A 57,671-nucleotide genomic window follows, 5' to 3' on the forward strand; every position below is an offset into this window, starting at 1 on the left:
CACCGAGTTCGCCTACCATCGGTCCGGCGCTCTGGCCTGCGTCACCTCCGCGGGGGTCCGCACCACCGTTCGGGTCGATGCCGCCGGTCTGCCGATCGCGCTGGTCGATCCGCTGGGGGCGACCACCCGGATCGAGCGCGACCGCGCGGGCAGGCCTGTGCGGGCCGTGGACCCCAACGGCGCGGTGACACGCTACGTATGGTCGCCCGCAGGGCACCTGTGCTCGCGCACCGATCCCGACGGAAGCCGGGAATCGTGGTCCTACGACGGCGAAGGCAACCTCGTCTCGCACACCGATCCCGCGGGTGGGCGTACCGAATACGACTACGGCCCTTTCGATCTGCTCGTGTCCCGGCGTGATCCCGACGGCACGCTCACTCGCTACGAGTGGGATACCGAACGGCGCCTCACCGCCGTGCACAATCCCCTCGGCCGGACCTGGACCTACCGGTACGACGCGGCGGGCCGGCTGATCGCCGAGACCGACTACAGCGGCGCGACCACCACCTACACCTGGGATCGGGCAGGCCGCGTGACCGGCGTGACGCCGGCGACCGGGGTCACCCGCCGTCACCGTTACGACATTCTGGGCAGGCGCGTCGAGATCGTCACCGACGACGGCGACTGGATCCGCCATACCTACGACCCGATGGGCCGGATCGTCCGCGCGGCCACCGGCCGTGGCGACACGCCCGTGCACACCATCGCCTACACCTACGGGCCCACCGGTCTGCTCGAGTCCGAGCAGGTCGACGATCGGCCGCCGATGCGGTTCGGCTACGACCCGCACGGGCGCCGTATCCGCCGCACCAGCCCGACCGGCGCGGACACCGGCTGGCATCACGACCCGGCGGGCCGGATCGACCGCATCGCCGTCGGCGGGCACGACATCGCCCTCGACTACGACCTCGCCGGGCACCTCACCGGCCTGCGCCTCGGCGAGCTCGCGATCGACCGCACCGTCACCGCGCGCGGCAAGCTCCTGCGCCAACAGGTCACCGCGTTCCCGGCACGCCTGGTGTCTCTCGGTCTCGGCGACGCCACGCGCCCGGCGCCCCGCGATGTCCGGCGCGACGAATTCCGCTACCGCGCCGACGGATATCTGGTCTCGGAGACGACCGCCCGGCCGAACACCCCCGCCCGGCGCCGTGCGTACACCCTCGACGCGCTCGGCCGGGTCACCGCCGTCGCCGAGGACGACCGCCCCGGCGAGCAGTACCGCTACGATCCGCTCGGCAATATCGCCGCCGCGGGCCCCACCCACCGCGAATACCGGGGCAACCTGCTGACCGGGGACGGCCACAACCGCTACGACTACGACCGTGCAGGCCGCCTCGTCCGCAAGAGGACCGGCGATCACACCTGGCACTACCGCTACAACAGTTTCGACCAGCTCACCGACCTGTACACCCCGGACCGTCAGTGGTGGCACTACACCTACGACGCCCTCGGCAGGCGCCGCTCCAAACAGCGCCTGGCCGCCGACGGCGCCGTCCTCGACCGCACCGACTACGCCTGGGACGACACTCTCCTCATCGAAAGCACTTCCAGTACATCGACATTGCGCTGGACGTACCTCCCGGACAGCCACATCCCGCTCACGCAATGCCGCGATACCCCGACCGCACAGCAGTTCCACGCCGTCATCACCGACCCGGCCGGTACGCCCGTCGAACTCGTCGACCCGAGCACCGGCGAACTCGCCGCCACCGCCGCCACCACCACCCTCTGGGGCCGCACCACCTGGCACGGCCACACCAGCACCCCGCTCCGCTTCCCCGGCCAGTTCCACGACCCCGAGTCCGGCCTGCACTACAACCTCCACCGCAGCTACGACCCCGAAACCGCCCGCTACCTCACCCGCGACCCCCTCGGTCTCGCCCCCGCCGCCAACCCCAACACCTACCCCCACAACCCCCGAACCTGGACCGACCCCCTCGGCCTGATCCCGGACGAGTGCAGGCCAGCAGACCCCGAACCCGATGAGCATGCCGACCCGCACGCTGTCACGCCGCACAACCCCACCCCGACCTCACCGACCGTCGACGTGGGCCGACCACCGGTTACGCCGGAAACAGTCCCCGACCCCAACTCCTCGCCCGGTGCCGGACGGACCGGCACCGATGAGACCGGCAATACGCCGGACGAGACCGCGAGCACACCGGAAGACATCGAGCTTCTGGAGCGATTGCGGATCTACGAGGCTCTCGGCGATACCCCTCCCCATATCGACATGGCAGCCAACGATGCGAGGTACGGGGCCAACGGCGCCCACTCGCTCGAACGCCACGGTCCGGACATGCCGCTGCACCGCGGCGACGCGCCGGAAGGGGAGCGCACTGTCGAGGGCCGTATCTACGGCGACGACCCCTGGGCCCGCCCGGAGAACTGGTCGTACCGCTGGCGCGACGAGGAGACCATGAACCGAACCGTCAACGAGTATCTGCGGGCGAACTGGGAGACGGTTCGCAGCGACCTCGCGTTGGATGGGCGGCACCGAGCGACATTCGATGCGGAGCGGACGACGGGCGACGGATTCTTCAACGAAGGGATGCACGGCGTCGGGCCGCGGTCGGCCCACTACGATCACGCTCGTTTCGCCGCGGTGAGATTCGAGCTCATGCCGGGCGACCCGCCCTCGATCATGGTCGTGACCGCGTTCCCCTCAGGAGGACTATCGTGACGAATGTGGATATCCCAGAGGCACTTCGCGCACGCATGAACCGACCGCGCCCACCGGCGATCGACGAAGTGCGTGAGTTCTTGCTCTGCCACGTTGCCGATGTCGAAGATCTCGAGGAACTGCGCGTAGACATCGCGCGCACGGCTCGGCTCAACAAGAACACCGTACTGCGCGACGCCGACGCGATCGAAACGCTTCTCGCCTCGCCACAACCGCCTGGAACACTGTCGTGGATGGTTGCCGCGCACGGCAACTGGGTCCTGGACGACGAAGCCTCCGATGCGGAGGCGGCGGAATGGCTACGCGGCCTGGCGACGCTCATTCGCGACGTGGTCCGAGGTCTCGACGAGAACCCGGTCTGACCGGCGCGATCGCTCAGAAGGCGCGGCAGGACCGGATGTCGGTGGCGAGGATGGCCTTGGCACCGAGGTCGGCCAGACGGTCCATCAGGTCGTTGCCCTGCTTGCGCGGCACCAGGGCCCGCACCGCGACCCAGTCGGGGTCGGTGAGCGGGGACACGGTGGGCGACTCCAGGCCGGGCGTGATGGCGACGGCGGCGTCGAGCAGGGACTTGGGGCAGTCGTAGTCGAGCATCAGGTACTGCTGGGCGAACACGACACCCTGGATGCGGGCGATGAGCTGGTTGCGGGCCCGGTCGTCGCGATCGGAGCCGGTGCGTTCGATGAGCACGCCCTCCGAGTCGCACAGCGACTCACCGAAAGCCACCAGATTGTGCTGGCGAAGGGTGCGACCCGAACCGACGACATCGGCGATCGCGTCGGCCACACCGAGCTGGATGGAGATCTCCACGGCGCCGTCGAGCCGGATCACCTCGGCCTCGATCCCGAACCGCGCCAGATCCGCGCGCACCAGGTTCGGGTAGGAGGTGGCGATGCGCTTGCCCGCGAGGTCCTCGACCTTCCATTCGTCCCCGGCCGGCGCGGCGTAGCGGAAGGTGGAGCGGCCGAAGCCGAGCGAGAGCCGCTCGGTCACCGGTGAGCCGGAGTCCAGGGCGAGGTCGCGACCGGTGATGCCGAGGTCGAGCTCACCGGAGCCGACGTAGATGGCGATGTCCTTGGGCCGCAGGAAGAAGAACTCGACCTGGTTGACCGGATCGAGGACGGTGAGCTCGCGGGAATCGGTGCGTTTGCGGTAACCGGCCTCGCTCAGGATGGAGACGGCCGATTCCGACAGCGAACCCTTGTTGGGAACAGCGACGCGCAACATGGGAATGGGGACCTTTCGGGAGAAGCGGAGGGGATGACGTGTCGACGGGACGGATCAGCCGTCACAGATGTCGGTACACGTCCTCGAGCTTCAGCCCGCGACCCACCATCATCACCTGGACCCAGTACAGCAGCTGGGAGATCTCCTCGGCGAGGGCTTCGTCGCTCTCGTGCTCGGCGGCCAGCCAGATCTCCCCGGCCTCCTCGAGCACCTTCTTACCCTGGAAGTGGACGCCGGCGTCCAGTGCGGCCACGGTGCCCGACCCCTCGGGGCGGGTCTGGGCGCGCTCGGTCAGCTCGGCGAACAGGGATTCGAAGTTCTTCACGATGAAACATTGTTTCACACCGTGTACACCGCTTTTCCCGCGCACCGCCGCTCGGGACGACGGTGCGCGGGAAGGCTCAGGACTGCTCCGCCAGCAGTGTCCGCAAATCGGTGACCGCGGTGCGCAGGTGGTCGGCGAAGGCGTACATCTCGTCGGCCACCGACTTCGGGGTGGCCAGGTAGATGTTCCAGCGGTCGGGCAGCAGCACATAGGCGATGCCGATGCACTTCGGGCTGGTGGAGCCGAAGCCGAAGTAGCGGATGTACTGCGACGGCGCCGAGCTGGTGCTCAGGTAGTCGTCGCGCATGATCGTCCAGCCTGGGCTGTCGAACAGGGCGATCCGCTCGTCGGCGACACCGAGTTCGGCGCCACGCCTGCGCTGGATCCACTCCAGCTCCCACAGGTGCTGTTCGGGCGCCTGCCCCGCCTGGCACTCCTTGGCCCGGCCCACGTGGGCGCTCGCCGCCGTGCGGGCCGCGGCCAGCTTGGTGGCGCGGTCGACGGTGTCGTCGACCATCGCGTCGACGAAGGCCACCATCTCCGGGGTCACCACGCGCATGGCCTCGGTGCGGCCGTTGCGGAACTGCCGGGTCGCGATGGACTCGTAGGTGGCGCCGGTCAGGCCCTTACTGCGCCGGTGGGCGAGCTGGTAGGCCAGCTGGGCGAAGGCGTCGGGCGAGATGCCGAGTTGCTTGGCCGCGGCGGTCCCGAAGTCGTCGAAGGAGACCAGCGAGGTGGCGGTGTCGGCGGCGAAGCGCGCGAAATCGGCGCCTGCCGCGGCGATGTCGGCCCGTGCGGCCGAATCGAGGACGAACTCGATCGGCTCCACCGACGGCAGTCCTTGCGCCCGCGCGCCGCTGGTGGCGGCGTGATCCTGCGCGGTGCGCTCGAGCAGCGCGTCCACGAACGACAGCACGGTGGTGCCGTCGAGCCCGCAGTGCTCGATATTGATGCCGGCCTGGCCGTCGGCGAAGACGATGAACGACACCGACTTGTCGAAGTACCGGTTGGCGCTGTCACCGTGCAGCAGTTGATCGCAGGCGTGCAGTTCGTCGCGCGGGGCGAAGTCCTCGAGGCACACCGCGAACAGCGCGGTCTCGACCTCGTCGAACGCGGCGACATTGGCCGCCTCGGCGCGTAGCGTGGCCCGGCTGCGCGCCCACTGCGCGCGGGCCTTGGTGGTGAGGTGGCCGACGGCGGTGTCGGTGGCAGCGGGCTTGGTGCCGCCCTTGATCACCGCGCGCAGGCCGTCGACGACGTCCTCGAACGCGTACGGCGCGCCGTCGGGGCCGATCACGTCCATCCGGAAGGCGTTGCCGCGGTAGAACACCACGATGTGACGGGCGTCCGACGGACCGGGCCACTCCGCGCTGTAGGGCTTGCGCACGGTGTCCTGCACCTCGCCCGGGATCCTGGTCTCGGAGAACAGGTACTTGTTCTGCCACATCGACAGCTGCTGACCACGCTGGGTGACCGGCGCGATCTTCTCCTGGTCCAGCGCCAGCTTGTAGTCGACGGCGGCGCCGATGATCGCCGCGGCCCGCTCGGTCTGCCCGGCCACGGTGGAGGCCGCGAGCGGGGTGTCGTCGCGGAACAGGAACACGAAGTTGGCATTGAGCGCGATCCGGTCGCGGCGGCCGAGATAGCGCGAGGGCCAGAACTCGTCGAGCCAGCTACCGACCCCTGGCGTCGCGTCGTATTCCGCGAGTGCGGCGTGCAGGGTGCGGCCGGCACCGCCGGGCCGCAGCAGCTCCGCTACTGCGGCCTCGGTGGTGGCGAGTTCGTCGGCGTCGAGCAGCGGTCGACACCACTGCAGGAACCGCTCGCAACTGTCGTCCAGTGTCGGCAGCGGTACCCGCGGCAGGGTGTCTTCGGCGGCGAACGTCGGTGGGTTCAATCCAGATCCTCAGGTCTCGATGGGATGCGGGCGTGAGACGAACAGATTGGCGTAGAGCCAGCCTTCGGCTTCGTGATCGGTGGTGTCGATTCCCTTGGCCGCCAACGCATCCAGCACCTGTGCTCGTTCCTGTGCCGACGCGAAGCGACGCTGCTGGAACATACCGGGACGCTGCTCGCTGCGGTAGCCGAGCGCGGCGAGTTCGGCGGCGATGGGGCCGAAATCGAACATCCGCAACACGAAATGCGCCATCCACGGTCGCTTCTGTGGATCTGCCTGGGCGACCCTGGACAGGGTTTTCTCGGTGATGTAGCCGACACACCCGGTGGAGATCACCAGGTCCGCGGAGGCGAGCACACGCCGCTGGGCCTCGGTGGGCTCGGTGGCCTCGAGGTCGGCGTGCACGTAGTCGTGCAGGAGTCCGGCGGCGTGGGCGTAGGTCAGCGCCGGGCGTGCGGCGTCCATCCCGACGAAGCGTACGTCGGGCAGCAGATCGGTGCGCAACCGCTCCCGGTCGGCGGCGAGCAGCCCGACCGCGTCGGTGTCGGCGTGCTCGCGATAGTGCCTGGCCAGCTCGTCGACGGTGGTGCCGGTCCGCAGCAGCGCCGCGTTCACCCCGTAGGAGCAGCCGAGGTCGAGCACCGTCGGGATCCGCTCCGGCCGCGCTGCCCGCAGCTGCCGCAACTGCTCTTGGAAGTGCGGCTTGGCCAGTTCCGGGATCCGGTAGTCCAGTTCGTTCATCCGGGCGAAGTAGGCGCGCGGATCGGCACTGTCGTAGATGTCGTCGAAGGATGCTTTGCCGGTGGTGTGCAACGGAACGGACATGGGCGGTTCCTCTCAGTCGAGCAGTCGGTCACCTCGGACGGCGTCGGCCGAGGCGGCCACATGGTCGGGCAGAACACGGCCGAACAGCTGCCTGGTGCGTTCGACAGTGCCGATCACCCCTGGCCGGTCCGTGTAGGCGAAGATCGCCGAATGTCGTTGGCCCGCACCGGCCACCTCGGTGACCCGGTGCAGGGAGAAACGGCCCTTGAACAGCTGCAGATCGCCAGGGCGCAGCGCCAGCGCGCGGATGAACCGGCCGCCGGAACCGGTGAGCACGGCGCGCACGTCGTCGAGATGCTCGGCGTGCGGATCGCGAATATTGGGGCAGTACTCGAAGACGCCGCCGGATTCGGGCTCCCTGGTCAGCATGCTGACGGTGAACTCGTTGGTGTCGAAATGCCACGGGTGCGACATGCCGGGATCGACGACATTGAGGCAGAGCCCGGCCAGCGGATCGGCGAATTCGTGCAGCTCGTCGAGTTCGAAGCAGTCTGCGACGAAGCGCTGGAAGACCGGGTCGGTGTAGAGGCGCTGGATCAGTGCGTCGGCGGGGATGCGGTCACGAGCGACGAAGGCGTTGCCGCGTTCGAGCACGATCCGGGCCGGATGCCCCGCGGGCAGATCGGCATCGAGCGGGATGTTGTAGGCGTTGACGCGCTCCACCTTGTAGTGGGCGTGCGGCGCGATCCGCTCCCCTTCCACACGCAACGTGTCCCACAATTCGGGCCGGATGAATTCCCGCAGGACCGTGCATCCGTCCTCGGCCAGTTCGGCGCGTGCGGCCTCGACCGCGGCACGCCTGCCCGCCCCGGCGAGATCGGTGAGCGGATACCGTGCGATATCGACGATTTCGTCAAGCCCCCGAATGCCTGTCATGTCTTCAGTTTGCGGGAACTTTCCGCGACACGCCCGGGCTTTCGGCAAATCGGGCCTATCCCGGAAAGATCACGGCGCGACGAAAACTACTGTGCGGCAAGAGTTTTCAAGAAAGCAACACCGATCACCTACTGATCACGGTAGGGTATTACGCCCTATCTCGCCGCGCCGCCGACATGGTCGTCGCGGACCGTCACGGCCGCATGCAGATCGGCGGTCGACAGACCTACCAGTGATTCCCTGAATACCCGCCCAGGCGCCTGCGGAACCGCGATTTCGCACGGAATCACAATCAGACCGCACCCCGCGCCCTGTGCCGCGAGTGCACCCGTGGGCGAATCCTCGATCGCCACACAGTCGGCCGGATCGAGTTCGAGCAGGTCCGCGGCTCTTCGGTAGATGGCCGGGTCCGGTTTGCCGTGGGGCACTTCGTCACCACACACCGAAACGTCGAAGAAGTCGCGCCCGAGAGTGTCGAGGCCGTACTCGGTGAGCGAACGCTTGGTGTTCGTCACCAGCGCGCAGCGCAGGCCCGCCGCGCGCACCATGGCCAGCGCGTCCTTGGCGCCGGGCCGCCATGGGATCGGGCCGAGCATCAGCTCGGTGACGCGGCGTTCCAGGAAGTGTCCCGCCTGCGCGAGTATCGGCGCGGTGGCGACGACGCCGATACCGTCGAACAGCATCCGCAACGCGTTCGGACCGGAGGCGCCGATCAGCGCGTGCCTGGTCGCGTCGGTCAGTTCCCTGCCGTGTTCGCGGGCCAGCTCGCGGACCGCGATGTCCCACAGCTTCTCCGAATCGAGCAGCGTGCCGTCCATGTCCCACAGCACCGCCGCCGGTCGCGCGCTCACCCGTTCCACCTTCGCTCAGCCCCTGCCCCACGCGCGCAGTCGGCGCACCGAGAGCAGGATACCGAACGGTTCGAGCGAGCCGGCCACGCCACCCGACCGGACAGTCAGGTCGCCTCACTGCTGAACGCTGAGCAGACCCGCCAGGATTGACCGGGGAATCCGACCTTACAGGGGCACAACCGATTTCATGCCCGTTGAGAGTCGACGATCAGCAGCGTGCCGTTCACCGGCGCCACCCGGAACCACCGACGCTCCGACTCTTGTGAACCGTTCTTGTACCTGTACGACACGGTGGCGACAACCACATCACCGTCGTGACTGACATCGGACACGGCGACCGAACCGAACTGGCTCCAGAATGCGGCATAGGATCGGTAGCCGCCCGCGCTCGCCTGGTATCCGGGCGAGAGTTGCGCCCACGCCCTGCTGGCGTTGCCCGGTAGCATGCCGTAGTAATCGGCGACGAACTCGCTGATCGGCGCCGGCGTAGGCGGCGAACCCGACGGCGTCGTGGTGGTTGTCGTGCCGGTAGCGTGCGGCGTCGCCGTCGGGCTGTCCACAGCACCGGTCGGGGGCGCACCTGCCGCCGTCGACGACGCCGCGGGCACAGGTATGGTCACCGTTTCCGGCTCCGGCACGATCACCACGGTACTCACCTTGCCGTCGACCACCGTGGTGATGGTGACCGGTTCCAGCGCCCGCTGCGCGGGTTCTGCCCCGCGATCGCGGGTGAGCACCAGCACCACGAGCATCACCGTGAACGCGGCGACCGCGGCGGCGAGCAGCATGATCGCCCGGCTGTTGTCCGTTCCACGCCCGTTCGCGGCACCCGTATCCGACACCGCACCGGCCGGACGTCGCTGCCCCGGCTCGTCGCCGCCGGCCCCGGCCGCGACGCCGAGCCGGTCATCCGTACGGCCAGGTGCCCCACCGACCTCGGCGGAATCGCCGCCCACACCACCGAACCGATCATTCGCCTGGCCCGCGGCACCACCCAACCCGGCGGCCCCACCCACAGCGCCGGACCGGCCCCGCCCATCGCCACCCCCGGCCGCTGCATCACCCGCGACACCGTCGAGCCCAGCGAAGCCATCCCCGACCGCACCGAACCGCTCACCCGCACGACCCGAGACATCGCGGCCACCGGCGGAACCATCACTCGCGCCATCGAACTCGTCACGCACCCGACTGCCGGAACCACCGATCCCAACGGAACCGCCGGCGGCACCGAACCGTTCGTCCTCTCGACCCACGGCATCACCGACGCCGGCAGGATCACCACCCGGAGCACCGGTGCGATCGCCCACCCGGCCGACGTTGTCGTCTCCCTCGGCAGAGCCGCTGCTGGTGGCGCCGGAGGCCAGGCCAGGGGCATCACCGGTCAGGGAACGTGGTGCCTCCGGGACCATCGCACCCGGATCGCCTGCGCCGGGCGCCTGCCCCGGATCACCCGCGGACAGCCCGGCGCGACCCGCCCGCGCAGCCGCGGATCGCCCGCCGGTGATCGCCGAACGTGCGGCCTTGGCGAGCGCCAGGCCACTGCCGAGCAGCCCGGCGGCCGCGGCACGCGGCGCGGGTTGACCGGTCTGCGTGCCCTGATCCGGCAGCAGGGCGGTGGTCTCCCCCACCGGGAGCACCTTCGTCGCGGCGCCGGGAAGCGCCGGAACTCGGCCCGCCGCAACGTCTTCCAGGGCCACGCGGGCCTGCGCCATGGTCGGCCTGGTCTCGGCGGACGTGGTGAGCAACCACATCAGCACCGGGGCAAGCGGACCCGCCTGCCGCGGCTCCGGCACCACCCCGCGCGCCACCGCGTGCAGCACGGCCAGTGGATTCTCGCCCTCGCCGAATGGTGGCGCACCCTCGACGGCGGCGTAGAGGGTGGAACCGAGCGCGAACACGTCGGCGGCCGGCTTCGGGTTGTCACCGCGCGCGATCTCCGGCGCCAGATAGGCCGGGGTCCCCGCGAGGAACCCGGTCGCGGTGACGGTGACATCCCCGGTGGCGTGCGAGATGCCGAAGTCGGTGAGCTTCACGGTGCCGTCGTCACCGACGAGCAGGTTGGCCGGCTTCACATCGCGGTGCATGATGCCCGCGTCGTGCGCGGCCGACAGGGCGGCGGCGGCCTGCGCGCCGATTCCCGCCACCTCCAGCGGCGGCAGGGTGGCACCACCGGCCAGCTTCACCGCCAGGCTCGGCGCGTTCATGTATTCCATCACCAGCCAGGGCTGGCCGTCCTCTTCGGCTACATCGAAGACCGTGATGGCGTTGGGATGGTGCAATCTGGCCGCGATCCGGCCTTCGCGCATCGCGCGCAGCTTCGCCTCGAGCGCCTGCGTTCCGGTGAGCCCCGGTGCCAGCAGCAGTTGCTTCACCGCGACGGTGCGACGCAGCCGGACATCGGTGGCGCGCCACACCACGCCCATCGCGCCGGAGCCGATCGGGTCGGTGAGCCGATACCGCCCCGAGATCAACCGATCCGAACTCATCCCGAGTCCCCCTCCTGCCATACCGCCGAGTCGTCCAGCCCTCCGCGCCACAGTGGGATGAAACCTCCGAAAATCCTACGTGCTGAACCGGTTCTGCCCCGACCGCTGCGGGCCGGAGACCACGACCTACGCCCCGCCGAGTGACCAGACTCACAGCGAGACGGACCGGGCTCAGCGAGCCAGGTCCGTCGTCACCGCCTCGAACTCAGGCGTTGAAGTACTTCGCCTCCGGATGCAGCAGCACGAACGCGTCGGTGGACTGTTCGGGATGCAGCTGCAGTTCCTCCGACAGCGTGACCCCGACCCGGCCCGCCTCCAGGAGGTCGACCAGCTTGGCGCGGTCCTCCAGGTCGGGGCAGGCGCCGTAGCCGAAGGAGTAGCGCGCGCCGCGGTAGCCGAGCTTGAAATAGTCCTGGATGTCGGCGGGGTCGTCGTCGGCCACCGAGTGCCCGTCCAGGGTGAGCTCCTCGCGCACCCGGCGGTGCCAGTACTCGGCCAGCGCCTCGGTGAGCTGCACGCCGACACCGTGCACCTCGAGGTAGTCGCGGTAGTTGTCGGCAGCGAACAGGGCGTTGGCGAAGTCGGCGATCGGCTGTCCCATCGTGACCAGCTGGAACGGCAGCACGTCGACCTGCCCGGTCTCGCGCGCCCGCTCGCGGGAGCGGATGAAGTCGGCGATGCACAGGAATCGGTCGCGCTGCTGGCGCGGGAAGGTGAACCGGTACCGTTGCGGCGCATCGGGTTCCGGCTCGGTGAGTACGATCACGTCGTCGCCCTCGGAGACCGCGGGGAAGTATCCGTAGACCACCGCCGCGTGCTGCAGCACCCCCTCGGTGGCCAGCCGGTCCAGCCAGGCCCGCAGCCGCGGACGGCCCTCGGTCTCCACCAGCTCCTCATAGCTCGGCCCGTCGCCACTGCGCTGGCCGCGCAGCCCCCACTGACCGAGGAACAGCGCGCGCTCGTCGAGCAGACCCGCGTACTCCTGCAGCGGCAGGCCCTTGACCACCCTGGTACCCCAGAACGGCGGCGTGGGAACGGGCAGGTCGGCGGCCACATCGGAGCGCTCCGGCACCTCGACCGGGGTCTCGGCGGCCTTGCGCTCGGCGGCGATGCGCTTGGACCGCTCGTGTCTGGCCTTGCGTTCGGCGGCCTTGGCCCTGGCCGCGATCGCCTCCGGACTGTCGGGGTCGAGGCCACCGCCGCGCTTGACGGTCATGATCTCGTCCATCAAGCGCAGGCCCTCGAACGCGTCGCGGGCGTAGTGCACATCGCCGTCGTAGACGGCGGTGAGATCGTTCTCCACGTAGGAGCGGGTGAGCGCGGCACCACCGAGCAGCACCGGGAACTGGTCGGCGACGCCCTTGGCGTTGAGCTCCTCCAGGTTCTCCTTCATCACCACGGTCGACTTCACCAGCAGCCCGGACATGCCGATCACGTCGGCCTTCTTGTCCTTGGCGGCATCGAGGATGGTCGCGATCGGCTGCTTGATCCCGAGGTTGACCACCTCGTAGCCGTTGTTGGACAGGATGATGTCGACCAGGTTCTTACCGATGTCGTGCACATCGCCCTTCACCGTCGCCAACACGATCCGGCCCTTGCCCGCGTCGTCGGTGGCTTCCATATGCGGCTCCAGGTGCGCGACAGCGGACTTCATCACCTCGGCCGACTGCAGCACGAACGGCAGCTGCATCTGGCCGGAGCCGAACAGCTCGCCGACGGTCTTCATGCCCGACAGCAGTGTCTCGTTGATGATCTGCAGCGGCGGCACCGACTGCATCGCCGCGTCCAGATCGTCGGAGAGGCCGTTGCGTTCCCCGTCGACGATGCGCCGCTCCAGCCGCTCGAACAGCGGCAGCGCGGCCAGCTCCTCGGCCCGCGAGGCCTTCGACGACGCGGTGGACACGCCTTCGAACAGGGCCATCAGCTTCTGTAGCGGGTCGTAGTCCTCGCTGCGGCGGTCGTAGACCAAGTCGAGGGCGACCTCGCGCTGCTCGTCGGGGATGCGGCTCATCGGCAGGATCTTCGACGCGTGCACGATCGCCGAATCCAGTCCGGCCTCGACACATTCGTGCATGAACACCGAATTCAGCACCTGCCGCGCGGCCGGGTTGAGGCCGAAAGAGATATTGGACAGACCGAGGGTGGTCTGCACCTGCGGGTGGCGGCGCTTGAGTTCGCGGATGGCCTCGATGGTCTCGATGCCGTCGCGACGCGACTCCTCCTGACCGGTGCCGAGGGTGAAGGTCAGGGTGTCGATGATGATGTCGGATTCCAGCAGGCCCCAGTTGCCGGTGATGTCGGCGATCAGCCGCTCGGCGATCGCCACCTTGGTCTCGGCCGTACGGGCCTGGCCCTCCTCGTCGATGGTCAGCGCGACCACGGCGGCGCCGTGCTCGGACACCAGCCGCATGATCTGCTGGAAGCGCGAATCCGGGCCTGCGCCGTCCTCGTAGTTCACCGAGTTCACCGCGCACCGGCCGCCCAGGTGCTGCAGACCTGCCTCCAGCACCGGCGGTTCGGTGGAGTCGAGCATGATCGGCAGCGTGGAGGAGGTGGCCAGGCGGGAGGCGAGCTCGTTCATGTCGACGGTGCCGTCGCGGCCCACGTAGTCGACGCACAGGTCGAGCATGTGCGCGCCGTCGCGGGTCTGGTCCTTGGCGATCTCGAGGCAGCGCTGCCAGTCCTCGGCGAGCATCGCCTCACGGAATGCCTTGGAGCCGTTGGCGTTCGTGCGCTCGCCGATCATCATGATCGACGCGTCCTGCTCGAACGGGACGGCGGTGTACATGCTGGAGACCGCGGGCTCGTGCACCGGCGTACGGCGCTGCTCGATCGACGGCAGCGCGGTCTCGGTCTCGCGGACCGCCTCGGCGACCTGGCGGATGTGCTCGGGGGTGGTGCCGCAGCAGCCGCCGACCAGCGCGAGCCCGAACTCGGAGACGAACCCGCTCATCGCGACGGCCAGTTCCTCGGGGGTCAGAGGGTACTCCGCGCCGTTGGCACCGAGCACCGGCAGGCCCGCGTTCGGCATCACCGACACCGGGATCTGCGCGTGCCGCGACAGGTGCCGCAGATGCTCGCTCATCTCGTCGGGGCCGGTGGCGCAGTTGAGGCCGATCATGTCGATACCGAGTGGCTCCAGCGCGGTCAGCGCCGCGCCGATCTCGGAGCCGACCAGCATGGTGCCGGTGGTCTCCACGGTGACGTGGGTGATGATCGGGATACGGCGGCCCGCGGCGAGCATCGCCCTCCTGCTCCCGGTGATCGCGGCCTTCACCTGCAGCAGGTCCTGGCAGGTCTCGACGAGGATGGCGTCGGCGCCACCGTCGAGCATGCCGAGCGCGGCCTCGGTGTAGGCGTCGCGCAGCGCCGCGAACGGGGCATGCCCGAGGGTGGGTAGCTTGGTGCCCGGCCCCATCGAGCCCAGCACGTAGCGGGGGGTGCCGTCGGCCGACGGGCCCATCTCGTCGGCCACGTCGCGAGCCAGGCGGGTGCCGCGCTCGGACAGGTCGCGGATACGGTCGGCGATGTCGTAGTCGGCCAGGTTGGGCAGGTTGCAGCCGAAGGTGTTGGTCTCCACCGCGTCGGCCCCGGCCTCGAAGTAGGCGCGGTGGATCGCGCGCAGCACATCGGGGCGGGTGTCGTTGAGGATCTCGTTGCATCCTTCGAGGCCACGGAAGTCGTCGAGGGTGAGATCCGCAGCCTGCAACATGGTGCCCATCGCGCCGTCGCCGATGACGACACGCCGGCGAAGCGTGTCGAGGAGCGTGGTATCGAATCCGGCGGGCGAAGACGCAGACATGGAACAAGACTAATGGGCGGCACCGACACCGCGGACCACTGTGGGTGATCCGAGTGGTCCCGGCCACAACAGCGACGACAATCGCCCGACACCGCCGGTCGCCACAAAACAATTCGCCGCAGACACTAGGCTGACCTGGTGGATGCCAGTGAAACCCCCGAGACGGAACTGCCGACGTTGCGCAATCCCGTGCTGGTCGCGGCCTTCGAGGGCTGGAACGACGCCGGTGACGCGGCCAGTGGCGCGGTCGAGCATCTGGAGTTGATCTGGGATGCCGAGCCGCTCGCCGAGCTCGATTCCGAGGACTATTACGACTATCAGGTGAACCGGCCGACGGTGCGCCAGGTCGACGGGGTGACCAGGGAGATCCAGTGGCCCTCGACCATGCTCTCGGTGTGCTCACCGCCCGGCAGCGACCGCGACGTGGTGCTGCTGCGCGGGATCGAACCGAACATGCGGTGGCGCAGCTTCTGCAACGACCTGCTCGAGTTCATCGAACAGCTCGGCGTCGAGACGGTCGTCATTCTCGGCGCGTTGCTCGCCGACACCCCGCATACCCGGCCGGTGCCGGTGACCGGCTCGGCGTACAGCCCGGAAGCGGCCGAGCGGTTCAACCTGGAGCAGACCAGGTACGAGGGCCCGACGGGGATCACCGGGGTCCTGCAGGATCAGTGCGTCAAGTCCGGTGTGCCCGCAGTGTCGTTCTGGGCGGCGGTACCGCACTACGTCTCGCAGCCGCCGAATCCGAAGGCCACGATCGCGCTGCTGCACCGGGTCGAGGACGTGCTCGACATCGAGGTGCCGCTCGGCGAGCTGCCCAAGCAGGCCGAGGAGTGGGAGGCGGCGGTCAACGAGATGACCGTCGGCGACGAGGAGATCAGCGAGTACGTGCGCTCGCTGGAGGAACGCGGCGACGCGGCGATCGACCTCAACGAGACGATGTCGAAGATCGATGGCGACGCGATCGCCGCGGAGTTCGAAAAGTACCTCCGGCGCCGGGGCCCTGGCGGTTTCGGCCTGTAGCCCCGGCGCTCGGCGGCGGTGGCGACCCCTGCGGCCGCTACCGGGATGGTGGTTCGGATCCGGCGCAGGCCACGGTCAACGCTCCAGGGTGAGCACCTGGGCGGCGGCCTCGCTGGCCAGCTTCGCGATCAGGATGTCTCGTGGGATCGTCTGGCCGGCAAGGTGATCCAGCGACGGCACCACCACGTGGTGCGCGTCGGCGCGCTTCAGCTCCTGGGTGAGTTCGGCGAATGCCGCACCGTCACCCGCGGTCGATTCATGGAAAGTCGCGGCGAAACACATGCCCGCGGTATCAGCGAGGCTGCGTAGCGCATCCTCCAATTGGTCGCCCCGGCCTTCGGCCAGGTCGTCCCGCAAGTATCCATAGATCAACGCTTCCACCCGAACCTCCGTTGGATTGGGATCGCTGTTCTGTTGTCGGATCTGATCCCCCCGCGCCGCGCCGTGCGCCGCGCGGGGGTACTGCGTTGCCCCGCAAGCTCTCCGGCGGGACGGGTGCCCGGTCTGCGGGCCGAGCACCTACTTACAGCATGCGGATTCGCCGCCGTCCGCAGCAGATGTCAAGCCGATGACATCTACATGCCCTATTCGGGACGCCGAACGTTAACTGGTGGGATACTACCGCCGTGACCGCAACTGATGATCGACCCGTCTGGGCTGTCCGGATGCGCTCGGAACGTGACGCGAGGGGGTGGTCGCAAGCCGATGCCGTCCGCGCGATGCGTGCCAAGTCCTCCCACAACCTGCCGACGGACAGTACCCTGCTCCGCAACTGGCGCCGCTGGGAGTCCGGCGAATCGCGCCCCGACGAGTTCTACGCGCCGATCATCGCGGCCGCGTTCGACACCGTCCCCGCCACGTTCTTTCCCAAGGCCAGGCCCAACCGCGATGACGAGCTGTTATCGGCAACCGGGATGGACACCCTGGAGTTCATCGGCAGGCTGCGGATGTCCGATGTCAACAGCGCGACCCTGGACGCGGTGCGGATCACCGCCGAGCGGCTGTGCTGCGAGTACGCCTACGCCGACCCGCACGCGCTGCACGCCGAGGGCACCGCCTGGCTGCGCCGGATCACCTCGCTGCTCGACGGCAGGCTCACCCTGAGCCAGCACCGGGAGATACTCGTGCTGGCGGGGTGGGTCGCGTTGCTGGTCGGTTGCGTCGACTACGACCTCGGGCGGAGAGCGGGCGCCGAGGCCACCAGAAGGGCCGCGGATTCGCTGGGTCAGGAAGCGGGCAACCCCGAGATCCAGGCGTGGGCGGCCGAGATGTCGGCCTGGTTCGCGCTCACCCAGGGCAATTTCCGCGGCGCGATCGACGTGTCGGAGAAGGCCATGCCGGGCACCACGTCGCTGGGTGTCGGTGTGCAGCTGGCAGCCCAGCGCGCCAAGGGCTGGGCCAGGCTCGGTGACCGCAGGGCGGTGCAGAACGCGCTCGACGAGGGCAGGGCGATCCTGGCGCGCACCGGTCATCCGGCCGATCTGGACAACCATTTCGTCGTCGACGCGACGAAGTTCGACTTCTACGCGATGGACTGCTGCCGCGTCGCCGGGCAGGACCGGCTCGCCGAGCGGTACGCCAACCAGGTGATCAGCGATTCGACCAGGCCCGACGGCACGATCCGCAATCCGATGCGGGTATCGGAGGCCCGGCTGACCCTGGCGGTGGTGGCGGTACGCGACCGTGACCTGGAGCGGGCCGTCGACGAGGGCGTCGCCGCGTTCGGCGCGGGCAGGCGTTCGCTGCCCTCGCTGGTCTGGATCGCGGGTGAGGCGGCGCGCGAGATCATCGCGCGCTACCCCGGCGACCCGCGCACCCAGACGTTCCTCGAACAGCTGCGCTCGCTCAACGCGGGGTGAGCGATGCCTACCAGAGGACCCTGGCACGCCGTGGCGGGGCGGGTGGACCGGAACGGTCGGTGGTCACCGCTAACCTCGCAACGGTGACCGACCTCGCCGACGGCCTGCCCAGCGCTGTCCCCGCCCTGTGGGACGAGCGCCTGCGGTTGTTCTCGTTCGCGACCGCCGAGAAGCGCGCCGACTACCTGCGGGTGCTGCGCGCTTTCGACAGCGCCCGCGCCGCGTACGTGGTGTTGCTGCACGCCGACGATGTGGCCGAGTGGATCGCCAGGGTGGAGCAGGGCGCGGCGGGCGGACCCACCGGTGTGCCGCTTTCGGCCGCCGAGATCGGCCCGCTGCTCGAGCAGCTGCACCGCTGGGGTGTGCTGGAACGCAGCTACGACGGCACCCGCGCGGCCACCCTCGCCGAGTACCGCAACCGGCATTACGTCTACCAGTTCGCCCAGGCCGGCTTCCAGGCGTATCTGGCGGTGGCCGGCGTGCTCACCGCCAGAACCGACGACGCGTCGCTGTCGCGGCTGGTACTGCCGGAACTGCTCGCCGACCTGCGCACCCTCGCCGCCGCCAATCGCGACGGCGACGCCGAGCGCGTGTACACCACCCTGCGCAGACTGGACGCGACGCTCACCGACATGGCGGCGCGGGCGGCGCACTTCTATCTGTCGCTCGGTGATCTGGTGCGGACCACCGAGATCACCCCGGAGTCGTTCCTGGTGCACAAGGACGCTCTGCTCGCGCACATGCGCGAGTTCAGCATGGATCTGGCCAGGTTCGCGCCCCGGCTGGCCGCCGCGATCGGCGAGGTCGAGGACACCGGGGTCGACCGGCTGATCGAACGGGCCGCGAGCTGTGACGAGCGGGTACTGCTGAGCTCCGCCGAACGCGCGGCGGACTGGCGCGCGCGCTGGGACGGACTGCGCACTTGGTTCGTCACGGCCGCGGGTGAGCAGACCGACGGATGCGAGGCCGACCGGCTGCGGGAGGCGACGATGAGTGCGATCGCCGCGGTGCTGTCGCTGCTGCGGCGGGTCACCGAGACCCGCCGCGGTGGGGTGAGCCGGGAGTCGGCGCTGCGGCATCTGGCCGCCTGGTTCGTCGGGGCACCGACCACCGACAGCGCGCACGCCCTCTACGACGCAGTGTTCGGGCTCGGCAGGCCACGGCACCTCGCGCTGGAGCATCCCGACGCCGAGGTGGTCCCGGCGAGCCGATCCTGGTGGGACGCACCACCATTGGAGATCTCGCGAACGCTGGCCGAGACCGGTCGCGCGCCGAGCGCGGGCGCACCGGCGCGGATCGCGCGCAACGACGCAGGCATCCGCAGGCTGCGGGAGGCGCAGCTGGCGGCGCAGCGGGAGCGGGCGGCGGCCGCCGCCTCGCTGGCCACCGGGGCGGTGCACGAACGAGAACTCGACGCGCGCGAGACCGAAGTACTGTTGCGGCTGCTCGACGCGGCGTCGACCGCGTGGGTGCCGGTGAGCGGACGGGTCGACGGCACAACGGGTTCCGACAACGGCGTCACGTTGACGGTACGCCCCTGCGACGGGTCGAGTGTGATCCGCACGGCGGCGGGGCTGCTGCACCTGAACAATCGCAGGCTCGAGGTCACCGCGACGACCCGGCGAGGGTCGGTCCGATGAGACAGCAACGCCGCATCGATGCCCTCGCGCTGGACAGCTATCAGCGCGCCGCCCGGGTGATACTCGCCAATCACCTGGTCACCAGGGTGTACCCGGACCGGATCGCGCTACCGCTGATTCGGCGCTGGGCCACCGAGCTGCGTGAGGATCTGGCCGAGCTGTTCGGGTACCGGCTCGAGGTCACCGAGACCACGGCCCGCCTCTACCCGGTGCACGACCGGCTCGACGGCGGGCGTCCCGCCCGCAGTGCCAACGACCGGGTGTTCGACCGGCGCCGCTACGCGTATCTGTCGCTGGCGCTGGCCGCCCTCGGCCGGGCCGGTGATCAGATCACGCTCTCGGAGCTGGCCGAGCACGTCGCCGACTACGCGAGCCGGATCGATGGCCTGGAGTTGGCGACCGAGCGGGCCGCCGACCGGGACGCGTTCGTCGACGCGGTCGGGTGGCTCGGTGCGCGCGGCGCGCTGACCCTGGCCGACGGCGACGCGGGCGGCTGGGCGTCGGACCCCGACGCGGGCGAGGCCCTCTACGACATCGACCGTCCCGTCGTGTTCGCGCTGTTCCGGCCGCCGCGAGCGCTCCAGCATCTGCACAGCGTGCGCGGCCTGCTCGCCGGCGACGCCGAGACCGCTCCCGCCGAACAGGCCCGCCGGGTGCGGCGCGCTCTGGTGGAGCGGCCGGTGGTGTACTACGCCGAGCTGGCCGCCGCCGAGCGCTCGCTGCTCGAACAGGACCGCCTGGTCGGCGAAGTCGAGTACTGCACGGGGTTGCGGGCCGAGCGCAGGGCCGAGGGTGTCGCGCTGATCGATACCTCGGGCCGGTTGTCCGACACCCGATTCCCCGGCACCGGCACGCTGGCCCAGGTGGCGTTGCTGTTGATCGGCGAGATCGCCGACGTGGTGCTCGACATCGACCATCCGGTACCGCACCGGCCCGATCCCGGCGCCGGGGACACGCTCGCCGAGCAGCTCGACGCGGCCATCCCCGAGGCGGGGGTGTTCGCGCCGCTGGCCGAGGATGTCGACGGCGCCGAGGCCGCACCGGAGGCGGCCGCCGGGGTCGCGGACGAGCCGGTCGGCTATCCGTTCCTCACCGACGCCTGGGTGCGCGAGACCGTCACCGCGCTCACCGACCGCTACGGCGCCACCTTCGCCGCGCAGTGGCAGGCCGATGTCGGCGGGCTCACCACCGAGGTGGTGGCGCTGCTGGCCCGGCTGCGGCTGATCCGGCCGGTCGACGACGGGCTGCTGGTGCTGCCCGCGCTGGCCCGATATCGCGGCGCGGTGGTCACCGTGCGCATGCGCAGGGCCGAGGAATTGTTCGTCACCGCCGCCGACACCGGCGGCACGGCACCGGGAGGGAACTGAGAATGTCGCTCATTCACGGCGGAGTGCGGTTCGTCCCGACCAGGGCCGGCATCGTGAACCTGTGGGACTACCGTGATCAGGAGTTCTGCTTCGCCGACGGCAGGCTGGTGCTGCGCGGGCCCAACGGCTCCGGCAAGACCAAGGCGCTCGAGGTGCTGTTCCCGTTCGTGCTCGACGGGCGGATCGAGCCGCGCAGGCTCAATCCGTTCGCGGGTGAGGAACGCACCATGAAGTCGAATCTGCTGTACCGCAAGCAGGAATCGGCGTACTCGTATGTGTGGATGGAGTTCGCGCGCGGCCACTGGGACGATCCCGAGGTCGTCACGGTCGGCATCGGGATGCGTGCCACCCGGTCCTCGGACAAGGTGACGCGCTGGTACTTCGTCGCCGACGGGCGCGCCGGGGTCGACTTCTCGCTGATCGGCCCGGACGACCGGCCGCTGACCCGCAAGCAGCTGGCCGAGCAGATCGGCAGCGACGCCATCGTCGACCGGCCGGTCGAGTACCGCGCCGCGATCGACGCCCGCATGTTCGGGCTCGGCGCGCAGCGCTACGACCAGCTGATCAACCTGATCCTCACGCTGCGAAGGCCGCAGCTGGCCAAGAACCTCGACCCCCGCGGACTCTCGCAGGCGCTCACCGACGGCCTGCGCCCGCTCGACGAGCAACTGATCCTCGACGCGGCCCGCTCGTTCAGTGATATGGAGGAGGTGGGGCGCACCCTGGACGGGCTGGTGCAGGCCGACACCGCCACCCGCCGCTTCGTCGAGGTGTACCGCAAGTACCTCGCGGTGCAGGCGAAGACCGACATCGACCAGGTCCGCACCCGGCTAGACGCGGTATCCAACGCGTCAACGGCCCTGTTCGCGGCCACGGCGTTGCGCACCCGCCGGGAGACCGACCGCACCGCGGCCGAGACCAGAGCCGAGGATGCCGACCGCGCCTACGAACAGGCCATCGCCGATCGCGAGAACCTGCAGCGCTCCAGCGCCTACGAGGGCAAACAGCAGCTCGACGACCTCGCCGACGCGGTCCGCAGGCTGGAGACCTCCGCCGCCGCGCACCGGGACAAGGCCGCCGCGGCCGGGCACACCCTGCAGCGCCGCGCCGAGGAGGCCGAGCGCGCCGCCGAGGCGGTGCGCACCGCGGCCGCCGCCCTCGTCCGCGGCGAGGACGCCCTGCGCGCCGCCGCCGAGGAGGCGGGCATCGAATGGGTGCCGCCGAGCACCGACGGTCGCGGCGACGCGGTCACCGCGGCGGTGCGCGGGCACGCCGAGGAACGCGACGCCGACGTGCGCGCCGTCCGGAAAGCATTGAGCCGCTGGGAATCCCTGTCCGCCGACCGCACCCGCGCGCAGCGCCTCGCCGAGCGCGCGGTGGAACTGCGCGACGCCGCCGCCGCCGAGGTGGCGCACACCGAAGCGGCGGTCGCGCTGGCCCGCACGGAATCTGCTGCTGCCCTGCGAAATTGGTGGAGCACTCATGGCACCGCACTCGCCGATGCCGACCGTGTGCTCGCTGCCGCCACGGCGGGATCGGACCAGCGTCTCGACCTGTTCGCCGCGCTCGAGGCGGCGCTCGGCGGTGCGGGCGCCGAGGACGCGCCCACGGCACCGGAGGTCCTGGCCGAGTACTGCGAACCGGCGCGTGACCGGATCCGCACCCGCCGCGAGGCGGCGCGGGCGCGCGCTGCTTCGGCTACCGCCCGCCGGGAATCCCTTGTCGCCGAACGCACACGGGTCGCGGCCGAGCGCGACGACGCGCCCCCGGCGCATCCCACCGACGCCTCCGACCACGCGGGTCTGCCCGGTGCTCCCCTGTGGCGTCTTGTCCGCTTCGCCGACGCCGTGACGCCGGCGCAGGCTGCGGGCATCGAGGCGGCGCTCCACGCGGCGGGCCTGCTCGACGCCTGGATCTGCGGCCCCGACCTGCCCAGGGAGGTCACCGGCGTCCGCCGCCTGCTCCCGCTACCCACCGCCGAACGGCCCGCCGGTCGCACGCTGGCCGAAGTCCTCGTCGTCGAAGAGGATTCCGCCGACGTGTCCGTCCCCACGGACACCGTCGCCGCCGTCCTCGCCTCGATCGCCCTCGCCGATGATGCCGCTCTACCCGACGATGTCGGTGTCGGCACCCGCTCGCAGCCCGACCTCGCCAGTGCGCACGCCGTCTCGATCGGAGCCACCGGCACGTTCCGGCACGGCTTGCACCTGGGCCACCACACCAAGCCGGAGGCCGAGTTCCTCGGGGCGACGGCGCGGGCGCGGCGCCGGGAAGCACGGCTGGCCGAGCTGGACGCGGCCATCACCGAAGCCACGACCGAGATCGAGGCCGCCGAGGCCGAAGAGTCCACTGCCGCTGCGGAATCGGCGGCGATCTCGGCCGCGGCGAAGGCGCTCCCCCGGCCGTCGGCCATCAACGCGGCCCTGCGCGCGGTCGCCGAGACAGCGGGACTGATGCGGTCCAGGTCGGAGGCGGTGGCGCAGGCCGAGCGCGAACTCGACCAGGCGGTCGCCGAGGCCACCGCGATGGACAAGAAGCTGCGGGCCGCCGCCCAGGCGCACCGCACGCCGAGGGCGGCCCGCGAACTCGACGCGCTCGCCGCCGCCATCCGGCATTTCGAGAACACCGGCACCGGCCTGCTGCGGCTGCGCGCCGAGCACGAGCGCGAACGCGAACGCGAACGCGAGGGCGCCGACCGGCACGACGAGGCGCGCGCGCTGGCCGAGGCCTACGCCGAGGAGGCCGAGGCCGCCCGGCAGGGTTTCGTCGAACAGCAGCGGAAACTGGAAACCCTGCGCGAGGCGCTCGGCGCCGGTGCCGCCGACATCGATCGGGAACTCGAGGCAGCGCGGGCCGCGATCGAGGCGGCCAAGGCCGAACAGCGCGCGGCGCGCAAGGCCGCCAATGCCGCGATCGAGGCCGTCGGCGACGCCGAGGCGGCCTACCGCACCGCCAACGAGGCACTCGCCACGGCGCTCACCGAAGTGCTGGCCGAGGTCCGCTCGCTCGCGCCGTATGCCCGTCCCGACCTGTTGAGCCTGCTCGGCGCGTCCGAGCAGCATCGCTGGCCGAGTTCGGACGCGGCGTGGTCCACCCCCGAGCAATTGCAGTACCGGATCGTCACCGCGGGCCCGGAGGTCGACCCGGTGGTGCTGCCCGACGAAGTGGCGGCCCTGTTCACCGACCTCGACGCGGCCACAGCACAGGTGAGGGCGACCGAGGCCGGGCGCAAGTCCACCCGGTCGGCCGTCACCAGCGCGCTGCAGGAGTTCGACGCCGCGCTCACCGCGTCGGGCCGCGACTACCGGCTGCACTGGGATGCCGCCGACGGGCTCACCGTGGTCGCGGTGCACGACGAGAACGGCCAGGCCGCGCTCGCGGACTTCGCCGCCCGCATCGACGCCGCCCGCCGGGATCAGGAACTGCTGCTCACCGACGCCGAACGCCGCATTCTCGAGGACGCCTTGCTGACCGGGCTGGCCCAGCAGATCCACGAACGCACCACCGACGCCCGCGAACTCATCTCCCGGATGGGCGCGGAGATGAAGCAGCGCCGCATGTCCTCGGGCAATACCATCGGCGTGCACTGGGTCCTGGCCGACGGCCTGTCCGAGGCCGCCCGCGCCATGTGCAAGCTCCTCGATCGCGACACCGCCGCGCTGAGCCCCGAGGATCTGGGTGCGGTCCGCGCGCATTTCGCGGCCGAGATCCGGGCCGCCCGCACCGCCCACCCGGAACGCTCCTACCCCGAGATCCTCGCCGCCACTCTCGATTACCGGTCGTGGCGGGTGTTCTCGTTCACTCTCATCACCGGCGACGGCACCGAGGACAAACTCACCGTGGCCCGGCACAGCGCCCTGTCCGGCGGCGAGCAGTCGGTCTCGCTGCACCTGCCACTGTTCGCCGCCGCCCACGTCATGCTGGACTCGGCCGACCCGCAGGCCCCCCGCCTGCTCGCCCTCGACGAGGCGTTCGCCGGTGTCGACGACAACGGCCGCAGCGAATTGCTCGGCCTGAGCGTGCAATTCGACCTCGACCTGTTCATGACCGGCTACGACCTGTGGATCACCTACGCCCACGTCCCCGGCTGCGCCCACTACGACCTCGCCCACTCCACCGCCGAGAACACCGTGAGCGCCACCCTGCTGGTCTGGGACAGCGGCGAACTCCTCGCCGAACACGACGGCGGCGACCTCACCACCGCCCTCGGCTCCCCCAACCGCCGCCGCATCCCCAACACGATCGAAGGTGGACTCACGTTGGCAGGGATGCCGGGAGAGCCGGTGCAGGTGGGCTGAGCACCGATACCGCGTTGGTCACCGGATGCGACCTGGCACCGCGCGCGGGCACAGCTCACCGGCCACCGGTACACCGGCGCCGTCAGCCCGATGAAATTCTCGGGCTACAGTGTGTCCGAGGGGAGGGGACCGCCATGTCACGAGTCGACGTGGACAGCGCCCGGTTGCGCGCGGAGATCGACGCCTTCTACGCCGGGTTCGGCGCGCCGGGTGCGCTGATGGCCGCGTTCGAGTCGTCGGCGCTGCTGGTGCCGCTGATCGGACCGGAGGATCGGATCTTCACGCTGTCCTCGGGTGGGGTGGCGTGGGTGTGCGCGTTCACCGGGGTCGGTGAGTACGCCCAGTTCATGTCGGCGCGCGGGGTGGACGCTGGCCAGGAGTACCGATTCCATACGTTCCTCGGTCGTCGACTGCGTGCGTTCGCACAGGACCAGCGGGATCCGACCGGCGTCGCGGTCGACATGCTGGGCAGCCACCCGATGGCCTTCCCGCCGGAGGTGCCCGCCGATGTCTGAGGTGAATGTCGATCCCGCCCTGCTGACGCAGGCCGCGAATGGGATCACCTCGATCATCAGCGAGCTTTCGGAGCTGGGTGTCGGCGAGACCGGTGCGGTGGGGCGTGGTTTCGCGCAACTGACCATGTCGGCGATGGAGGCCGGAAAGGCCAACGTGCAGAACAGTTTCGAGACTTTCGCTGAGCGCTGGTCATGGGGTGTGCGGGCGCTGGTGCAGTCGGGCAACGCCATCGCCGAGATTCTGGATCTGTCCGCCGGCCGCTACTACCAGATGGACCAGCAAGCCTCGAACGCGCTCAAACAGATGTTCACCCATCTGGCGGGGAATCCGCATCTGTCGGAAGACGAGATCGAGAAGATGGATTGGGACCAGGTGCTGTCGAACAACACCTGGAATCTGGCCACCCAATACGACTACAGCGCATCGTCGTTCGGTGACGCGTTCTCCCACATGGGTGAGAACGTTTCCACCCTTGGCGATGCGGGCCAGTATCTGCTGGACAATCCGGACAAGGCCTACAGTCCGATCGGTGACACCGGCGTCGCCGAGTATCTGGCCGGGCTGAAGCAGAACGAGCAGCAGCAAGCGGGGGGATAGCGGCCGGTGGGTATCGGAGATTTTCTCAACGGGGTCGGCGATGCGATCGAGGACGGTCTCGAATCCGCGGCGGAGAAGGTCGGCCAGGCCTACAACACGGTCCTCGACGCGGAGTCGAAGGTCGCGAAAGCCGTTGGTGCCGATGGGTTGTCGGAGTGGCTCGACGACCTCGGGGACAAGGTCGTCGACGCCACCGGCGGATCGGTGCCCGAGAAGGAACTCGGCGAGACCGAGGATCCGAAAGAGCTGATCCGCGGCGATGTCGGCAAGATCAACGAGGTCACCGAACACCTGGGCACGATCGGCACCGCGATCGACCAGACCGGTGACGCGCTCCGCAAGATCGATACCGCTGACTGGACCGGTGACGCGGCGACCGCGTTCGACGAAGAGTTCGCCAAGCAGCCGAAACTGTGGTGGGACGGCGCCGATGCCATGGGCAAGGCGAAGGCCGCCCTTGACGCGTGGTCGCATGAGGTGACCGCCGCGCAGACCAAGGCGCAAGAGGCGATCGCGAAGTGGCAGCAAGCCGATCAGGAAGAGCGTGACCGCAAAAACGCATGGAACGCGCTGACCGACGATCAGCGCGAGGGCAAGAACCTCACCGACACCTGGACCGATCTGCGCAATGCCGCCAGGGCGATGCTCTCCGGCGCGCGGACCCAGCGGGACAATGCCGCGAACACGGCGGTGACGGCGATCGATGCCGCGACCGCGCTGGCCCCGACCGAACCACCGTTCCTGTCCCGGTGGGGTTCCAATTTCGAGGACCTCGGCGCGGCGATCGACCACGCGAAACTGAACTTCAGCACCGGGCTGCTCACCTCACTGACCGGGATGGTGCAGTTCGTTCGCGCGATCAACCCCGCCGACCTGTACAACGTGACCCATCCGGCCGAGTACATGTCGAAGATGTCGGATCTGGGTACCGGCATGGTGTTGGCCGCCGCCGATCCGAAAGCGACCGCTTCGGCCATGCTGGCCGGGTTCAAGACCAACCCGTCCGAAGCCCTGGGTGCCCTCACCGGTGACGCCTTGTTGACCGTGGCGACCGGCGGTGCGGGCGGTGCGGCGAAAACGGCTGCCACCGTGGTCGACAAGGCATCCGACGCGTCTCGGGTCACGCGCGTCATCGACGACGCCGCCGGGGCGGGCAGTCGCAACAGTCCTGACGCACCGAGCACTCAGCCCGCGACCACTAGGCCCGACAACCCAGCGGCACCCGAGACCGCTCCGGCAGCCCCAGCGACCAACCCCGCCGCCACCACACCGGACAATCCGGCCGCGACAAATCCTGCCGCCACCACCGACAACGCAGGATCGACAACCCCGGAGACCACGACCCCCGGCACCCACACCGACGACGCCGCTCCCAACGGCGCCACCACACCGAACCAGGACGGAACGAGCCCCAACCCCGCGTCCACCTCACCCGAGGGCCGGTCACCGGACAACGACGCGGGAGCACCGGTCACCCCGGACCGTCACGACGGCGAGAACCCGGTGGCTGCCACCGATCCAGGCAATCCCGCCACCCGCCATGACGAGGACGGCACCACTGCGACCGATCCCGAGGGTGACAGCCCCTCGGCGGCGACAGATCCGGGCAGTCCCGCCGCCAAGCCGGACGACGACGGACCGGCAGGCGGCGACCCGGATGACGGCACACAACCCGGAGGTGTCACCGGCCCCGACGGTTCCCCTGACCAACCGAACACCCCCGAGGGCCGCGCGACGACAGACGCCGGCGGCAACGGCGAGCCGAGTGTCGGGGAGCAAGGGCAGCGGAATCCGCCCGAAACCGACTCCACCCGCGATCAGACGTGCGAGGGCGGCGACCCGGTCAACATCGCCACCGGCGAGTTCCTGCTTCCGCTCACCGATATCGACCTTCCCGGCATCCTGCGCCTCGTTCTCAAACGCGCGCATCACTCGAACTACCGCCATGGCCGTTGGTTCGGCCCCTCATGGTCCGCGACGCTCGACTTGCGCGTGGTTGTCGAAGAAGAGTGTGTAACAGTCGTTTTCGACGACGGGATGCTGCTTCCCTACCCGCATGCCGAGGTCGGTGTCGGAGTCGAGCCGATCGCAGGCGGACAACGCTGGCGGCTGACCCGCACCGAGACCGGCGGCTACCGCCTGTGGGATCCGGACCGGGAACTGGTCTGGCACTTCGCGCCCGAACCTGCCCTCGACGGCCTTGACACCCTGCTGGGCAACTTCGCGATCTCCGCGATCACCGACCGGCACCAGAATCGGATCCGCTTCCACTACAACAGCAATGGCGATCCGATCGAGATCTCCCATTCCGGCGGATACCGGATCGGCGTCGACACCGAGGCGGGCCGGGTCACTGCCCTGTCTGTACTCGGCACCGCCGACGACAGCGAACTCCGCACCACTGTCCGGCGATTCGGCTACGAACACGGCGAGCTGACCACCGAGACCAACGGCATCGGTGGCACCACCCGCTTCGCCTACGACAACGAACACCGGATGCTGTCGTGGACCGACGACAACGGCAGCTGGGTGGCCAATACCTACGACGAAGCCGGTCGCGTCGTCGCTCAGCGCGGCCTCGGCGGGACGATGAACGCCGACTTCGAATACGTCGAATTCGGTAACGGCAGTGGCAAACTCACCCGCCTGACCGACTCCCGCGGCGGCGCCACCGGTTACGGCTTCGACACCGATCTGCGCCTGCGCGATATCGTGGCGCCCGACGGCGGTCGCCGCCACATCGACTACAACCCGCACCGCAAACCGCTCGCGGTCACCGAACCCGACGGCGCGACCACCCGCTACACCTACACCGCCGACGGCGATGTCGCCACGATCACCCGCCCCGACGGCACCGACATCACCATCGACTACACCTACCCGAACCGTCCCGCCACCATCACCAACGCCGACGGCACCACCGTGCACCGCGAATGGGACAAACTGGGGAACCTCGTCGCCGTCACCGACGCGGCAGGCGCGCGCACCCAATTCAGCCACAACGACATCGGCGCGGTCACCGAGGTCCGCGACCCCGACGGCGGCATAACCCGCATCGACGTCGACGCGACCGGACTCCCGATCACGATCACCGACCCCTACGGCGCGACCACCACCATCACCCGCGACCCGTTCGGCCGCCCGAGCAGCGTCACCGACCCGCTCGGACAAACCACCCGCTACGAGTGGACCCCAGCCGGGAAGCCGGCCCGCCGCACCGACCCCGACGGCTACCACGAAACCTGGACCTACGACGGTGAGAACAACCTCCTCACCCACACCGACCGCAACGGCGGCCGCACCCGCTACACCTACGGCGGCTTCGACAAGGTCGCCACCCGCACCGACCCCGACGGCTCGACCACCCGCTACCTCTACAACACCGAACTCCAGCTCACCGCCGTCATCAACCCCCTTGGCCAGCGCTGGACCTACGACTACGACCTCACCCGCCGCCTCATCTCCGAAACCGACTACACCGGCGCCACCACCACCTACACCCACACGGCCACCGGCCGCATCGCCACCGTCACCCCCGCCACCGGCATCACCCGCCACCACCGCTACGACGTTCTCGGCAATCTCACCTCCATCACCGCCGACACCGGCGAATACCTCGCCTACACCCACGACCCCGCAGGCCGCGTCCTCACCGCCGTCAACGGCACCGACGAAACCCGCACCCACACCCTGCGTTTCACCTACACCCCCACCGGCCAGGTCGCCACCCAACAACTCGACGACCAGCCACCCATGGTCAACACCTACGACCACCGCAGCCGCCGCACCCAACGCACCACCCCCACCGGCGCCATCACCACCTGGCACCACAACACCCTCGGCCACGTCACCGCCATGACCGCCGACAACACCGACATCACCTTCACCCACGACCGCGCAGGCCGCCTCACCGGCTGGCGCATCGGCGAAGTCCGCATCGACCGCACCTTCACCCCCACCGGCACCATCGCCTCCCAGGAAGTCACCGGCTTCCCCGCCGAGAAATACACCCTCGACCTCGGCGACTTCGACACCACCGCCAACCGCCCGACCCCCTTCACCATCCGCCGCGACGACTACACCTACCGCCCCGACGGCTACCTCACCCACCACACCACCACCCACCCCGACACCGGCACCACCCACGCCACCTACACCCTCGACCCCATCGGCCGCGTCAACACCATCACCCGCGACAACACCCTCACCGAAGCCTACGAATACGACGCCCTCTCCAACATCACCGCCAGCCTCCCCACCACCCCCGACCCGGCAACCACCCCACCTTCCGTTCCACCCCGAATGGAAGGCCGCGAATACCACAACAACCTCCTCACCCGCGACGGCCGCAACCACTACTACTACGACCCCGCCGGCCGCCTCATCCGCAAAGTCACCACCCGCATCTCCCGCAAACCCGCCGTCTGGCACTACCGCTACAACGCCTTCGACCAGCTGACGGATGTGTACACGCCGGAGAAGGAATGGTGGCAGTATAAATACGATGCCCATGGCCGCCGAACCGAAAAGGCTCAGATACAGCAACAAGCTGCACGAGACACTCTCGCTAGAACGACCTTCTTCTGGGACGGCTACTCGCTAACATCTGAATACGATCATCAGCACTCCTCTACGCTTCAATGGGATTTTCTACCAAGAACATTAACTCCACTGCTTCAGTCATCCATGAACGCTGAAGGAGGTACCACACAGCGCGTACTTCCGAATGGATACACCGGAGCGACATCTGAGCTAGTCGAACCGTACACATGTTCCATCACTTCACGGTCCCATTGCGATCTATGGGGCACGGTTTGCTGGCACGGCGAAGACTCCACGCCCCTCCGAAGCCCAGGCCAATATTACGATCAAGAATCAGGACTGCATTTCAGCCTCTTCAGGATCTACGATCCATCGACTGGCTTGTTCACTACAAGCGATCCACTGGGCCTCATACCTGCTGACAATAACAGGGCCTATCCAAGAAATCCGACAAGATGGTCAGATCCCCTTGGGCTCAGCCCCGATACTGACTGTGGCGGCAATACGAACGGCGGGACCTGGAACCAGAGCGACGCACCGTATCTGTATCGAGGTGTTCCCCATCAGGGCCCCCTCGACCCGGAAGAATTCCAGCGGATGTACCAAAACGCACTGGAAGGCATCGCGGAGCCCCGAGGCGGTTCAGCAAGCGCCGGGCAACATGTGGGCGGAAATACCGAGAGCCCATACACCTCGTGGACCACAGACTATGAAGACGTAGCACTCGATGCAGCTACGGAGCTACCCGGGCCAGGCGTCGTAATGAGAATTCCGAATGCAGACGGCCCTGGATACCATCGCGTCGGTGGCATCGACTATCCGTACGATGAATCCGAGGTAACCATTATGGGGAGGGTCTCCGGCGCAGATGTTAGAGTGGTTGGCGGACCTTGGCGCACCACTGGGCAGAATTGACCATTCGCCCCAAGACGATGCGAGAAGGAGAGCAAGCAAGTGGAACGAGATCGCCTGATGCAAATGGCAACCACTGCCACCTCCCGAGGAATTCTGAACCAGAGAATCCTACACCGGCTCCAAAGCGTAAACTCGATCGACACCCACACCGTCTCGAGGCTGGGTCTACTGCGCATCTACAAGCGGAGACTCAAACATGCGAAGGGAAATCTGAAACTGCTGGAACAAACGAGAAATCTTGTTGAATTCCTCTCCGGGTATCCACGCGACGAACTTACCATGATCACCGCGGCTTGGGGCGCACGCGACTACACTTTGCTACTTGCCGACGAAACCGAGTCACAGATATTACATTGGATGGAAATGTTCGGCGACAAACGTTAGCCGTCGCCGATCGATTTGGATGTAGCGCGGAAGGACCGTCCAGAGTAGCGGTCGACCCACCTCCCATGATTGTCCGAGACTAGCGCAACGGATACCAGTAGATCAACTTGAACGATGCATGCCTCTAAAACAGACCGAAGTTGACCCAGAGCAAGATTGCCAAAGGCTGTATTATGACAACCGATTCGGCAGGACGCATTCCCGATGGGTCCATTGTTGTTGGTACTGTCCAAGCCGTTTCCGATATGCACTTTACTGTCGATCTTGGATCCGGTGCCACTGGCGAAATCGGACCACCATATCTCGACAGCACCAACTACCAGAAGGCGATCGCGTCACCTGCTCCGTAGAAGCGACACCTACCAGGAAACGTTGCACACTCAACCCCATAGACGAGACAAGTGCCGTAGACCGAATTTCCCTGATAGCTAGCCTGCGCCCTGCCGTGAGAGATCTTCTCAACAAGGGCGGAACCATCTCTGACGTTACAGCATTAAGCCCGAAACTTCCATTTGATTTCAATATCCGATATCTCCGAGTGCTACTCACAGATCCCGACCTGCTGGACGGATGGGAAGGCGCGAGACTGACGGTCGGATACGAGAACAGCCAAGCCATCTCTCCTATGGTCGCCTCCGAGCTTGAGCGCAGATGGCCCACCATTCGCAGCACATCTGACTGAATTGGGCTTCCAACGGCCTCGCGCTGCTCGGAGTTTCATGATTAGCCAGGTGCTTTGCGGAACACTGTCGGCGCAACCTGAATCGGTTTACGGCACTATGATTTCGCACCACAACCAACCTATGAACAACCAAAGAACGGCAGCTACCCATCTTCAGAGACGTGCGGATCACCCCTTCATCATTGAAACGATCTGCGCCGAAGACCGCATCGACCTCGGCGCGTTCCGCCGCTGCCTCGATCACACTACCGAACCGGGACAAACACTCTTCTGACCTGACTTGCACAGATAGAACATGATTTCTGGAGTCTTGGACCTATAGCCCGTCCGCAAACTCATGGCACCTCGATAATCGAGCTGTTCGAGTGCCGTTCCCGAAGGGAGCATGGTGATGCTGATAACCCCACTGACCGACATCCCAACCGGAACATCGGGCGTGGTCAGATCACACAGTGGCGACTGGCCCGCAGTATGGTCAGGGAGTAGACCTGGAGTCCAGGGTGTTCAGTATGACGTTGAAGTTGAACCCGGTGATGAACTGTCAGAAATCCGAGTCTATGATTCCAACCCACCTAAAGAAGGAATCTACTTGAACAATGAACAGCTTGTTGTCTGCGGCACGGTAACCACAATCTTTGACGACGGAGTCGTCACACTCGATCTGAAACCCGGGAATCTTTTGCTCGAACCTGCCAACCCCTGCACTCCAATCCGTGTTGGTCAGGTAGCTTGCATCTACCCTAGTAGGCTATACGTATTCCCGACCGATACCTAGTGCGTCGCGCCTGAAATGCGTTGAAGATGTTTGACGAGGGGCGGATTCCGGGGGTCAGTGCGCCACAATGATCCGATTGGCGAAAAGCATCACTACTATTATTCCGCGAGGTAGACATGGCCAGCAGCGAGCTGCAGAAGAAGCTCATCCTTCACCGAGAGAAGGTTCAATTACAGCAACTTGAAAATCAGCTTGTCGGTATCGAAGTCGAGGGCTATCGGCAGCCTGACTCGATATCGCCAGCCGCGCTGGATGCCCTCCGCGAGTTCGGCCACACCTCCACGAAGCCAAACTTAGGCATCGATGACACCGAGCCCGAGGATGCTATTCTGGCCTGGTATCACGAACTTCTCAGAAATGCCAATATCGGAGACCGCTTCTACTGCTATACCGGAATGGAGAACTTCTCGTACCTTGACTGCCGGATCAAGGATGCTCGCTGGCTGAAATCCCTTCGCGACAATCTCGGCGACAGTCTTGATTTCATCGCCGAGGACGAGCGTTCAGTAGCCATGACCCACGATGATGAATACCGCATCCTCGGATTCTATCGCATACTCTGAGAGGTATATGGGCACTTCCTGATCAACGGTGCGTAGACAGGTGTCCAGTGAAAGGTTGGAGACCACAACATGTAGGCAGGTACTGGGGTGTGACGATGAGGGTTCCTACACGCCTTGTCGACCACCCACAGGACCCATGCCTGAGCCCACGTGCCTTGTCGCCGACACCATCTACCGAACCGTTGAACTCGGGGTCACCATCACCGGTGCCGCCATCGCCGAGGACCTCACATGGATCGAGTGCTGGCCCGTCGAGACGGATCCGGCCTGCCCGGCATGCCTGCAGCCCGGACGATTGCGGGACCATGTCGACCGCGTCCTGACCGACCTGCCCGTCGTCGGGCACCCGACCAGACTGCGGGTGCGTCTGCCCCGGGTTCAGATGCACCGACGATGGCTGCGAGATGACGATCTACCGGCAGCGCATAGACAACGTCGCCGCACCGAAAGCCACGACGACCCGCCGGTGCGCTCGAATCCGGCTGGGAATCTCCGACAAGCCTTCGGATTGGAAATTTGTTGCCCTCTTGATATTCGCGGGTTTGACGTACGAGTAGCCACTGCGACAGACAGAACACTGTGGTGATCCTCAGTAACTCACGGAGTAGATGTCGTCGAGCCCAACCAGTCGCACGTCGTCGGCCGTTTCGGCGAGGTCAAGGAGTTCGGGGGTGAATCCGTGCGCGGAGTAGCAGGTGAGCTTGGTTTCGCGGGTGTCGTAGCGGCCACCGCGGCGGATGAGTTCCTTGATGTGGCGCAGGTGCTGCAGGTGGCCGAGGCCCATCGTTTCGTTGGTTTTGCATTCGCCGATCGACAGCGCCGCAGGAGTGCCGCCGTCGGACGGACCGATCACCACGACATCGACTTCGTGGGTGGTCTTGCTCCCCGGGTCGTTCACGACACCGCCACTCACCCGGGCGGGGAGGTCAGCGAATGTGCCAGGCGCTGCGTAGAACATCGCCCACTGGCGGCAGAGGGTCTCAAAACATGGGCCGAGGACATCGCTGACGAACTGTCGCTGCCTGGTCGGCCACACCCGGTCGGCGGAGCCGGGAAGTTCGAGCTGACTCCAGACCGGCCGCATCACGCTGTAGTAGAAGGTGATCAACGGTTCCGCGATGCGGTGGTAGGTGCGGTTGTCGCGGAAGGCATCGGCTTCCCGCGTGAGCAGCCCAGCGTCTTCGAGAACGTCGAGCGGGTGGGCGATATCGGCGTTCTTGCGCCCGATGTAGCCGGCGATGCCGCCGCGGGTCGCGTTTCCGGCGGCGACGGCGGCAAGCACACCGTGGTATAGGCCTGCGTCACGGATCTCCGGTTCGTAGGAGAGTAGGTAGCGGGCTTCACGGAACAACGGACTCTCGGGGCTCAGGACCGCGCGGGTCACCCAGCCGTCGAAATCGGAAAGGTCGGAAGGGGAATCGTCGCGTACGAAACCCCTTCGGTGATGGGACCATACTCCCGATAACTATGGTCCCATCAGCTGGCCTGCCGTCTCGACTCGCCGGCGGCGCACCACGTCCACATCCTGGCGACCACGGCGGGGGTCATCCCGGTCTCGTGTGGTGCCGCCGAGAAGGCGAAGCCGGGCACCGAGGGCATCACCACGTGGAGGCGAGCGCCGGGTCGAGTCCGTGCGCCTGCGGATCGGTGAGCGGGCCGATCGTGCAGGTGATGCGACGGGCGGTTGGCAGCGGGCTACCGCACACCGGGCAGGGCGCCGGTGCCGGTCAGCGCAGGCTCGCGTCCGGCACCCGTGGCGGGCACGGCGCGCCCGGCGCGGTGACCAGCTCGAAGTGCCACCACTCGTTGTCGAAGGTTCGGCACAGCCCCCAGCGATTGCCGTTGGTCTCGAGCCAGGCCGCGCCCTCCCAGGGACCGACATCGACGGCGTGACCAGAGACGTGAGTCGACTCCTCCGGTGGCAGCACCCAGCGACGCGCCTCCCCGGGGCTGCCGTAGGTGGCCAGACCGTCCTGCCACAACGCGTCCTGCTGGGCATGGGTGCGGTGGCCGGAGGTGATCGACAGCGGTATGCCCTCGGTGTGTGCCTGCTGTTCGGCGAGGGTGTAGGCCAGGGCCAGCGGCGGGTCGAGGCCCTCGGTGCCCGCCGCCGACTGGAACTGCGCACGCGGGTCGGCCGGACCGGGGGCGGTTCCACCGACACCGGCACCGATCGCGGTCACCGCGACAGCGGCCGTCGAAGTCACCAGTATCCGGGCGGCCACCCGGCCGAGCGCTGTCGTCATGCCCGGAGTGTATCGACCGGCCGGGTGTACGCGCCCACCGTCCGGCGGACCGGCACCGCCCCGGCGACGACGGCCGCCGCAGCACGGGTCCGGGCGATGCCGACCGGATCACGCACGGCACCGCCCGCACCGAGTCACGCAGTGCGGACCATCCGGGGGCCGGTGCCGACCGGACCATGAACGGCACGGATCGGAACGCTACCCGTGTGGCCCGGACGGAGTCACCGATGACCGCCGCGAGTCACCGCGCCCCGGCGGTGCGTGCCGGACCGCGCACGGCGCGGGCAGGGTCGGGACCGGTACCCACCGGGGCGTGACCGGGACCGCCCGGCTCCTCGCCGGTGCGCACCGGCCACCTGCCGGGTGCCGCGGTATACGCGGGCAGCGCCGCGCGGCGCCGGTGCCTGCCCTGGACCGGCCGGACCGCCCGGTGCACGGCCACCGCGGTGACCGCCCCGATCAGGACGAGCCCCGCCCACACCAGCCGGTCGGCACCCGCTGAGCGGGCGAGCCCGAAGACCGCCCCGGTGGCCAGGTTCCCCGCCAGGATCGCGACGCCGACGATCGTGTTGTAGAAGCCGTAGTGCGTCGCGACCAGCCTGCCACCGGACATCGCGACCACCGTATCCATCTCGAACGGGAAGACCGCGGCACTGCCCACCGCGAGCACCGCGGCCGCGAGCAGCACGGCCACCGCCGCCGCGACCGGCCCCCACCGCGCCGGACCCGGCACCAGCGCGAGCGGCAGGAACGCCACCGCCAGCACCCCGAGTCCGGCGACGAGCCCGCCCCCGGTGCCCCACCGGGCCCGGAACCAGGCCGTGATCCGCAGCTGCCCGGCGACGGTGACGATGCCGGAGACCACGAACACCGAGGCCGTGAGGAGCTGGGCACTACCCGCCGAGACGACCTCGGCCTGCAGCGGCAGCGCCAGATACACCTGAAACGAGAGCACATACGACCCGCCCATCGCCACGGCGAAGGCGAGGAAGCGCCGGTTCCCCGCGATCGCGCGCCAGTCGGCGAGCACCGAGGTCGACGTGGTCTCGCCCCGGCGTTGCGGCAGCGCACACAATTGCGCCACCGACAGCAACGCGAAGATCACCGCCGCGCCCGCGGCCGTCCACCGGAAGTCCAGTCCGAGCAGCGCCACGCCGACGAGCGGTCCGGCGAGGATCCCCGCCTGATAGAACACGTTGAACACGGCGAAGGCTTCCACCCGCCGCTCCCCCGCCTCGGTCGCCAGGTAGGCACGCACCGCGGGATTGAACAGCGCACCAGCGAAACCCGTTGCAGCCGAAGCGATCAGCAGCATCGGCAGCGTGGTGGCGAAGATCAGGGCCGCGAAGCCGGCGGTGCGCAGCAGACAGCCGGCGACGATGAGCGGTTTGTAGCCGAGCCGGTCGGCCAGCGTGCCGCCGAGCAGGAACATGCCCTGCTGGGAGAAGTTCCGCACGCCGAGGACCAGGCCGACCGCCCAGGCCGCGAGACCGAGCGGGCCCGACAGGTAGCCGGCCAGATACGGCATCAGCATGTAGAACCCGAAGTTGATGCCGAACTGGTTGAGCATCAGTAGCCGGGCGGGCGTGTCGAATCCGGCGAACGCGCGCAAGGTTCTCACGCGGTCACCAACCCGGTGCCCGGTCCGGACGCGGTGGCCGGGTCGACGACGGTCGCGCAGCGCGTCCACGAACCGACCACCCGTTCGGCCGGATGCGCCATGGTCGCCGGGTCCAGCGGCGGTGGACCGGTGAGCAGGCCGTGGTCGCGGCAGTAGGCGTCGTTGTACACGGTGTCGAAATAGCGGTGCGGGCCGTCGGGGAAGATCGCGACGATCCGTGTTCCCGGATCGGTCCGCCTGGCCACCCAGCCCGCGACCAGCGCGACGGCGCCGACGCTCCAGCCGCCGGTGGCGTAGTGCGTGGCGGCCAGGGTGCGGCACGCCCACACCGCCTCCGCCGGTGCCACCCAGTGGATTTCGTCGAACGCGGCGTAGTCGACATTGGCCGGGCGGATGCTCGAGCCGAGGCCGCGCATCAGGCGGGGGCCCGCGGGCTGACCGAAGATGGTCGAGGCCACGGTGTCGACGCCGATGAGGCGCAGCCGTGGCTGATGTCTGCGCAGTTCCCGTGCGACACCGGCGGAATGGCCGCCGGTGCCCACCGCGCACACCAGCACGTCGACCTGTCCGATCTGCTCGAGCAGTTCGGTGGCGAGCCCGGTGTAGCCGTCGGCGGCGTCCGGATTGCCGTACTGGTCGGGGCACCAGGCGGCCGGCTCGGCGGCGAGCAGCTCGGCCACCCGGTCGCGCCGCGCCTGCTGCCATCCGCCGGTGGCATGCGGGCGCGCCACCAGCTCTACCCGCGCGCCGAAGGCGGCGAGCATGCGGGCGACGATCGGTTCCAGTCCGGGATCGGTCACCACGGTCACCGGATGCCCGTGCACGAGCCCGGCCAGCGCGAGGCCGAGCCCGAGTGTGCCGCTGCTGGATTCGATGATCCGTGCGCCCGGTGCGAGCTCGCCGCGTTCGCGCGCCCTGCGCACCATGTGCAGGGCGGGACGGTCCTTCATACCACCGGGATTGAACCCTTCCAGCTTGGCCCAGAACCCACGGTCGGCGGCGGCAAGCGGGGCCCCCACCCACATCACCGGGGTGTTTCCCACCAGCGCCTGTGGCCGGTCTGCGATCGCGGCGGCGGTCCGGTCGAGCACGAATTCCTGCATATCTGTCGCTTTCTGTGTCGTCCGCCTGGCACAGCGGAACGGACGTGAACGGGCAGCGGACACCGGCGGGCCAGGTGTTGGCCCGCCTGGCGCTGACCGATCAGCGTCGACAGATGCAGAACTGAGTGAGGACGATGCGGCCGCCGCGCGAGCGCGGCGCCGACCGCGGCGGGCCGCGTCCGGTCGCGGGGAGCGCGCCGAGGCCGGTGACGAGCACGACGGCGATGGCGCCGAGCAGGGCGAGTACCGGCAGGATGAGCCCGTCGGCCGGGCCGGGGACCCCGGCGACGCAGTGGTCGGGCAGCGGCAGATCGGGCAGGTGGCCCGCGCCGTCGGCGACCACGGCGACCAGGCCTGCCCCGACACCGGTGCCGTGATGGTCGTCGTGCTGCGCCGTGCCGCAGTCGATCATGAGGGCACCCACCGCGGCCACGACGGCCAGCACGGCGAACAGGATCCGGGCGGGGCGGGGACGACGGTCAGCCGGGTGACCCACCGTTGCTCCTTCCCGCGCGTCGACGAACTCCGCCGACCAACCTACTACGCATCGGCGTAGACCCTGATCAGCCCGGTGCCGGACCGCGTTTCGCGCACGAACGCCCGACAACTCGGCCCCGTCGCGCACAGGGGCGGGACGGGGCCGGAGTCGTTCGGAACGGGCGGGGAACTACACGCGTTCCTTGGATCGGGTACGCACCCGCAGGGCGATCGGCTTGGACGTTTCGGCGAAGAAGTCGTTGCCCTTGTCGTCGACGACGATGAACGCCGGGAAGTCCTCCACGTCGATCTTCCACACCGCTTCCATACCGAGCTCCGGGTACTCCAGGACCTCGACGTTCTTGATGCAGTCCAGCGCCAGGCGGGCGGCCGGGCCACCGATGGAACCGAGGTAGAAGCCGCCGTGCTCGTTGCACGCCTTGGTGACCTGGGCGGAGCGATTTCCCTTGGCCAGCATGATCATCGAGCCGCCCGCGGCCTGGAACTGGTCGACGTAGGAGTCCATGCGGCCTGCCGTGGTCGGCCCGAAGGACCCCGACGCGTAGCCATCGGGGGTCTTGGCCGGACCGGCGTAGTAGACGGCCATATCGCGCAGGTATTGGGGCATCGGCTCGCCCGCGTCGAGGCGTTCCTTGATCTTGGCGTGCGCGATATCGCGGGCGACGACCAGCGGGCCGGTGAGCGAAAGGCGGGTCTTCACCGGGTATTTCGACAGTTCGGCGCGGATCTCGTCCATCGGCCGGTTCAGGTCGATCTGCACCACGTCGCCACCGAGGATCTGCTCGGTCTGCTCCGGCAGGTACTGGGCCGGTTCGGTTTCCAGCTGTTCCAGGAAGATGCCGTCTTTGGTGATCTTGGCCAGCGCCTGACGGTCGGCCGAGCAGGACACCGCGATGGCGACCGGGCAGGAGGCGCCGTGCCGGGGCAGGCGGACCACGCGCACGTCGTGGCAGAAGTACTTGCCGCCGAACTGGGCGCCGATGCCGAACTCGCGGGTGAGCTGGAAGACCTCCTCCTCGAGCTCCAGATCACGGAAGGCGTGGCCGGTGATCGAGCCCTCGGTGGGCAGGTTGTCCAGGTAGTGCGCCGAGGCGTATTTGGCCGTCTTCAAGGCGAATTCGGCGCTGGTGCCGCCGATCACCACGGCGAGGTGGTAGGGCGGGCAGGCGGCGGTGCCGAGCGAACGGATCTTCTCGTCGAGGAACTCGAGCATGCGCTCGGGGTTGAGGACGGCCTTGGTCTCCTGGTACAGGAACGACTTGTTGGCCGAGCCGCCGCCCTTGGCCATGAACAGGAACTTGTAGACCGGGTTGTCGGCGTCGCCCTCGGTCGAGTACAGCTCGATCTGGGCGGGCAGGTTGGAGCCGGTGTTCTTCTCGTCCCACATGGTGATGGGGGCGAGCTGGGAGTAGCGCAGGTTCAGCGTGGAGTAGGCGTCGAACACACCGCGGCTGATCCACTCGGCGTCGTCGACGCCGGTGAGCACGCCCTCGCTCTTCTTGCCCATCACGATCGCGGTGCCGGTGTCCTGGCACATGGGCAGCACGCCGCCCGCCGAGATGTTGAGGTTCTTCAGCAGGTCCAGCGCGACGAAGCGGTCGTTACCCGAGGACTCGGGATCGTCGATGATCTTGCGGAGCTGCCGCAGATGGGCGGGGCGCAGGTAGTGGCTGATGTCGTGGATCGCGGTCTCGGTGAGCAGCCGCAGTGCCTCCGGCTCGACCTGCAGGAAGGTCCGGCCGTTGTGCTCGAAGGTGCTGACGCCTTCGGTGGTGAGCAGACGGTACGGGGTGTCGTCGGCGCCGATCGGCAGCAGATCGGAATAGCGGAACTCCGGCGCGGTCACGAATCGCACTCCTCGGGTGGCAGGTCAGGCAAGCCCCCGGAGCCTATCGAGCAGCCCCACGGACCACCGGGTTAGGCAACCCTATGTGATGAGGAATCCTAGATCTGAACCAAGATCGAGGTTGCACGTTCAACCCAAACGGTGCTACCCATTCTCCCGAACGTGGCGGGGAGTGCACCGTTCCAATCCGAAGCCTGCACCTTCAGAATCCGGAGCTCGATCGTGACCGATCCACAGTGGCTCGATGATGTCGAAATGCGCGCCTGGCTGGGCTATGTCCGCACCCGCGACCTGATCGCCGCGGCGATCGGGCGCGATGCGGTCCGGGCCGCCGACCTCAGCTGGGTGGAGTACTCGGTGCTGGTCAACCTCGCCGACGCCCCGGGACAGCGGCTCACCTTCGCCGATCTGGCAGGCGTGCTGGAATGGTCGCAGAGCAGGCTTTCGCACCAGATCACCCGCATGCAGAAGCGCGGGCTGGTGACCAGGGAGACCATGCCGCACGACCAGCGCCGCACCGTCGCCCGCCTCACCCCCGCGGGCGGCCAGCTGCTCACCACCGCGGCCCCCGCCCACGTCCGCAGCGTGCGCAGGCACATGATCGACGTGCTCGACCGCGGCCAGCTCGCCGCCCTCGCCGAGATCTACGACGTGCTGATCAACCACCACCGCAGCGCGGCGGGCGGATTCGAACACACCGGCCGGGACGAGACCTCGCTCGCCGGCGGCGAACCGGCGGCCGACCTCGCGTGAACGCCTAGCTGCCGGAACCGAGCTGTCCTCGCCGCCGGACCGACCGGTGCCGAGCCGCCGCGCTGCACCGTCCCGCCCGTGGCGGGCACGCCGCGATTTCCCGGCACCGCGCTTTCGGGTGGATCCGGCCATGGCGGCGCCACCGCGCGTGCGCGATGGCGCCGCAACCGCCACCGACGTTGCCCGAGCACCCCGGCACACCGGTGGACCGCAGGCGGTGATGCGCTACTTGCCCACGAGTTCCGGTGCGGCGCGCGGGCGTTCGCCGTCGACGGGCACGCCGAGTGCGCGTTCGAAACCGTCCGGGACGATGATGTCGCCGCGGCCGAGGTCGGCGATCGAGGTCTTGCGCAGGCCCAGCAGGGCCGAATCGATACCCCCACGCAGGATGTCGAGGACGTTCTCCACGCCCGCCTGCCCGTTGGCAGCCAGGCCCCACAGGTAGGCGCGGCCGATGAGCACCGCGCGGGCGCCGAGGGCAACGGCCTTGACGACATCGCTGCCGCGCCGGATGCCGCCGTCGAGCACCACCTCGATCTGGCTGCCGACGGCGTCGACGAGCACCGGCAGCGCGCGGATCGCGGCGGGGGTGCCGTCGAGATTGTTGCCGCCGTGGTTGGACACCGAGATGCCCGCGACGCCCGCATCGACCGCGCGCAGTGCGTCGTCGACCCGCATCACGCCCTTGAGCAGGACAGGGCCATCCCACTGCGCGCAGATCCAGGCCACATCATCCCAGTCCGGTGCGGGGGTCTGCATCCATTCGCCGTAGGCGCCGAAGAATCCGGGGGCGGCGCCACCGCCGACCGCCATATTGGGCGCGGTGAGGTCGGGGATGGAACCCGAGCGCAGGTAGGTGGCCAGCCAGCGCGGGCGGGCCAGGGTCTGCGGCGCGAACTTCATCATGGTGCGCAGGTTCAGCGATTCCGGGATCTGCGGGCTGCCCCAGTCGCGGCCGTGCGAGAACGACCAGTCCAGGGTGAGAATGAGCCCGACCGCGCCCGCGGCCTTGGCCCTGGCCATCCGCTCGAGGATCTGGTCCCGGTTGCCGCACCAGTACAGCTGGAACAGAGTGGCCGGGTTGGCGGCGATCACCTCTTCGACGGACTTGCTGGCGAACGAGCTCAGCCCCATCGCGATGCCACGGGCCGCGGCGGCCCTGGCGACGGCGACCTCACCGTCGGGGTGCACCGCCTGCACCCCGGTGGGCGAGATCATCACCGGCATCGACAGCTGCTGGCCGAGCACGGTGGTGGACTGGTCGCGCTCGCCGATCGGGCCCGCGCAGTGCGGGGCGAAGCCGAGTTCGGTGAACGCGGTCTGATTGTCCTCGATGGTCTGGCCGCGTTCCGAGCCCGCGATCAACGCGCCGTAGACCGATTTCGGCAGGCGCTTGCGGGCGCGGCGCTGCGCCTCGGCGACGGTCTCGAACCAGGGGTTCATCGGTGGGGTCCTTCCTCGTGGTCCTGCGGCCACCAGCGGCCCAGGTCTGCCAGTAGTGCGGTGGTGGCCGCGCGCAGCAGCGCGGCGCCTTCGTCGGCGTCGGCCCCGGTGGGGTCGCCGAGAATTCCGTTGGGGCTCACGGCCCGCACGCCGCCCGCCCGCAGCAGCGGCAGCAGTTCGGGCAGCGGGCGCCGGTCGCCCGGTTCGGCCAGCTCGGTGCGCACCCGCTCCGGCGACAAGGCGAGCTGGATGGCGGTCTCGGTGCGGCCCGCGTGCGGATCGCCGCTGTAGCCGGGCGAGAACAGCCGCACGTCTCGCGACTCGGCGCGCAGCAGCGCGACCGCGCGCCGCAGCGTCTCCACATTGCCGCCGTGCCCGTTGACCAGCACGATCCGCGAGAAGGTTTCGGCGGCCGAGCGGCACAGTTCCACCACGAGCAGTTCGAGGGCGGCCTGCCCGATCGACAGCGTTCCGGCGAAGCCCGCGTGCTCACCGCTCGCGCCGTAGGGCACCGCGGGCGCGACGAGCAGCCCGGCGCGCTCGGTGGCGGCACCGGCGCACACCGCGGCGGCGATGTCGGTGTCGGTCGACAGCGGCAGGTGCGGGCCGTGCTGCTCGGTGGCTCCGAGCGGGATGAGCAGAGTCACTCCCGTGGCGGCACATGCGCCCGCCTCGGGCCATGTGAGGTGGGCCACGAACATGCGGCAACATTAACGTCAGTCACTGACATAATCAAGGTCCTTACGCTGTATCCATGCCCGCCCCGTCACCGCGCACCCATCGCGGTCGCCCGCCGCGCACCACGCGCCGCGAACTCGAAGTCATCGCCATGAAGTTGTTCGCCGAGTACGGCTTCGACGAGGTCACCGTCGAACGGATCGCGGCCGCGGCCGGGGTGAGCGAGCGGACCTTCTTCCGGTACTTCCCGAGCAAGACCGAGGTGCTGTGGCACCAGTTCGACAACGAGGTCGCCGATCTGCGCGACGCCTTCGCCGCGGTACCCGACGACGAGCCGATGATGGCGGCGGTACGCCGGATCGTGGTGGCGGCCAACCGATACCGCCCTGAGGACATTCCCGAACTGCGCACCAGGATGCGGCTGGTCTCCGGGGTTCCCGCGCTCTCGGCGGGCGCGGGCGCGCACTACGACGCGTGGGAACGCGCGGTCGGCGAGTTCGCCGCGCGCAGACTCGGCACCGACCCCGCCGACCTGATCCCCCTCGCCGTCGGCCGCACCACGCTGGCCGCGGCACGCGCCGCCTTCGACGCCTGGCTGGAGCGCGGCGACACCCCCCTGACCGACTACCTCGACCGGGCCCTGCGCGCCCTCGAGCGCGGGTTCGTCCCGGAGTAGCGGGCAGCTCCCCCGTAACCGGCAGGTTTGCGGAGCGGTACGGACGGGGTATGAGTAGGCTCGAGTCGCGCGCCGCGCGTCCGAACAGCGAATGTCGTCGAAAGGGGCAGGAATTTCCATGTCCGAGGTGTCCACGGGTCTTTCGGCGGATTCGCTGCCCGCGCAGCAGCTCGACGATCTGCTCCCGCAGCTGGTCGAGCACCTGCGGCAGAACCGCACGGGACTGCGCGAGGAGTGGGCGCGGCGCATCACCGAGGCCGAGCTGCTCACCGCGATGACCCCGGATGAGATCTTCTCCGAGGCCACCTCGATGTACGACAACTACGTCGAGGTGCTGGTCACCGGTAGCGTCGAGGCGCTGCAGGCCTACGCTCGCGACCTGTCCGAGCGCATCATTCCGCGAGGCGTCGAGACCGACGAGGTCATCGGCATCGTCCTGCTGTTGCGCGACGTGCTGGCCCGCAGCTTGTTCGAGAAATACCAGTCCAATTTCGAGCTGCTCAACCGCGTGCTCGACGCCTACGAGCCGGCCGCCAACCGCATCGCCAACACCGTGGCCGTCTCCTTCGTGCAGGAGCGCGAGCGCGTCATCAGCCGCCAGCAGGAGGCCATCCGCGAGCTGTCGACCCCGGTGCTGCAGGTGCGTGAGCAGCTGCTCATCCTGCCGATCATCGGTGTGCTCGACTCCCAGCGCGCCCGCCAGCTCACCGAGCAGCTACTGCGCGCGATCCGCGCCAACCGCGCCAAGGTCGTCGTCATCGACATCACCGGTGTGCCCGCGATCGACTCCGTGGTGGCCAACCACCTGGTGCAGACCGTCGACGCCTCCGGGCTGATGGGCGCCAATGTGATCATCACCGGCCTGTCCTCGGAGATCGCCCTCACCCTGGTGACCATCGGTCTCGACCTGTCGAAGATGAACGCTGTCGGCGACCTGCAGGGTGGCATCGAAGAGGCCGAGCGGTTGCTCGGCTACGAGGTCTCTCGGGTGACCGAGCGCCTGGCCGAGCGAGACGGGCGCTGATCAGGCCCACCATGCCGGTTCCCATCCTGAAACAGGGCACATACCTGATCGCCTCGGTGCAGTCGGCGCTGACCGACGCCGATACCGAGCGGCTGCAGGACGACCTGATGAAGCAGGTCAGCCGTTACCGTGCCACCGGCATCATCGTCGACGTCACCGCCATCGACGTCATGGACTCCTTCGCGGCGCGCTCGCTGCGTACCATCGCGCACATGACCCAGCTGCGCGGCGCCGAGACCGTGATCGTCGGGTTGCAGCCCGAGGTCGCGTTCGCCATGGTTCAGCTCGGCCTGACCTTCGAGGACATGCACACCGCGCTGGATCTGGAGGAGGGCCTGGCCTGGCTCAATCGGCATCCGCGTAGCCGAAGAGACGGTCGTGACAGTGGCCGCTGAGCAGGTTGTGATCGCGGTCAAAGTGTCCGAGGACATCGTGACCGCACGACAGGCGGGCCACGAGCTCGGCGCGCAACTCGGCTTCACCCTCACCGACCGCACCATGATCTCCACCGCCATCTCCGAAATCGCCCGCAATATCACCAGCTACGCGGGCAGCGGGGAGATCCGCTTGCTGGTCGACCTGCGCGAGGGCAGGCGAGCGCTGATCGTGCAGGCCGAGGACCAGGGGCCGGGAATCCGCGACATTCCGCGCGCGCTCGGCGACGGCTACTCCACCGGGCGTGGCCTCGGACTCGGCCTGCCCGGCGCGCGCAGGCTGATGGATCGGCTCACCATCGATTCCGCCCCCGGCCGCGGGACGTTGATCGAGATGTGGAAGTGGGTACCCGACGGTGCATGAGGACGGGATCATCGGCCGCACGGAGTGGTCGGCCGCCGGCCGGTCACTGCCGGGCCAGGAGGTCTCCGGTGACCGTGCCGTCGTTCTCGACACCGGCGACGGCGGGGCGCTGTTCGGCGTGCTCGACGGCCTCGGTCACGGTGGCGCCGCCGCCGAGGCCGTCGATCGCGCGACGGTCATCCTGTCCGAGAATCGCGGCGAACCGCTGGATGTGCTGATGGTGCTGTGTCATCGCGCGATGGTCGACACCCGCGGCGCCGCGATGTCATTGGCGCTGATCGGGCCGGGTGAGACGCTGCAGTGGCTCGGTGTCGGCAATGTCGAATCCCGCCTGCTCACCAAGGGTCCGGCCGGTCCGGAGCTGCGCGCGACCATGCTGCTCACCGGCGGAATCGTCGGCTACCGGCTGCCCGCCCACCTGCAGCCGCAAACACTGCCGATCCGCCCTGGTGATCTGCTGCTGATGGCGACCGACGGGATCGTCGCGGTCGGCCCCGAATCGGTCGATCTGGGCAGGCCCGCCGCCACCATCGCGGGTGATCTGCTCGCCCGCGACGCCAAGGAGACCGACGACGCGCTGGTGCTCGCGGCCCGATACCGCGGCGCCTGCCCATGAGAGGTTGCCGATGAGCGCTGTCCTGGCCGCATTCCTCGACGACTATGCGACGGCACTGCGCCGCCACGTCGCCGCGCCGGGCCAGGCGGGCCTCACCGAGGGCTACGACCTCGGCAGGCGTGCCCTGGTGGAGGACATCAGCCTGCTCGACCTCACCGAGCACCACTACCGCACGGTGACCGAGTTCGCCGGCGCGCCCGCGGATCCGCGCCGGGCCGAGGTGGCACTGGAGTTCCTGTTGCAGACGATGGCCGCGCTCGACATCGCGACCCGCGGCTACCTCGACGGCACCCGCCGCTACGAGCAGGAGCGCTCTCGCGCCGAGGATCTGGCCGGGCGCGACGCGTTCCGCACCGCGCTGGTCGAGTCGCTGCAGGACGGCTTCTTCGTCGCCGACGCCCGCGGCACGATCGTGGAGGTGAACTCGGCCTTCGGCGTGCTCACCGGCTACGACGCCGACGAGGTGCCGTTTCCGCTGCCGCATCCGTGGACCCTGTCCGAAGCCGCAGGCTATCCCCAGATCGGTACGGAGGCTTCGCGATTCGTGCTGCCGATCCGGCACCGTGACGGCCGGGAACGCTGGCTTGCGGTGAGCGCGAGCTCGCTGGTGAAACAGGAGAGCGGCGAGGAGATCTTCGTCGGCACGGTGCGCGATGTGACCGCCGAGCACGACGCGCAAGCCAGGGATCAGGCGGCCTCGCGGCTGGCCACCGCGGTCGGCGCCGCCACGAGCATGGTGGAGGTGCTCGCGGTCGGGCTCGACGAGCTGCGCCGGACCATGGGCGCGCAGACCGCGCTGGTCGCGGTGTGGCCGAGCCGTACCGGCCAGCCCGACGTGTACTCCTGCGGTGCGCCCGAACTCGCAGACAGCGCCGACGGCGCTGCCCGATTCACCGCGGCGCCGGTGCCCGACCCGGCGGGCCGGATCACCCTCGACGAGGACGTGCGCGTGCTGCTCGACCGCGCGCGCAGGCAGCCCGCACGCGGGCTGACCGCGATCACCGCCGACGAGAGCGGGGTCGAAGCGGTCCTCGCGCCGCTCGGCGAGACCGGTGACGCCGCGCTGTGGGTGCGGTTCGCGACGCCACGCGCGATCAGCGCCGCCGACTGGGCGCTGTACTCGCTGCTGGTCGGGCATCTCAGCGTCGCCCTGCAGCGCGCGCGCAACTTCGATCAGGCCCGCGCGACCTCGCTGACCCTGCAGCGCGCCATGCTCGGCCCGATCGAGTTGCCGCCGCGGTTCTCGGTGCACTACGAACCGGCGCTGCCACCGCTCGAGATCGGCGGCGACTGGTACGACGTGGTGCCGCTGCGGGACGGCACCATCGGTGTCGTGGTCGGCGACTGTGTCGGCCGTGGCCTGTCGGCGGCGGTGGTGATGGGCCAACTGCGCACCGCGGCACGGGCTCTGCTGTTGCGCGGGGCCGGTCCGGCGCAGTTGCTCGCCGAACTCGACGCGGTCGCCGCGCGGATTCCGGGCGCCATGTGCACCACCGTGTGCGCGGCCGTGCTCGATCCGGCGCGCGGCATGGTCCGCTATTCCAACGCCGGGCACATGCCGCCCATCCTGGCACCGCCGGGCGGGCCGGGCCGCATCCTCGAGGGTGGGCGGGCGGTACCGCTGGCGACGTTCGACACCCCACGCAGACCGGAGGCCACGACCGCGCTGCCGCCGGGCGCGACGCTGGTGTTGTTCACCGACGGTCTGGTCGAGCAGCGCGGCTACGACATCGAGGAGGGCTTCGGCAAGATCGCCGAGGTGCTCAGCGAGACCGGGGCCGCGCTGCCACGCGATGTGGCCGACGCGGTGCTGTCGCGGCTGTGCCCGCCCGCGGGCTACGACGACGACGTGGCCATGGTCGTGTACCGGCAGCCACCCGAGCCGTTGCGGCTCGACATCCCCGCCGTCGCGGCGGAACTGACCGGGCTGCGGCGCGACCTGTACCGCTGGTTCGCCACCGCCGCTGTCCCACACGATCTGGCCGCCGACCTGGTCGCCGCCGCCAACGAGGCGTGCAGCAACAGCGTCGAGCACGCCTACCGCGACACCGAGCCGGGACGGGTCACGCTCACCGCCACCTGTGCGGGCGACCGGGTGGTGATCGAGGTCGCCGACACCGGCCGCTGGATCCCGACGCCCACCGACCCGGGTGTCCGTGGCCGCGGTGTGGAGATGATGCGGGTGCTCACCGAGGAGCTCGAGTTCGGCAACGACGAGAACGGCACCAGGGTGCGCATGTGGGTGACGCTGCCGTCGATCACCTTCCCGACCGCGAATCCGCTGCGCGGCTCGACGCGCCCGTCGGCGCTGCACGCACGCGACTGACCCGGGACGACACCACATGTCGTCCCGGGCGCGGTCGTGCCCCTCAGACCGCCGTGGTGTCGTAGGCGTCCACGTCGAAGCGGCGCAGCAGCCGGTGGAACCGGAAGCTGAAGTCCGGCCACAGCCGCGACTGCCTGCCCTGCTCGTCGACGAACCAGCTCGTGCAATCACCACCGTTCCAGACGGTGCCGCCGAAGTCGGCCCGCAGCTTCCGGTTGTAGTCGGCCTGAGCCGCCGCCCCGACCTCCACCGTCCGCAGTCCCTCGGCGCGCATGGTCGCGAGCGCGTCGCGGATGTAGTTGATCTGGGATTCGATGGTGAACACCGCCGAGGTGTAGCTCAGCGCCGAGTTCGGCCCGATCATCAGGAACATGTTCGGGAAGCCGGCCACGGTGGTGCCCTTGTACACTTCGGGCCCTTCGGTGTCGAACACCTCCGACAGGGTGCGCCCGTCCCGGCCGCTGATCAGCTCGTACACCGGGGAGTCGCTGATCCGGAAGCCGGTGGCGAGCACGATCACGTCGACGGCGCGTTCGGTGCCGTCGACGCCGATGATCGAGTCCGCCGTGATCTCGCCGATCCCGTCGGTGATCACCTCGACGTTGTCGCGGGTCAGGGCCGGGTAGTACTCGTTGGAGACGAGCATTCGTTTGCACCCGAGCCGATAGCCGGGGACGAGCTTGCGACGCAGCTCCCGGTCCCGGACCACCCACCACAGCTTCAGCCGGGCGCCTGCGGCGAAGAACCCGGCCAGCGCAGGGAACTTGGCCTGCCACAGCACGAACGACTCGCGCAGCCAGTACACACCGGCCCGCGCGAGCCGGCGCGCGGCCGGAACACGCCGGTACAGCAGGCGTTCGGGCAGCGTGTATCGGTGCCCGAAGCGTGGCAGCACCCAGGGGGCGCTGCGCTGGTACAGCTGCAGCCCGCCGACCGTTGCCGCGATGGCAGGCACGATCTGGATGGCCGAGGCCCCGGTACCGACCACCGCGACCCGCTTGCCGGTGAGGTCGACCTCGTGGTCCCAGCGCGCGGAATGGAACAGCGCGCCACCGAAGGTGCTGATGCCCTTGATCTCCGGCAGTTTCGGGGCGCTCAGCGGACCCGCCGCCGAGACCAGGACGTCAGCGGTGTACGCGTCGCCGCCCGCCCTGATGTCCCAGCGGCAGGTCTCGGTGTTCCAGCGCGCCTCGGTCACCTCGCAGCCGAGCCGGATCGATGCGCCGATTCCGAAGCGCTCGACCACCTCGTGGAGGTAGCGCTGGATCTGCGGCTGGGTCGAGAACGAGTGGGTCCAGTCCCCGGACAGCGCGAACGAGTACGAATACAGCTGGGAGGGCACATCGCAGCCGGCCCCGGGGTAGGTGTTGTCGCGCCAGGTGCCGCCGATCTCGGCCGCGCGTTCGAACACGACCAGGTCGGTGACCCCGGCCTGCCGCAGCCGGATCGCGACGCCGAGCCCGGCGAACCCGGCGCCGAGGATCGCGACCCGGACGTGCCGTGCGCCGCTCACGCGGTCTTCGCGGTGGTGTCGTAGGCCTCGAGGTCGAAGGTGCGGACCTGGCGCCGGTACCGGAAGCTGAAGTCCGGCCACAACGCCGAGTTGCGGCCGTGCTTGTCGAGGAACCAGCTGTTGCAGCCGCCGCCGACCCACACCGTGCGCGCGATCTTCGGATCCAGCGCCCGGTTGTAGGCGCGCTGGGTGTCCAGCTTCACCTCGAAGGTCTGCAGATTCTCGGCATCCATCCTGGTGATCGCATCGATCACGTAATTGAGCTGGGATTCGATGATGTAGATCAGCGAGGTGTAGTTGAGCCCCGAGTTGGCACCGAGCATGAAGAACATGTTGGGGAAGTTGGCGACCGTGGTGCCCTTGTACATCTGGTACCCCTCGGCGTCGGCCGCCTCCGAGGCCGTGCGGCCGTCGCGACCGGCATAGAGGTTGAAGGTGGGCGAATCGGCGACGTGGAAGCCGGTGGCGAGCACGATGGCGTCGACCTCGCGTTCGGTGCCGTCCTCGGTGACGATCGAGTGGGCCCTCACCTCGGCGATGCCGTCGGTGACCAGGTCGACGTCGGGCCGGTCCAGGGTGCGGTAGAACTTGTTCGACACCAGCATCCGCTTGCAGCCGATCCGGTGCTGGGGCAGCACTTTCCGCCGGGTGACCGGATCGCGGATCTCGAGCCACATCTTGGCCCGGCCGACCAGTTCCAGCAGCCTGCCCGTCCACGGTGCCTTCACCTGGGTGAGCACGAAGACCTCGCGGACGAGATAGATCAGCGAGCGGATCAGCCGCTGCAATCCGGGCACCCGCTTGAACGCCAAGCGCTCCACCGCGAGGTACGGCCGGTTGAACTGCGGCATCACCCAGGTCGCGGTGCGCTGATACACATCGAGCCGCTGCGCCTGCGGCGCGATGGCCGGGATGATCTGCACCGCGGAGGACCCGGTGCCGATGACGGCCACCTTCTTGCCCGCCAGGCTCGCCTGGTGATTCCACCGCGCCGAGTGGAAGATCTCACCTTCGAAGCTCGAGATGCCCTTGATATCGGGCAGATTCGGTTCGGCGAGCACGCCGGCCGCCGAGACGACGAAGTCGGCGGTGAAGCCACCGCGCGCGGTGTCGATCTCCCAGCGGCGCGCGGTGTCGTCCCAGCGGGTGGCGGTCATCGCGCAGTCGAACAGGTGCTTGTCGCGCACGCCGTACCGGTCGGCGACACCCTGCAGGTACCGTTCGATCTCCGCCTGCGGCGAGAACGATCGCGACCAGTCGGGATTGAGCGCGAACGAGTACGAGTACAGGTGCGAGGGCACGTCACACCCGGCACCGGGATAGGTGTTGTCGCGCCAGGTGCCGCCCACATCGGGGCCGCGCTCGACCACGACATAGTCGGTGATGCCCGCCTGGCTCAGCCGGATGGCGGTGCCGAGCCCGGACAGGCCGCTGCCGACGATCAGCACCCGGACATGGCGCCGGGTCTGTCCGCCCGGCGTGGTGGTGTCGCTACTGCTCATGACGGTCGTCCTCAGCGGGCTTCGTAGATTCGTTTGTGACCGGATACCGCGGCCAGCCGGTACGGGCGGCGGGTCTGCTCCGGCATGGCGTGGTAGGCGCCGTCGCTGGGCGAGCCCGCCTCGTGCAGCGCACGGTAGTGCTCGTAGCCGATCGGCTCGCGCGAGTCGATGGCGGCGCGGTTGGCCTCGGTGCGCAGGTGCTCGCGGTAGCCGGGGACCACGGTGCCGCTGAAGAATTCGGCGACACTGCCGGATCCGTAGCTGATCATGGCCAGCGGCTGGTCGGTGAGATCGGCGGTGTCGTCGAGCAGCGCGGCCAGGCCGAGATACAGCGACGCGGTGTAGCTGTTGCCGACGGTCCGGTTGTACCGGGTGGTGGCCCCGATGGCGGCCTCGATCTCGGCGGCGTCGGCGGTGTGGCCCTGGCTTTCGAGCAGGTGCCGGTGGGCCTTGTAGGCCATCTTGGTGAACGGCTGGTGGTAGCAGAACGCGGCGAACTCCGTCAGCTCACGCCCGCCCTGGCGCCGGTAGTCGCTCCAGGCCTCCTGGGCCGCCTTCTGGTAGGCGTTGACCGAGGTCTTGCCGTCGACGATGGCGGCACTGCGGTAGTTGGGCCGCCAGAAGTCCATGATGTCGGCGCTGTAGAGCCCCGAGATCGGATCGAGCCGCAGGATCGCGGGGTCGGCGGTGACGAGCATCGCGACCGCGGCGGCGCCCTGGGTCGGCTCGCCGGGCGAGTCCAGGTCGTACTTGGCGATGTCGGCGGCGATCACCAGCACCCGCTGGGCCGGGTCGCGGGCGATGAGTCCCGCGGCGAACTGCAGCCCGGCGGTACCGCCGTAGCAGGCCTGCTTGAGCTCGACCACGCGCGCGGCGTTGGGCAGCCCGATCAGCGAATGCAGATACAGCGCGGCCGCTTTGGACTGGTCGACACCGGTTTCGGTGGCCAGCAGCACGGTGCGGATGTTTTCGGTGCCGTGCCGGTCCAGGATCGGCTTCGCGGCCGCGGCGGCGATGGTGACGATGTCCTCGTCGGCCGCGGCGACACTCATCTTCTCCTGGCCGATACCGAGGTAGAACTTGTCGCGGTCCACCCCGAGGCGTTCGGCGAGGACGGCGTGGTCGAGGGCATAGTGGGTGGTGGCGAACGACAGGTCGTCGATACCGATCGGGAATGTAGTCATCGTTGGGTTCCGTTGCTCGTGGTTGACCGCTCGAATTGGGTGTGGGCGCGCATCAATTCCCCGCGGTTGGTCTGTGCGGCCATCAGCGACAGCTCGCCACACAGCACGGACGCCGCCGCGATGACGGCGAGGCGGCGCGCGTTGGCGCCGGGTTCGCCCTCGGCGCGGCAGCCGAGGCGCTCGAGATTCTCGTCCACGAAACTGGCGTGCTTGCCGTTGCCGACGGTGCCGACGATGAGATTGGGCAGCGTGCACGAGAAGTACAGGTCACCGTCGCGGTCCTCGGCGTGCGTGACGCCCTGGGAACCTTCGACGATATTGGCGGCGTCCTGGCCGGTGGCCAGGTAGAACGCGAGCAGCATGTTCGCGTAATGGGCGTTGGCGGAACGGATTCCGCCCGCGAGCAGGGTGCCGATCAGGTTCTTGCGGATATTGAGCTGCACCACCTGGGCCGCGGTGGTGTGCAGCCGCTGCTCGACGACCGCGCGTGGCACGAGCAGTTCGGTGACGACGTTCTTTCCGCGCCCCAGGATGCCGTTGACTGCCGTCGCCTTCTTGTCGGTGCAGAAGTTGCCCGAGATCGAGCCGTAGCGCACCCCGGCCACGGTGGCCAGGATGTGGTCCATCAGGTGGTCGCTGGCGAGGGTGGCCATATTGTGGCCGGAGGCGTCGCCGGTGCTGAATTCGAAGCGCAGGAACAGCAGATTGCCGTTGATCTGGTGGTGCAGGTCGATCAGCCGGGCGAAGCGGCTGCTGCCTGCCACCACCTCCTGCAGCTCGGCGAAGCGGTCCTTCAGCGTGCGCACCGTGGTGAGCGCGGTGTAGGCGTCGTCGGCCTCGAGCAGGATCGAGCGGGTCATCCGCTCGTCGATCAGGGTGGCGACGATGCCGCGCTCGGTCAGGGTCGAGATCCGGGCGCCGCGCCCGACCGAGGGCCACAGCGGTGTCTCGTAGGTGGCGAGCGGGATGTCGACGGCGTCGTCGACGACATTGCCCGTGATGCGCACGGGTCCCACCCACTGCAGCGGAACCGCTGCGTACGACATGTCATTCACCGATGACTCCTCCTCGGTCTCTCGATTCGCGCCACCAGGGGCTCCGGTGCGCTAGGGACGCCACGTCGATGCCGCGCAGGGCGCAGAAGGTCGCGACGTCGCCGGTGATCAGCAGATCGCAGCCGGCCAGCTCGGCCGGGGTGCGGGCGCCGAGCACGGTCAGGATCTGGCGCAGCTGGTCGTGCCAGGTACGGATCTGGCCGATCAGCGCGTCGGTGTCGTGGCGGACGACGGTGTCGAGGAACGCACCGGCGACGCCGGTGGCCGTGGCGCCGAGCGCGAGCGCCCTGGCGATGTCGAGCGGTGAGCGGATGCCGCCGGTGGCCGCGATGTCGATGCCGTCGATACCGGCGCAGTCGAGCAGACAGTTCGGGGTGGACTGACCCCAGCTCTCGATGAACGCGAAATCGCCTGCCGGGCGACGGGAGTTCTCGATCCTGGCGAAGTTGGTGCCGCCGCGTCCGCCGACGTCGGCGACCGCGACACCGGCATCGCGCAGCCAGGTAACGGTCTGACGGCTCAGGCCGAAACCTACCTCCTTGACGATCACCGGGATCGGAACTCCGGCGACGAGGTGCTCGATCTGGCGCGGCCACGACCCGAAGGAGCGGTCGCCCTCCGGCATCACCGCCTCCTGGACGGAGTTGAGGTGGATCTGCAGCGCATCGGCCTCCAGCAGCTCGATGGCGCGCAGCGCCTGCTCCACCGTGGCGTTCGCGTTGACATTGGCCAGGACGACCCCGTGCGGGTTCTCCTGGCGCAGCACCCGGTAGGTGTCGGCGACAGCGGGATCGCGGAAGTAGGCGCTCATCGACCCGGTGGCGATCGGCACCCCGGTTTCGCGGGCGGCGATCGCCAGTTTCCGGTTGATCTCGCCGGTTTTGGCGCTGCCACCGGTCATCGCGTTGACGAACAGCGGGCTGTCCCAAGGCTTTCCCGCGAAGTCGATTGCCAGCGACACGTCCGCACTGTCGATGCCTGCCAGGGCGTGATGGACGAAGGTGACGCAGTCGAAGTCGTTGCCGCCGGTGTCGGCGCGGCGCTGGTCCACCGCGTGGCGGACGTGGTCGTCCTTGCGGTCGGCGATCATGCGATGCCTCCTTCGGCCGGGTGGACCCGCAACGGGAGCGGCCGGATACCCGCCGCCACCCAGTGGTCGGTGAGTGCGGTGCCCGCGGCGGTGTGGGTGCGGTCGAGCAGGGCGATGCCGCAGTCGCCACCGCCGGCGCCCGACGGTTTGGCGGCGGCGCCAACAGCCGCGCCCGCCGCGCAGAGGGCGCGCAGGCGCGGGGTCATGATTCCGAGCCCTTCGGCGTCATCGAGGGTTTGCAGCAGGACACGCGCGCGGTCGATCTCGGCACTCGCCGCGACGGCGTCGTCGGCCGCGATGGCCGCGCCCAGCCTGCCGACACAGGCATCGCTTTCGGTGCGGAACACCGAACGATCATGGTCAGCAGCGCTTTTCGCGCCGAGTCCGGCGACCAGCGCCGGGGTGGAGGCGGGTTCGCCGGTCCAGCCGACATGCAGGGCGATCGCGTCCGGCGCGGGCAGCGGTCGTACCGCCAGGCCCGGCCATGGCGCGCGCAACGCGGCCTCGAGGCCACCGGCTTCGACCACCGCGGCGACGGCGCCACGATCGGGCGATCCGTAGACCAGCCAGCCGCCCCAGGTGCTCGCGGCCACATCGCCACCGGAGGCACGCGGATTGACCTGGATCGTCGCCAGCATGGCCAGCCGGTACCGGTCCATCGTGGTGAGCGCGAGCCCGTGGAACCGGCCGAGCGCGGCGACGGCCGCCACGGTGACGGCCGCGCTGGAACCGAGTCCGTACTTGCGGCCGTCGGCGTCACCGAGGTCGGCGGTGACATCGAGAAAGTAGGGGCGCACAGCGATCCCCCGCTCGCGACACAGCCGGTCGAGGACCGAGGCCACGGCGAACACATAGGAGAAAGCCGCGGGCACGGCTGCGCCGGGATCACGGTCGCCGGTCGCCGGTGACAAGCGGTCCCCGATTCGGGTACAGGTCAGTGTCAGACCGCCGTGCAGGTCGGTGCGCAGGGTGATGCCGGGGCCCGGCGCCTCGGTCACGGTGGCGGTCGCGTACCGGTCGACCGCGGCGAGCACCGCGAGGTGGCCGGGTGCGACGACCGCGTACTCCCCCGCGATGAAGAGCTTGCCCGGTGCGCGGCAACTGATCATCGGGTACCGCCCGTCACTGTGACGCCGGGGCCGATGTGCGCCGTGCGGGTGGTGACGAAATCGCCGAGCCCGTCGATGGTGTCGGCGACCAGGGCCGCGTCGGCCCGGGTGCACAGCACCTTGACGTTGGGCCCGGCGTCGATGGTGGCGTAGGCGGGAACGCCGTCGGCGCGCAGGGCGAGCACCGCGTCCAGCACGGCCAGCGAATGCGGGGACAGGTAGCGGATGCCGGGGCGGGCGGTGAGCATGGTCGCGTGCATGCCGAGCGCGTTGCGTTCGGCGATCTCCCCGATCGCGGGAAGGTCGCGGCGGGCGACGGCTTTGCGCATCTCGGCCAGATCGGTCACCGACGACTCGGCCCACGGGCGATAGAACGGGGAGGTCTCGATGGTGCGGCGCATCGCCTCCCGGCTCGACACCGCCTTCTCCCCCGCGGCGACGACCGCGACCACCAGCG

The 57,671-nt window shown here is 68.9% G+C and carries 44 protein-coding genes (2 of these 44 cut by a window edge); 20 read left to right on the forward strand and 24 right to left on the reverse strand.

Annotation, left to right across the window (positions count from 1 at the left end):
- Both ACFOW8_RS27335 and ACFOW8_RS27340 read left to right on the forward strand, forming a co-directional pair.
- Positions 1–2,683, forward strand: partial view of a putative T7SS-secreted protein gene (locus ACFOW8_RS27335; RefSeq protein ID WP_378554421.1) — the end only. 3,797 nt of this gene lie to the left of the window's left edge; the window shows 2,683 of its 6,480 coding nt (coding positions 3,798–6,480); its start codon lies off the left edge, out of view; it ends in the stop codon at positions 2,681–2,683.
- Positions 2,680–3,045, forward strand: coding sequence for a hypothetical protein (locus ACFOW8_RS27340; protein WP_378554422.1), 366 nt, complete (start codon positions 2,680–2,682; stop codon positions 3,043–3,045). Before ACFOW8_RS27335 ends, ACFOW8_RS27340 begins: the two co-directional genes overlap by 4 nt.
- 13 nt (positions 3,046–3,058) lie before the next feature.
- On the opposite strand, the gene hisG is transcribed toward ACFOW8_RS27340, so the two are convergent.
- The 8 genes from hisG to metH form a co-directional block, all read right to left on the reverse strand.
- Positions 3,059–3,910, reverse strand: coding sequence for an ATP phosphoribosyltransferase (gene hisG / locus ACFOW8_RS27345; protein ID WP_378554423.1), 852 nt, complete (start codon positions 3,908–3,910; stop codon positions 3,059–3,061).
- Between the two features lie 61 nt (positions 3,911–3,971).
- On the reverse strand, positions 3,972–4,235 hold the full coding sequence (locus ACFOW8_RS27350; RefSeq protein WP_110041330.1) for a phosphoribosyl-ATP diphosphatase: 264 nt from the start codon (positions 4,233–4,235) through the stop codon (positions 3,972–3,974).
- A gap of 76 nt (positions 4,236–4,311) precedes the next feature.
- Positions 4,312–6,132: a choline/carnitine O-acyltransferase gene (locus ACFOW8_RS27355; RefSeq protein ID WP_378554424.1), complete on the reverse strand. Its 1,821-nt coding sequence runs from the start codon at positions 6,130–6,132 to the stop codon at positions 4,312–4,314.
- 9 nt (positions 6,133–6,141) lie between these two features.
- A complete protein-coding gene (locus ACFOW8_RS27360) occupies positions 6,142–6,957 on the reverse strand; it encodes a class I SAM-dependent methyltransferase (RefSeq protein WP_378554425.1) in 816 nt (271 codons plus the stop codon).
- 12 nt (positions 6,958–6,969) lie between these two features.
- Positions 6,970–7,833, reverse strand: coding sequence for a HalD/BesD family halogenase (locus tag ACFOW8_RS27365; RefSeq protein ID WP_378554426.1), 864 nt, complete (start codon positions 7,831–7,833; stop codon positions 6,970–6,972).
- Between the two features lie 155 nt (positions 7,834–7,988).
- Positions 7,989–8,684: an HAD family hydrolase gene (locus ACFOW8_RS27370; protein WP_378554427.1), complete on the reverse strand. Its 696-nt coding sequence runs from the start codon at positions 8,682–8,684 to the stop codon at positions 7,989–7,991.
- A gap of 185 nt (positions 8,685–8,869) precedes the next feature.
- Complete coding sequence (locus ACFOW8_RS27375) at positions 8,870–11,170, reverse strand: serine/threonine-protein kinase (RefSeq protein ID WP_378554428.1); 2,301 nt, start codon at positions 11,168–11,170, stop codon at positions 8,870–8,872.
- A gap of 205 nt (positions 11,171–11,375) precedes the next feature.
- Complete coding sequence (gene metH, locus ACFOW8_RS27380; protein ID WP_378554430.1) at positions 11,376–14,972, reverse strand: methionine synthase; 3,597 nt, start codon at positions 14,970–14,972, stop codon at positions 11,376–11,378.
- 138 nt (positions 14,973–15,110) lie between these two features.
- Here metH and ACFOW8_RS27385 point away from each other — a divergent pair, with 138 nt between their 5' ends.
- Positions 15,111–15,995, forward strand: coding sequence for a PAC2 family protein (locus ACFOW8_RS27385; RefSeq protein WP_378554431.1), 885 nt, complete (start codon positions 15,111–15,113; stop codon positions 15,993–15,995).
- Positions 15,996–16,070: 75 nt separating this feature from the next.
- Here ACFOW8_RS27385 and ACFOW8_RS27390 read toward each other — a convergent pair whose 3' ends face one another.
- Complete coding sequence (locus ACFOW8_RS27390) at positions 16,071–16,376, reverse strand: hypothetical protein (protein ID WP_378554432.1); 306 nt, start codon at positions 16,374–16,376, stop codon at positions 16,071–16,073.
- A 338-nt stretch (positions 16,377–16,714) separates the two neighbouring features.
- On the opposite strand from ACFOW8_RS27390, the gene ACFOW8_RS27395 reads away from it, so the two are divergent.
- The 10 genes from ACFOW8_RS27395 (at position 16,715) to ACFOW8_RS27440 (ending at position 34,133) form a co-directional block, all read left to right on the forward strand.
- On the forward strand, positions 16,715–17,854 hold the full coding sequence (locus tag ACFOW8_RS27395; RefSeq protein WP_378554434.1) for an XRE family transcriptional regulator: 1,140 nt from the start codon (positions 16,715–16,717) through the stop codon (positions 17,852–17,854).
- 83 nt (positions 17,855–17,937) lie between these two features.
- Complete coding sequence (locus ACFOW8_RS27400) at positions 17,938–19,494, forward strand: TIGR02677 family protein (RefSeq protein ID WP_378554436.1); 1,557 nt, start codon at positions 17,938–17,940, stop codon at positions 19,492–19,494.
- Entirely contained in the window at positions 19,491–20,861 is a 1,371-nt protein-coding gene (locus tag ACFOW8_RS27405) for a TIGR02678 family protein (RefSeq protein WP_378554437.1), read from the forward strand. Before ACFOW8_RS27400 ends, ACFOW8_RS27405 begins: the two co-directional genes overlap by 4 nt.
- Before the next feature lie 2 nt (positions 20,862–20,863).
- Entirely contained in the window at positions 20,864–25,159 is a 4,296-nt protein-coding gene (locus ACFOW8_RS27410; RefSeq protein ID WP_378554438.1) for a TIGR02680 family protein, read from the forward strand.
- 134 nt (positions 25,160–25,293) lie between these two features.
- On the forward strand, positions 25,294–25,674 hold the full coding sequence (locus tag ACFOW8_RS27415) for a hypothetical protein (RefSeq protein WP_378554439.1): 381 nt from the start codon (positions 25,294–25,296) through the stop codon (positions 25,672–25,674).
- Positions 25,667–26,272: a hypothetical protein gene (locus ACFOW8_RS27420; protein WP_378554441.1), complete on the forward strand. Its 606-nt coding sequence runs from the start codon at positions 25,667–25,669 to the stop codon at positions 26,270–26,272. Before ACFOW8_RS27415 ends, ACFOW8_RS27420 begins: the two co-directional genes overlap by 8 nt.
- A 6-nt stretch (positions 26,273–26,278) precedes the next feature.
- Positions 26,279–31,729 (forward strand): putative T7SS-secreted protein, encoded by a 5,451-nt coding sequence (locus tag ACFOW8_RS27425; RefSeq protein WP_378554442.1) that lies wholly within the window; start codon positions 26,279–26,281, stop codon positions 31,727–31,729.
- 39 nt (positions 31,730–31,768) lie between these two features.
- Positions 31,769–32,113, forward strand: a complete 345-nt coding sequence (locus ACFOW8_RS27430) for a hypothetical protein (RefSeq protein WP_378554443.1) — start codon at positions 31,769–31,771, stop codon at positions 32,111–32,113.
- A 719-nt stretch (positions 32,114–32,832) separates the two neighbouring features.
- Positions 32,833–33,069, forward strand: a complete 237-nt coding sequence (locus ACFOW8_RS27435) for a hypothetical protein (protein ID WP_378554444.1) — start codon at positions 32,833–32,835, stop codon at positions 33,067–33,069.
- A 617-nt stretch (positions 33,070–33,686) separates the two neighbouring features.
- Complete coding sequence (locus ACFOW8_RS27440; RefSeq protein WP_378554445.1) at positions 33,687–34,133, forward strand: hypothetical protein; 447 nt, start codon at positions 33,687–33,689, stop codon at positions 34,131–34,133.
- 589 nt (positions 34,134–34,722) lie between these two features.
- Here ACFOW8_RS27440 and ACFOW8_RS27445 read toward each other — a convergent pair.
- The 6 genes from ACFOW8_RS27445 to ACFOW8_RS27470 form a co-directional block, all read right to left on the reverse strand.
- Entirely contained in the window at positions 34,723–35,517 is a 795-nt protein-coding gene (locus ACFOW8_RS27445; RefSeq protein ID WP_378554446.1) for an AAA family ATPase, read from the reverse strand.
- A gap of 343 nt (positions 35,518–35,860) precedes the next feature.
- Positions 35,861–36,379 (reverse strand): M15 family metallopeptidase, encoded by a 519-nt coding sequence (locus ACFOW8_RS27450; protein ID WP_378554447.1) that lies wholly within the window; start codon positions 36,377–36,379, stop codon positions 35,861–35,863.
- 241 nt (positions 36,380–36,620) lie between these two features.
- Positions 36,621–38,000, reverse strand: a complete 1,380-nt coding sequence (locus ACFOW8_RS27455) for an MFS transporter (protein WP_378554448.1) — start codon at positions 37,998–38,000, stop codon at positions 36,621–36,623.
- The gene (locus tag ACFOW8_RS27460) at positions 37,997–39,103 is read right to left on the reverse strand and encodes a PLP-dependent cysteine synthase family protein (protein ID WP_378554449.1); all 1,107 of its coding nucleotides are present in this window, start codon (positions 39,101–39,103) and stop codon (positions 37,997–37,999) included. Before ACFOW8_RS27460 ends, ACFOW8_RS27455 begins: the two co-directional genes overlap by 4 nt.
- A gap of 100 nt (positions 39,104–39,203) precedes the next feature.
- Positions 39,204–39,599: a putative copper homeostasis (lipo)protein LpqS gene (gene lpqS / locus ACFOW8_RS27465; protein WP_378554450.1), complete on the reverse strand. Its 396-nt coding sequence runs from the start codon at positions 39,597–39,599 to the stop codon at positions 39,204–39,206.
- 171 nt (positions 39,600–39,770) lie between these two features.
- The gene (locus ACFOW8_RS27470) at positions 39,771–41,447 is read right to left on the reverse strand and encodes a fumarate hydratase (protein ID WP_378554451.1); all 1,677 of its coding nucleotides are present in this window, start codon (positions 41,445–41,447) and stop codon (positions 39,771–39,773) included.
- Positions 41,448–41,669: 222 nt separating this feature from the next.
- On the opposite strand from ACFOW8_RS27470, the gene ACFOW8_RS27475 reads away from it, so the two are divergent.
- Positions 41,670–42,200, forward strand: coding sequence for a MarR family winged helix-turn-helix transcriptional regulator (locus ACFOW8_RS27475; RefSeq protein ID WP_378554452.1), 531 nt, complete (start codon positions 41,670–41,672; stop codon positions 42,198–42,200).
- A gap of 225 nt (positions 42,201–42,425) precedes the next feature.
- Here ACFOW8_RS27475 and mftD read toward each other — a convergent pair whose 3' ends face one another.
- Together mftD and mftE are read right to left on the reverse strand one after the other, a co-directional pair.
- Positions 42,426–43,643, reverse strand: a complete 1,218-nt coding sequence (gene mftD, locus ACFOW8_RS27480) for a pre-mycofactocin synthase MftD (RefSeq protein WP_378554453.1) — start codon at positions 43,641–43,643, stop codon at positions 42,426–42,428.
- Positions 43,640–44,344: a mycofactocin biosynthesis peptidyl-dipeptidase MftE gene (gene mftE / locus ACFOW8_RS27485; protein ID WP_378554454.1), complete on the reverse strand. Its 705-nt coding sequence runs from the start codon at positions 44,342–44,344 to the stop codon at positions 43,640–43,642. Before mftE ends, mftD begins: the two co-directional genes overlap by 4 nt.
- Before the next feature lie 53 nt (positions 44,345–44,397).
- On the opposite strand from mftE, the gene mftR reads away from it, so the two are divergent.
- From mftR to ACFOW8_RS27515, 6 genes are all read left to right on the forward strand, one after another.
- Positions 44,398–44,997: a mycofactocin system transcriptional regulator gene (mftR, locus tag ACFOW8_RS27490; RefSeq protein ID WP_378554455.1), complete on the forward strand. Its 600-nt coding sequence runs from the start codon at positions 44,398–44,400 to the stop codon at positions 44,995–44,997.
- Positions 44,998–45,115: 118 nt separating this feature from the next.
- Positions 45,116–46,021: an STAS domain-containing protein gene (locus ACFOW8_RS27495; RefSeq protein ID WP_378554456.1), complete on the forward strand. Its 906-nt coding sequence runs from the start codon at positions 45,116–45,118 to the stop codon at positions 46,019–46,021.
- Between the two features lie 11 nt (positions 46,022–46,032).
- The gene (locus tag ACFOW8_RS27500) at positions 46,033–46,416 is read left to right on the forward strand and encodes an STAS domain-containing protein (protein WP_378554457.1); all 384 of its coding nucleotides are present in this window, start codon (positions 46,033–46,035) and stop codon (positions 46,414–46,416) included.
- A complete protein-coding gene (locus ACFOW8_RS27505; RefSeq protein WP_378554698.1) occupies positions 46,406–46,819 on the forward strand; it encodes an ATP-binding protein in 414 nt (137 codons plus the stop codon). The genes ACFOW8_RS27500 and ACFOW8_RS27505 overlap by 11 nt, the downstream gene beginning before the upstream one ends.
- Positions 46,812–47,435: a SpoIIE family protein phosphatase gene (locus ACFOW8_RS27510; protein WP_378554458.1), complete on the forward strand. Its 624-nt coding sequence runs from the start codon at positions 46,812–46,814 to the stop codon at positions 47,433–47,435. The genes ACFOW8_RS27505 and ACFOW8_RS27510 overlap by 8 nt, the downstream gene beginning before the upstream one ends.
- A gap of 10 nt (positions 47,436–47,445) precedes the next feature.
- Positions 47,446–49,761, forward strand: coding sequence for a SpoIIE family protein phosphatase (locus ACFOW8_RS27515; protein WP_378554459.1), 2,316 nt, complete (start codon positions 47,446–47,448; stop codon positions 49,759–49,761).
- Between the two features lie 43 nt (positions 49,762–49,804).
- Here ACFOW8_RS27515 and ACFOW8_RS27520 read toward each other — a convergent pair whose 3' ends face one another.
- The 7 genes in view from ACFOW8_RS27520 to mvaD are tightly spaced (at most 11 nt apart) and all read right to left on the reverse strand, a layout consistent with a single transcriptional unit that may run on beyond the window.
- Entirely contained in the window at positions 49,805–51,274 is a 1,470-nt protein-coding gene (locus tag ACFOW8_RS27520; RefSeq protein ID WP_378554460.1) for a flavin-containing monooxygenase, read from the reverse strand.
- A complete protein-coding gene (locus ACFOW8_RS27525; protein ID WP_378554462.1) occupies positions 51,271–52,776 on the reverse strand; it encodes a flavin-containing monooxygenase in 1,506 nt (501 codons plus the stop codon). Before ACFOW8_RS27525 ends, ACFOW8_RS27520 begins: the two co-directional genes overlap by 4 nt.
- A gap of 11 nt (positions 52,777–52,787) precedes the next feature.
- The gene (locus ACFOW8_RS27530; RefSeq protein WP_378554463.1) at positions 52,788–53,960 is read right to left on the reverse strand and encodes a hydroxymethylglutaryl-CoA synthase; all 1,173 of its coding nucleotides are present in this window, start codon (positions 53,958–53,960) and stop codon (positions 52,788–52,790) included.
- Positions 53,957–55,006 (reverse strand): hydroxymethylglutaryl-CoA reductase, encoded by a 1,050-nt coding sequence (locus ACFOW8_RS27535; RefSeq protein WP_378554699.1) that lies wholly within the window; start codon positions 55,004–55,006, stop codon positions 53,957–53,959. Before ACFOW8_RS27535 ends, ACFOW8_RS27530 begins: the two co-directional genes overlap by 4 nt.
- A 1-nt stretch (position 55,007) precedes the next feature.
- Positions 55,008–56,105 carry a type 2 isopentenyl-diphosphate Delta-isomerase gene (gene fni, locus ACFOW8_RS27540; RefSeq protein WP_378554464.1) on the reverse strand — a complete coding sequence of 366 codons (1,098 nt, stop codon included), beginning with the start codon at positions 56,103–56,105 and terminating at the stop codon, positions 55,008–55,010.
- Positions 56,102–57,214, reverse strand: coding sequence for a phosphomevalonate kinase (locus tag ACFOW8_RS27545; RefSeq protein WP_378554465.1), 1,113 nt, complete (start codon positions 57,212–57,214; stop codon positions 56,102–56,104). The genes fni and ACFOW8_RS27545 overlap by 4 nt, the downstream gene beginning before the upstream one ends.
- Positions 57,211–57,671, reverse strand: partial view of a diphosphomevalonate decarboxylase gene (mvaD, locus tag ACFOW8_RS27550; protein ID WP_378554466.1) — the 3' portion only. 574 nt of this gene lie beyond the right edge of the window; only the last 461 of its 1,035 coding nucleotides appear in the window; its start codon lies off the right edge, out of view — the gene reads right to left on this strand; it ends in the stop codon at positions 57,211–57,213. Before mvaD ends, ACFOW8_RS27545 begins: the two co-directional genes overlap by 4 nt.

Origin of the sequence: Nocardia rhizosphaerae (assembly GCF_042650365.1) — a bacterium.
In the GTDB taxonomy this organism is placed as follows: domain Bacteria; phylum Actinomycetota; class Actinomycetes; order Mycobacteriales; family Mycobacteriaceae; genus Nocardia; species Nocardia rhizosphaerae.

What these genes read in the sequence shown, in the direction of transcription:
- hisG (WP_378554423.1), bottom strand. Translation starts at nt 3,910, where the DNA reads ATGTTGCGCGTCGCTGTTCCCAACAAGGGTTCGCTGTCGGAATCGGCC.
- ACFOW8_RS27360 (WP_378554425.1), bottom strand. Translation starts at nt 6,957, where the DNA reads ATGTCCGTTCCGTTGCACACCACCGGCAAAGCATCCTTCGACGACATC.
- ACFOW8_RS27365 (WP_378554426.1), bottom strand. Translation starts at nt 7,833, where the DNA reads ATGACAGGCATTCGGGGGCTTGACGAAATCGTCGATATCGCACGGTAT.
- ACFOW8_RS27375 (WP_378554428.1), bottom strand. Translation starts at nt 11,170, where the DNA reads ATGAGTTCGGATCGGTTGATCTCGGGGCGGTATCGGCTCACCGACCCG.
- metH (WP_378554430.1), bottom strand. Translation starts at nt 14,972, where the DNA reads ATGTCTGCGTCTTCGCCCGCCGGATTCGATACCACGCTCCTCGACACG.
- ACFOW8_RS27395 (WP_378554434.1), top strand. Translation starts at nt 16,715, where the DNA reads ATGCGTGCCAAGTCCTCCCACAACCTGCCGACGGACAGTACCCTGCTC.
- ACFOW8_RS27405 (WP_378554437.1), top strand. Translation starts at nt 19,491, where the DNA reads ATGAGACAGCAACGCCGCATCGATGCCCTCGCGCTGGACAGCTATCAG.
- ACFOW8_RS27410 (WP_378554438.1), top strand. Translation starts at nt 20,864, where the DNA reads ATGTCGCTCATTCACGGCGGAGTGCGGTTCGTCCCGACCAGGGCCGGC.
- ACFOW8_RS27415 (WP_378554439.1), top strand. Translation starts at nt 25,294, where the DNA reads ATGTCACGAGTCGACGTGGACAGCGCCCGGTTGCGCGCGGAGATCGAC.
- ACFOW8_RS27420 (WP_378554441.1), top strand. Translation starts at nt 25,667, where the DNA reads ATGTCTGAGGTGAATGTCGATCCCGCCCTGCTGACGCAGGCCGCGAAT.
- ACFOW8_RS27435 (WP_378554444.1), top strand. Translation starts at nt 32,833, where the DNA reads ATGATTAGCCAGGTGCTTTGCGGAACACTGTCGGCGCAACCTGAATCG.
- ACFOW8_RS27440 (WP_378554445.1), top strand. Translation starts at nt 33,687, where the DNA reads ATGGCCAGCAGCGAGCTGCAGAAGAAGCTCATCCTTCACCGAGAGAAG.
- ACFOW8_RS27450 (WP_378554447.1), bottom strand. Translation starts at nt 36,379, where the DNA reads ATGACGACAGCGCTCGGCCGGGTGGCCGCCCGGATACTGGTGACTTCG.
- ACFOW8_RS27460 (WP_378554449.1), bottom strand. Translation starts at nt 39,103, where the DNA reads ATGCAGGAATTCGTGCTCGACCGGACCGCCGCCGCGATCGCAGACCGG.
- mftD (WP_378554453.1), bottom strand. Translation starts at nt 43,643, where the DNA reads ATGAACCCCTGGTTCGAGACCGTCGCCGAGGCGCAGCGCCGCGCCCGC.
- mftE (WP_378554454.1), bottom strand. Translation starts at nt 44,344, where the DNA reads ATGTTCGTGGCCCACCTCACATGGCCCGAGGCGGGCGCATGTGCCGCC.
- mftR (WP_378554455.1), top strand. Translation starts at nt 44,398, where the DNA reads ATGCCCGCCCCGTCACCGCGCACCCATCGCGGTCGCCCGCCGCGCACC.
- ACFOW8_RS27495 (WP_378554456.1), top strand. Translation starts at nt 45,116, where the DNA reads ATGTCCGAGGTGTCCACGGGTCTTTCGGCGGATTCGCTGCCCGCGCAG.
- ACFOW8_RS27500 (WP_378554457.1), top strand. Translation starts at nt 46,033, where the DNA reads ATGCCGGTTCCCATCCTGAAACAGGGCACATACCTGATCGCCTCGGTG.
- ACFOW8_RS27515 (WP_378554459.1), top strand. Translation starts at nt 47,446, where the DNA reads ATGAGCGCTGTCCTGGCCGCATTCCTCGACGACTATGCGACGGCACTG.
- ACFOW8_RS27525 (WP_378554462.1), bottom strand. Translation starts at nt 52,776, where the DNA reads ATGAGCAGTAGCGACACCACCACGCCGGGCGGACAGACCCGGCGCCAT.
- ACFOW8_RS27530 (WP_378554463.1), bottom strand. Translation starts at nt 53,960, where the DNA reads ATGACTACATTCCCGATCGGTATCGACGACCTGTCGTTCGCCACCACC.
- ACFOW8_RS27535 (WP_378554699.1), bottom strand. Translation starts at nt 55,006, where the DNA reads ATGTCGTACGCAGCGGTTCCGCTGCAGTGGGTGGGACCCGTGCGCATC.
- fni (WP_378554464.1), bottom strand. Translation starts at nt 56,105, where the DNA reads ATGATCGCCGACCGCAAGGACGACCACGTCCGCCACGCGGTGGACCAG.
- ACFOW8_RS27545 (WP_378554465.1), bottom strand. Translation starts at nt 57,214, where the DNA reads ATGATCAGTTGCCGCGCACCGGGCAAGCTCTTCATCGCGGGGGAGTAC.